The 55754-nt window shown below is 64.8% G+C and carries 58 protein-coding genes and 1 tRNA gene (2 of these 59 cut by a window edge); 42 read left to right on the top strand and 17 right to left on the bottom strand.

The features are described from left to right. The 3 genes in view from gmd to XM53_RS07960 are tightly spaced (each overlapping or abutting the next) and all read left to right on the top strand, a layout consistent with a single transcriptional unit that may run on beyond the window. Nucleotides 1–75, top strand: partial view of a GDP-mannose 4,6-dehydratase gene (gmd, locus tag XM53_RS07970; RefSeq protein WP_057792059.1) — the 3' portion only. The gene continues 984 nt to the left of window position 1, outside the view; 75 of the gene's 1059 nt are visible here — the last part of the coding sequence; its start codon lies off the left edge, out of view; it ends in the stop codon at nt 73–75. Further along, entirely contained in the window at nt 72–1004 is a 933-nt protein-coding gene (locus tag XM53_RS07965) for a GDP-L-fucose synthase family protein (protein ID WP_057792057.1), read from the top strand. The genes gmd and XM53_RS07965 overlap by 4 nt, the downstream gene beginning before the upstream one ends. Further along, nucleotides 1001–2191: a DegT/DnrJ/EryC1/StrS family aminotransferase gene (locus XM53_RS07960; RefSeq protein WP_057792055.1), complete on the top strand. Its 1191-nt coding sequence runs from the start codon at nt 1001–1003 to the stop codon at nt 2189–2191. Before XM53_RS07965 ends, XM53_RS07960 begins: the two co-directional genes overlap by 4 nt. Before the next feature lie 57 nt (nt 2192–2248). On the opposite strand, the gene XM53_RS07955 is transcribed toward XM53_RS07960, so the two are convergent. Genes XM53_RS07955 through XM53_RS22415 form a run of 3 tightly spaced genes read right to left on the bottom strand, consistent with a single transcriptional unit; the run spans nt 2249 to nt 4776 of the window. After that, nucleotides 2249–3208 (bottom strand): KpsF/GutQ family sugar-phosphate isomerase, encoded by a 960-nt coding sequence (locus tag XM53_RS07955; protein WP_057792054.1) that lies wholly within the window; start codon nt 3206–3208, stop codon nt 2249–2251. Nucleotides 3209–3259: 51 nt separating this feature from the next. Then, the gene (gene trhO, locus XM53_RS07950; protein ID WP_057792052.1) at nt 3260–4180 is read right to left on the bottom strand and encodes an oxygen-dependent tRNA uridine(34) hydroxylase TrhO; all 921 of its coding nucleotides are present in this window, start codon (nt 4178–4180) and stop codon (nt 3260–3262) included. 47 nt (nt 4181–4227) lie between these two features. Then, the gene (locus tag XM53_RS22415) at nt 4228–4776 is read right to left on the bottom strand and encodes an NADPH-dependent FMN reductase (protein WP_160321375.1); all 549 of its coding nucleotides are present in this window, start codon (nt 4774–4776) and stop codon (nt 4228–4230) included. Between the two features lie 160 nt (nt 4777–4936). On the opposite strand from XM53_RS22415, the gene pncA reads away from it, so the two are divergent. The 4 genes from pncA to XM53_RS07925 all read left to right on the top strand — a co-directional run bounded on the left by pncA (nt 4937) and on the right by XM53_RS07925 (nt 8183). Further along, on the top strand, nt 4937–5533 hold the full coding sequence (gene pncA, locus XM53_RS07940) for a bifunctional nicotinamidase/pyrazinamidase (protein ID WP_057792048.1): 597 nt from the start codon (nt 4937–4939) through the stop codon (nt 5531–5533). Then, the gene (locus XM53_RS07935; protein WP_057792408.1) at nt 5526–6116 is read left to right on the top strand and encodes a uracil-DNA glycosylase family protein; all 591 of its coding nucleotides are present in this window, start codon (nt 5526–5528) and stop codon (nt 6114–6116) included. Before pncA ends, XM53_RS07935 begins: the two co-directional genes overlap by 8 nt. Continuing rightward, a complete protein-coding gene (locus XM53_RS07930; protein WP_057792046.1) occupies nt 6109–6885 on the top strand; it encodes an SseB family protein in 777 nt (258 codons plus the stop codon). The genes XM53_RS07935 and XM53_RS07930 overlap by 8 nt, the downstream gene beginning before the upstream one ends. Before the next feature lie 68 nt (nt 6886–6953). After that, nucleotides 6954–8183 (top strand): aromatic ring-hydroxylating oxygenase subunit alpha, encoded by a 1230-nt coding sequence (locus tag XM53_RS07925; protein WP_082630849.1) that lies wholly within the window; start codon nt 6954–6956, stop codon nt 8181–8183. On the opposite strand, the gene XM53_RS07920 is transcribed toward XM53_RS07925, so the two are convergent. The 7 genes from XM53_RS07920 to XM53_RS07890 all read right to left on the bottom strand — a co-directional run bounded on the left by XM53_RS07920 (nt 8177) and on the right by XM53_RS07890 (nt 15157). After that, on the bottom strand, nt 8177–9112 hold the full coding sequence (locus XM53_RS07920; protein ID WP_057792044.1) for a 2-hydroxyacid dehydrogenase: 936 nt from the start codon (nt 9110–9112) through the stop codon (nt 8177–8179). The two genes, XM53_RS07925 and XM53_RS07920, sit on opposite strands and share 7 nt — an antisense overlap. A 5-nt stretch (nt 9113–9117) precedes the next feature. Next, the gene (gene rodA / locus XM53_RS07915; RefSeq protein WP_057792043.1) at nt 9118–10257 is read right to left on the bottom strand and encodes a rod shape-determining protein RodA; all 1140 of its coding nucleotides are present in this window, start codon (nt 10255–10257) and stop codon (nt 9118–9120) included. A 10-nt stretch (nt 10258–10267) separates the two neighbouring features. Further along, nucleotides 10268–12211, bottom strand: coding sequence for a penicillin-binding protein 2 (gene mrdA, locus XM53_RS07910; RefSeq protein ID WP_057792042.1), 1944 nt, complete (start codon nt 12209–12211; stop codon nt 10268–10270). After that, complete coding sequence (locus XM53_RS07905) at nt 12208–12747, bottom strand: hypothetical protein (RefSeq protein ID WP_057792039.1); 540 nt, start codon at nt 12745–12747, stop codon at nt 12208–12210. The genes mrdA and XM53_RS07905 overlap by 4 nt, the downstream gene beginning before the upstream one ends. Further along, nucleotides 12740–13681, bottom strand: a complete 942-nt coding sequence (gene mreC / locus XM53_RS07900; protein WP_057792037.1) for a rod shape-determining protein MreC — start codon at nt 13679–13681, stop codon at nt 12740–12742. The genes XM53_RS07905 and mreC overlap by 8 nt, the downstream gene beginning before the upstream one ends. An 85-nt stretch (nt 13682–13766) precedes the next feature. After that, entirely contained in the window at nt 13767–14813 is a 1047-nt protein-coding gene (locus XM53_RS07895) for a rod shape-determining protein (protein WP_057792035.1), read from the bottom strand. A gap of 269 nt (nt 14814–15082) precedes the next feature. After that, nucleotides 15083–15157 (bottom strand) — tRNA-Thr (locus tag XM53_RS07890). Nucleotides 15158–15246: 89 nt separating this feature from the next. Here XM53_RS07890 and XM53_RS23555 point away from each other — a divergent pair. The 9 genes from XM53_RS23555 to XM53_RS07850 all read left to right on the top strand — a co-directional run bounded on the left by XM53_RS23555 (nt 15247) and on the right by XM53_RS07850 (nt 21409). Beyond that, nucleotides 15247–15417 carry a hypothetical protein gene (locus XM53_RS23555; RefSeq protein ID WP_201455399.1) on the top strand — a complete coding sequence of 57 codons (171 nt, stop codon included), beginning with the start codon at nt 15247–15249 and terminating at the stop codon, nt 15415–15417. 5 nt (nt 15418–15422) lie between these two features. Then, on the top strand, nt 15423–16691 hold the full coding sequence (murA, locus tag XM53_RS07885; protein ID WP_057792033.1) for a UDP-N-acetylglucosamine 1-carboxyvinyltransferase: 1269 nt from the start codon (nt 15423–15425) through the stop codon (nt 16689–16691). Then, nucleotides 16688–17164, top strand: a complete 477-nt coding sequence (locus XM53_RS07880; protein ID WP_057792031.1) for a DUF2948 family protein — start codon at nt 16688–16690, stop codon at nt 17162–17164. Before murA ends, XM53_RS07880 begins: the two co-directional genes overlap by 4 nt. A gap of 31 nt (nt 17165–17195) precedes the next feature. Continuing rightward, a complete protein-coding gene (locus XM53_RS07875) occupies nt 17196–17963 on the top strand; it encodes a hypothetical protein (protein ID WP_057792029.1) in 768 nt (255 codons plus the stop codon). Between the two features lie 72 nt (nt 17964–18035). Then, nucleotides 18036–19340 (top strand): histidinol dehydrogenase, encoded by a 1305-nt coding sequence (gene hisD, locus XM53_RS07870; RefSeq protein ID WP_057792027.1) that lies wholly within the window; start codon nt 18036–18038, stop codon nt 19338–19340. Between the two features lie 137 nt (nt 19341–19477). Next, a complete protein-coding gene (locus XM53_RS07865; protein ID WP_057792025.1) occupies nt 19478–19957 on the top strand; it encodes a UPF0262 family protein in 480 nt (159 codons plus the stop codon). A gap of 5 nt (nt 19958–19962) precedes the next feature. After that, nucleotides 19963–20424 carry an arsenate-mycothiol transferase ArsC gene (locus tag XM53_RS07860; protein ID WP_057792023.1) on the top strand — a complete coding sequence of 154 codons (462 nt, stop codon included), beginning with the start codon at nt 19963–19965 and terminating at the stop codon, nt 20422–20424. Continuing rightward, nucleotides 20421–20822, top strand: a complete 402-nt coding sequence (locus XM53_RS07855; protein WP_057792021.1) for a ketosteroid isomerase-related protein — start codon at nt 20421–20423, stop codon at nt 20820–20822. Before XM53_RS07860 ends, XM53_RS07855 begins: the two co-directional genes overlap by 4 nt. Continuing rightward, entirely contained in the window at nt 20822–21409 is a 588-nt protein-coding gene (locus tag XM53_RS07850; protein WP_201455398.1) for a GNAT family N-acetyltransferase, read from the top strand. Before XM53_RS07855 ends, XM53_RS07850 begins: the two co-directional genes overlap by 1 nt. 100 nt (nt 21410–21509) lie before the next feature. On the opposite strand, the gene XM53_RS07845 is transcribed toward XM53_RS07850, so the two are convergent. After that, entirely contained in the window at nt 21510–22292 is a 783-nt protein-coding gene (locus XM53_RS07845; protein ID WP_057792017.1) for a maleate cis-trans isomerase family protein, read from the bottom strand. Between the two features lie 462 nt (nt 22293–22754). Between XM53_RS07845 and XM53_RS07840 the strand changes: the two genes are divergently transcribed. The 15 genes from XM53_RS07840 to XM53_RS07770 all read left to right on the top strand — a co-directional run bounded on the left by XM53_RS07840 (nt 22755) and on the right by XM53_RS07770 (nt 37584). Continuing rightward, on the top strand, nt 22755–23681 hold the full coding sequence (locus XM53_RS07840; RefSeq protein WP_057792015.1) for a lipid A-modifier LpxR family protein: 927 nt from the start codon (nt 22755–22757) through the stop codon (nt 23679–23681). 98 nt (nt 23682–23779) lie between these two features. Continuing rightward, nucleotides 23780–24844, top strand: a complete 1065-nt coding sequence (locus XM53_RS07835; protein WP_057792014.1) for a Hint domain-containing protein — start codon at nt 23780–23782, stop codon at nt 24842–24844. Nucleotides 24845–25024: 180 nt separating this feature from the next. Next, nucleotides 25025–27901, top strand: coding sequence for a monovalent cation/H+ antiporter subunit A (locus XM53_RS07830; protein ID WP_057792012.1), 2877 nt, complete (start codon nt 25025–25027; stop codon nt 27899–27901). Then, nucleotides 27901–28263 (top strand): Na+/H+ antiporter subunit C, encoded by a 363-nt coding sequence (locus XM53_RS07825; RefSeq protein ID WP_057792010.1) that lies wholly within the window; start codon nt 27901–27903, stop codon nt 28261–28263. Before XM53_RS07830 ends, XM53_RS07825 begins: the two co-directional genes overlap by 1 nt. After that, on the top strand, nt 28260–29879 hold the full coding sequence (locus XM53_RS07820) for a monovalent cation/H+ antiporter subunit D (RefSeq protein ID WP_057792008.1): 1620 nt from the start codon (nt 28260–28262) through the stop codon (nt 29877–29879). The genes XM53_RS07825 and XM53_RS07820 overlap by 4 nt, the downstream gene beginning before the upstream one ends. Nucleotide 29880: 1 nt before the next feature. Then, entirely contained in the window at nt 29881–30381 is a 501-nt protein-coding gene (locus XM53_RS07815) for a Na+/H+ antiporter subunit E (protein WP_057792006.1), read from the top strand. Next, a complete protein-coding gene (locus XM53_RS07810) occupies nt 30378–30665 on the top strand; it encodes a K+/H+ antiporter subunit F (RefSeq protein ID WP_057792004.1) in 288 nt (95 codons plus the stop codon). The genes XM53_RS07815 and XM53_RS07810 overlap by 4 nt, the downstream gene beginning before the upstream one ends. Further along, nucleotides 30662–31060, top strand: coding sequence for a monovalent cation/H(+) antiporter subunit G (gene mnhG / locus XM53_RS07805; protein WP_057792003.1), 399 nt, complete (start codon nt 30662–30664; stop codon nt 31058–31060). Before XM53_RS07810 ends, mnhG begins: the two co-directional genes overlap by 4 nt. 377 nt (nt 31061–31437) lie before the next feature. After that, nucleotides 31438–31779 (top strand): ArsR/SmtB family transcription factor, encoded by a 342-nt coding sequence (locus XM53_RS07800; protein ID WP_057792001.1) that lies wholly within the window; start codon nt 31438–31440, stop codon nt 31777–31779. Next, nucleotides 31776–32243 (top strand): SRPBCC family protein, encoded by a 468-nt coding sequence (locus tag XM53_RS07795; protein WP_057791999.1) that lies wholly within the window; start codon nt 31776–31778, stop codon nt 32241–32243. The genes XM53_RS07800 and XM53_RS07795 overlap by 4 nt, the downstream gene beginning before the upstream one ends. Before the next feature lie 213 nt (nt 32244–32456). Next, entirely contained in the window at nt 32457–33077 is a 621-nt protein-coding gene (rpsD, locus tag XM53_RS07790) for a 30S ribosomal protein S4 (protein ID WP_057791996.1), read from the top strand. Nucleotides 33078–33172: 95 nt separating this feature from the next. Continuing rightward, nucleotides 33173–34594: a homospermidine synthase gene (locus XM53_RS07785; protein WP_057791994.1), complete on the top strand. Its 1422-nt coding sequence runs from the start codon at nt 33173–33175 to the stop codon at nt 34592–34594. A 379-nt stretch (nt 34595–34973) separates the two neighbouring features. After that, nucleotides 34974–36059 (top strand): histidinol-phosphate transaminase, encoded by a 1086-nt coding sequence (gene hisC, locus XM53_RS07780; protein ID WP_057791992.1) that lies wholly within the window; start codon nt 34974–34976, stop codon nt 36057–36059. Beyond that, nucleotides 36056–36973: a prephenate/arogenate dehydrogenase family protein gene (locus XM53_RS07775; protein ID WP_057791990.1), complete on the top strand. Its 918-nt coding sequence runs from the start codon at nt 36056–36058 to the stop codon at nt 36971–36973. Before hisC ends, XM53_RS07775 begins: the two co-directional genes overlap by 4 nt. 5 nt (nt 36974–36978) lie before the next feature. Continuing rightward, nucleotides 36979–37584: an extensin-like domain-containing protein gene (locus XM53_RS07770; protein WP_057791988.1), complete on the top strand. Its 606-nt coding sequence runs from the start codon at nt 36979–36981 to the stop codon at nt 37582–37584. Between the two features lie 79 nt (nt 37585–37663). On the opposite strand, the gene XM53_RS07765 is transcribed toward XM53_RS07770, so the two are convergent. Continuing rightward, entirely contained in the window at nt 37664–38668 is a 1005-nt protein-coding gene (locus XM53_RS07765; protein ID WP_236544438.1) for a DUF2125 domain-containing protein, read from the bottom strand. An 83-nt stretch (nt 38669–38751) separates the two neighbouring features. Here XM53_RS07765 and XM53_RS07760 point away from each other — a divergent pair, with 83 nt between their 5' ends. From XM53_RS07760 to XM53_RS07750, 3 genes are all read left to right on the top strand, one after another. Beyond that, nucleotides 38752–39282, top strand: coding sequence for a gamma-glutamylcyclotransferase (locus tag XM53_RS07760; protein WP_057791986.1), 531 nt, complete (start codon nt 38752–38754; stop codon nt 39280–39282). A gap of 104 nt (nt 39283–39386) precedes the next feature. After that, nucleotides 39387–40610, top strand: a complete 1224-nt coding sequence (locus tag XM53_RS07755; RefSeq protein WP_057791984.1) for a hypothetical protein — start codon at nt 39387–39389, stop codon at nt 40608–40610. Between the two features lie 3 nt (nt 40611–40613). Beyond that, complete coding sequence (locus XM53_RS07750; protein WP_057791982.1) at nt 40614–42728, top strand: peptidoglycan -binding protein; 2115 nt, start codon at nt 40614–40616, stop codon at nt 42726–42728. A 20-nt stretch (nt 42729–42748) separates the two neighbouring features. Here the strand turns inward: XM53_RS07750 and XM53_RS07745 are convergent, their stop codons facing one another. The 3 genes from XM53_RS07745 to gloB all read right to left on the bottom strand — a co-directional run bounded on the left by XM53_RS07745 (nt 42749) and on the right by gloB (nt 47113). Further along, complete coding sequence (locus tag XM53_RS07745; protein WP_236544437.1) at nt 42749–43732, bottom strand: M23 family metallopeptidase; 984 nt, start codon at nt 43730–43732, stop codon at nt 42749–42751. A gap of 92 nt (nt 43733–43824) precedes the next feature. After that, nucleotides 43825–46158, bottom strand: coding sequence for an ATP-dependent Clp protease ATP-binding subunit ClpA (gene clpA / locus XM53_RS07740; RefSeq protein ID WP_057791980.1), 2334 nt, complete (start codon nt 46156–46158; stop codon nt 43825–43827). Nucleotides 46159–46345: 187 nt separating this feature from the next. Further along, the gene (gene gloB / locus XM53_RS07735; protein ID WP_057791979.1) at nt 46346–47113 is read right to left on the bottom strand and encodes a hydroxyacylglutathione hydrolase; all 768 of its coding nucleotides are present in this window, start codon (nt 47111–47113) and stop codon (nt 46346–46348) included. A gap of 64 nt (nt 47114–47177) precedes the next feature. On the opposite strand from gloB, the gene XM53_RS07730 reads away from it, so the two are divergent. After that, a complete protein-coding gene (locus XM53_RS07730) occupies nt 47178–47930 on the top strand; it encodes a class I SAM-dependent methyltransferase (RefSeq protein WP_057791977.1) in 753 nt (250 codons plus the stop codon). Here XM53_RS07730 and XM53_RS07725 read toward each other — a convergent pair. After that, on the bottom strand, nt 47927–48286 hold the full coding sequence (locus tag XM53_RS07725; protein WP_057791976.1) for a VanZ family protein: 360 nt from the start codon (nt 48284–48286) through the stop codon (nt 47927–47929). The genes XM53_RS07730 and XM53_RS07725 overlap by 4 nt on opposite strands. Before the next feature lie 401 nt (nt 48287–48687). Here XM53_RS07725 and XM53_RS07720 point away from each other — a divergent pair, with 401 nt between their 5' ends. The 6 genes from XM53_RS07720 to XM53_RS07695 all read left to right on the top strand — a co-directional run bounded on the left by XM53_RS07720 (nt 48688) and on the right by XM53_RS07695 (nt 54131). Continuing rightward, on the top strand, nt 48688–49254 hold the full coding sequence (locus XM53_RS07720) for a F0F1 ATP synthase subunit delta (RefSeq protein ID WP_082630819.1): 567 nt from the start codon (nt 48688–48690) through the stop codon (nt 49252–49254). Continuing rightward, nucleotides 49255–50793, top strand: a complete 1539-nt coding sequence (atpA, locus tag XM53_RS07715; protein ID WP_057791974.1) for a F0F1 ATP synthase subunit alpha — start codon at nt 49255–49257, stop codon at nt 50791–50793. A 15-nt stretch (nt 50794–50808) separates the two neighbouring features. Continuing rightward, nucleotides 50809–51693, top strand: a complete 885-nt coding sequence (locus XM53_RS07710) for a F0F1 ATP synthase subunit gamma (protein WP_057791973.1) — start codon at nt 50809–50811, stop codon at nt 51691–51693. 20 nt (nt 51694–51713) lie between these two features. Next, nucleotides 51714–53138, top strand: a complete 1425-nt coding sequence (gene atpD / locus XM53_RS07705) for a F0F1 ATP synthase subunit beta (RefSeq protein ID WP_057791972.1) — start codon at nt 51714–51716, stop codon at nt 53136–53138. A 75-nt stretch (nt 53139–53213) separates the two neighbouring features. Next, nucleotides 53214–53657 (top strand): F0F1 ATP synthase subunit epsilon, encoded by a 444-nt coding sequence (locus XM53_RS07700; RefSeq protein WP_057791970.1) that lies wholly within the window; start codon nt 53214–53216, stop codon nt 53655–53657. Nucleotides 53658–53780: 123 nt separating this feature from the next. Then, a complete protein-coding gene (locus XM53_RS07695) occupies nt 53781–54131 on the top strand; it encodes an H-type lectin domain-containing protein (protein ID WP_057791967.1) in 351 nt (116 codons plus the stop codon). Nucleotides 54132–54276: 145 nt separating this feature from the next. On the opposite strand, the gene XM53_RS07690 is transcribed toward XM53_RS07695, so the two are convergent. Further along, complete coding sequence (locus XM53_RS07690; RefSeq protein ID WP_057791966.1) at nt 54277–55293, bottom strand: ribose-phosphate pyrophosphokinase; 1017 nt, start codon at nt 55291–55293, stop codon at nt 54277–54279. Nucleotides 55294–55467: 174 nt separating this feature from the next. On the opposite strand from XM53_RS07690, the gene XM53_RS07685 reads away from it, so the two are divergent. Next, a protein-coding gene (locus XM53_RS07685) for an alpha/beta fold hydrolase (protein WP_057791964.1) crosses the window boundary here: on the top strand, nt 55468–55754 show its 5' end (the start). It continues 520 nt past the right edge of the window; the window shows 287 of its 807 coding nt (coding positions 1–287); it begins with the start codon at nt 55468–55470; its stop codon lies beyond the right edge, outside the window.

Below are 55754 nucleotides of genomic sequence, written 5' to 3'. Positions count from 1 at the left end.
ACGCTGGTCGAGGAGATGGCGCTTTCGGACTTCGAGGAAGCGGCGGCACAAAAGCGGGCGCAGGAGCAGGGATGAAGGTACTGCTGACCGGCGGGCGCGGCATGGTGGGCCGCGCCATCCAGGACCATCCGGGCGCGGCGTTGCACCGAATTGTCGCGCCGACCAGTGCCGAGCTGGACCTGACGGACCGGGCAGCGGTGATGGCGTTCGTGGCCGAAACGGCGCCCGACATCATCATCCATGCGGCGGGCCGCGTTGGTGGAATTCAAGCCAACATAGCCAAACCGGCGGCGTTCCTGACCGAGAACATGGACATGGGCTTCAACATCGTCATGGCCGCCCGCGATGCCGGCGTGCCGCGTCTGCTGAACCTCGGGTCGAGCTGCATGTACCCGCATGACGCGCCCAACCCGCTGCACGAGGACAGCCTTGGCAAAGGCGAGCTGGAGCCGACCAACGAAGGCTACGGGCTGGCCAAGGTGGCGGTGGCGAGGCTCTGTGCATTTGTCAGCCGGGAACGCGAGGATCTGGCGTACAAGACCTTGATTCCGTGCAACTTGTACGGGCTGCACGACAAGTTCGACCCTCAGGTTTCTCACTTGGTACCGGCGATCATCCGCAAGGTGCACGAGGCGAAGGAAAGCAATGCCGAGACGGTGGAAATCTGGGGCGACGGAACCGCGCGGCGGGAGTTCATGTTTTCCGGGGACCTGGCCGATGGGGTCTGGGCCGCCGTCGAGCGGTTCGATGCGCTGCCAGACGACATGAATATCGGGTTGGGCTATGACTATTCGATCAACGAGTATTACGCCGGGGCCGCGCGCGTGATCGGATGGGAGGGTGCGTTCGTGCATGACCTGTCGCGCCCCACCGGCATGAAGCAGAAGCTGCTGGACGTCAGCACGCAGAAAGAATTCGGCTGGGAGGCCAAGACCTCGTTAGCCGACGGGATCGCGCAGACCTACGCGCATTTTCAGGACCTGTTGAAACGGGGGGCGGCATGAGCGAGGCCAAGGGCTTTCCGCTGGCGACGACCAGCTGGGACAAAAAAGAATACGCGGCCATCGACCGGGTGGTGAAATCCGGTATGTTCTCGATGGGGCCAGAGGTAAAGGCTTTCGAGGACCAGTTCGCGGCGGCGATGGGATCGGCCCATGCGGTGATGGTGAACTCGGGCTCGTCGGCGAACCTCTTGATGGTGGCGGCGCTGCGGTATCACTCGAAGATCGACCTGCCCGCGGGGGCGGAGGTGATCGTGCCGGCGGTGAGTTGGTCAACCACGTACTATCCGCTGCACCAGTACGGTCTGCGGCTCAAGTTCGTGGATATCGACGCCGACACGCTGAATTACGACCTTGAGGCACTTGAGGATGCCATCGGGCCCGAAACCAAGGCGATCATGGTGGTGAACCTGCTGGGCAACCCTAACGATTTCGACCGGATCGAGGCCATCGTGGGCGGGCGCGACATCGTGGTGATAGAGGACAATTGCGAAAGCCTGGGCGCCACGTTCCGGGGGCGTCAGGCGGGCACCTTCGGCATCGCGGGAAGCTATTCGTCCTTCTTTTCGCATCACATCGCCACGATGGAAGGCGGGCTTGTGGTGACGGATGATGAGGAGTTGTACCACATCATGTTGTCGGTGCGCAGCCACGGCTGGACCCGGCATTTGCCGAAATTCAACCATGTGACCGGCGAGAAGAGCGACGATCCGTTCGAGGAAAGTTTCAAGTTCGTGCTGCCGGGCTATAACCTGCGCCCGCTGGAGATGAGCGGGGCGATCGGGCAGGAGCAGATCGCGAAGCTGCCGATGATCGTGGAAGAACGGCGCAAGAATGCCGAGGCCTTCCGTGGCCTGATGCAGGGCTATCCGCAGATCCGCATTCAGCGGGAAATCGGCCAATCGAGCTGGTTCGGGTTCTCGATGGTGGTGAAACCCGATGCCGGGTTTTCACGCGCCGATCTGATCGCGTCGCTGGGCCGGCAGGGTGTCGAATGCCGGCCCATCGTGGCGGGGAATTTTGCCAAGAACGAGGTCGTGACCCGCCATATGGATCACGTGATCCACGGATCCTTGCGCAATGCCGACGAGATAGACACCAATGGGCTTTTCATCGGCAATCACCATTATCCGCTGTCCGATCAATGGGATCTTCTGCGCGCGGCGCTTGACGCCGTGACGCGGTCCTGAGGGCGTGCCAGATTATTCAGCGAATAATCTGGGCTAAGAAAATTCGTACGAATTTTCTCAGGCGACGCCGGCGCGCAGGGCATCGTGGATGTGGACAAGCCCGCGCAGGGCGCCGGTGTCATCCACCGCGAAGAGGGCGCTGATCTTGTTGTCGTTCATCACGCCCAAGGCCTCGGTCAAAAGGGCGTCGGGCGCGATGGTGCGTGGATTGCGGGTGGCGACTTCACCGGCCTTGCGCGACATCAGGCTGTCGAGGTTGCGGCGCAGGTCGCCATCCGTGATCACGCCGGTCAGCCGGCCAGCCTCGATCAGGGCGGCGACGCCGAAGCCCTTGGCGGTCATCTCGATCAGGGTTTCGGACATCGGCGTGTCCGGCGCGACCGTGGGCAGCGCCTCGCCGGTGTGCATCACCGCCGAGACTTTCAACAGCTGCGCGCCCAGCGTGCCGCCGGGATGGAAGGCGAGGAAATTCTCGCGCTCGAACCCGCGCAGTTTCATCATCGCGACGGCCAACGCGTCACCCATCGCCATGGTGCAGGTGGTCGAGGTCGTGGGGGCCATGCCGATGCCGCAGGCCTCGGGCGCGTCGGGCAGCGTGAGAACGTGATCGGCCTGACGTGCCAGCGCGCTGTCGGGTTTCTTGGTCAGCGCCACCAGCGGGATCGAGAAGCGCGCGCAATGGGCGATGATATCGGCCAGTTCGCGGGTCTCGCCTGAATTCGAGATCAGGATCACCGCGTCCTGCCGCGTGATCATGCCCAGATCGCCGTGGCTGGCCTCGCCCGGATGGACGTATTGCGCGGGCGTGCCGGTGGAGGCGAAAGTGGCGGCGATCTTGGCGGCCACGTGGCCGGATTTGCCCATGCCCGAGACGATGACCCGGCCCGGCACCTTAAGCAGGCGTTCGACCACCGCATTGAACGCCTCGGGCAACGTGTCGCGCATCAGGTCGAGCGCATCGCGTTCGATGGTCAGCACGTCACGCGCGATGTCGGTGGGGGTCGGAGTGTCCGTCATGGGGATCGCTTTACTAAGTTGCGGTGAGCCTGTCCGAGGGTGGCGGGCCGGTCAAGCCTCGTCCTCGTGGACGATCTTGATGTGGCGCGTGCCGCGGGCCTCGGCCAGGGCCATCTGTTTCTGGCGTTCGCGAAAACGGGTCTTGTCCGCCTCGGTGGTCTCATGCGCGCAAAGGTGGCACGCAACGCCCTGTTCGTATTCCGGCCGTTCGGTGTCTTTGGGCAGGATCGGACGGCGGCAGGCGTGGCAGAGCAGGTGCGGTCCTTCCTTGAGCCCGTGGCCGACCGAGACGCGGCCGTCGAAGACAAAGCATTCGCCACGCCATATGCTGTCTTCCGTTGCGACCTCTTCGAGATATTTCAATATGCCGCCCTTGAGGTGGTAGACGTCCTGGACGCCCTGGCCCAAGAGGTAGTTGGTGGATTTCTCGCAGCGGATGCCACCGGTGCAGAACATCGCGATGCGCTTGTTGTGGAACCGGTGCTTGTTCTGTTCCCACCATGCGGGGAAATCGCGAAAGCTGTCGGTCTTGGGGTCGATGGCTCCCTCGAACGTGCCGATGGCGACCTCGTAGTCATTGCGGGTGTCGATCACGGCTACGTCCGGCGATTGGATCAGGTCGTTCCAGTCGGCGGGATCGACATAGTGCCCCACCCGCGCCACCGGATCGACGTCGGGCTGGCCCATCGCGACGATCTCTTGCTTCAGGCGCACCTTCAGGCGACGGAAGGGTTGCGACGCGGCGGTGCTTTGCTTCCATTCCAAGTCGTCACAGCCCGACAAGGCGCGGATATGGACAATCACCGCGTCAATCCCGTCGCGGGGTCCGGCGATGGTGCCATTTATGCCCTCGTGCGCCAGCAACAGCGAGCCCGATATCTTATGCGCCTCGCACAATGCCAAGAGAGGACCCTGTATGGCAGCAGGGTCTTCGAACCGGGTGAAGTGATAGAGCGCGGCGATGGTGTACATGCGCCGCGATCTACGCGCTTCGGTGGAGTTCGGCAAGGCCCGCGGGGTCAGCCCTTGGCGGTCTCGGTCAGGCGCTTCAGCTGCTTGGTGATGAAGTCCCGCGTGTCGCTGTCGGTCAGCTTGCCGTCCTCGATCTTGCCGGCCGACCCGCCGATGGCGATCTCGAACCCGGGCTGCACGCTGGCATTGATGACCGACAGAACCTGACGCAGGTCGTAATGCGCGGTCAGGCCCGCCGTGGCCCCCGGCGACTGGGTGATGATCAGCGTGGGCTTGCCCGAGAAGGGCGCGTTCGGCTCTTTGGACATCCAGTCGATGGTGTTTTTCAGAACGCCCGAAGTGCCACGGTTGTATTCAGGCGACACCACGATGATGGCATCTGCCGCGGCCAGTTTCCCGGCCAGGTCGCGCACAGCTTGGGGGGACGTGTCGCCGTCCTTGATGTCCTCGTTGTACAGCGGAATGTCGTCGATGTCGTGCCGGGTGACGGTCACGCCCTCGGGCACAAGCTCTTGCAAAGTGTCGGCGACGGAGGTGCTGTGGCTGCCCTTGCGCAGCGAGCCGCTGATGGCGGCGAAATTCAATGTCTTGGTCATGGTCATGTCTCCTTTGACGTCAGACATAATCGGTTTGTGGATGAAGGAAACAGAAAGGTTTGCAGGCATTCTCTGCAATATCGCACAGAAATCAGGCTGGCGTTGACCATTGCGCATCGCTGCTTCAGGGTCCGGCCCGTATTCGCAACAGGAGAGACTCATGCCCAAGGCGCTGATCGTCATTGATGTGCAGAACGATTTCTGCCCCGGGGGGGCGCTGGCCGTTGAAGGCGGTGACAGGGTCGTGGCAGGGATCAACACGATGATGCGAGATGCGGGTGCCGTGATCCTGACGCAGGACTGGCATCCGGCGGGGCATTCCTCATTCGCCTCCAGCCACGAAGGAAAGGCGCCGTTCGAGGTGATCGACATGCCCTATGGCTCGCAGGTCCTGTGGCCGGACCATTGCGTTCAGGGGACACAAGGTGCCGATTTTCATCCCGACCTGGAAACCGATCGGGCCGACATGATAGTGCGCAAGGGGTACAATCCGGCGATCGACAGTTACTCCGCCTTCTACGAGAACGACCACGAAACGCCCACCGGTCTGCACGGATATCTGCGGTCGCGTGGCATGACCGAGTTGGTGATGGTCGGGTTGGCCACGGATTTCTGCGTGAGTTACTCGGCGGTGGATGCGGCGCGACTGGGCTATCCGGTGACGGTGCTGCGCGACCTGTGTCGCGGGATCGATCTGGACGGATCCCTTGAGATCGCGCTGAAGGACATGTCCGCGGCGGGTGTGGCGCTTGCCTGACAGGCTTGTCCGCGAGATCGAGGCCTGCCGCATCTGCGCCGAGCGGTTTGCCGCGACCGAGACGGCCCACGCCCCGCGCCCGGTGGTGTGGTTCCGGCCCGGGGCGCGCATCCTGATCGCAGGTCAAGCGCCGGGGATGCGGGTACACCAGTCGGGCAAGCCGTTCGACGACCCGTCGGGTGACCGGCTGCGCGACTGGCTGGGAATGACGGCGGAGGAATTCTATGACATGCGCCGGGTGGCGGTGATCCCGATGGCGTTCTGTTTTCCGGGATACGACGCCAAGGGGGCCGATCTGCCGCCGCCGAAAATCTGCGGGCAGACATGGCATGACAGGGTGATGGCCGCGCTGGGCGAAGTGCGGCTGCGGGTGATCGTGGGCGGCTATTCGCATCGCTACCACTTGGGCGCGAAGGGGCCGGTGACCGAAACCGTGCGCAACTGGCGCGACCATGCGCCGGGGGTTTTTCCCTTGCCGCACCCGTCGTGGCGCAATACCGGGTGGCTGAAGAAACACCCGTGGTTCGAGGCAGAGGTGCTGCCCGCGCTGCGGCACGAGGTGAGACGCGCATTGGATGACTGAGACGACACATCTTGACCGGGCCCATGCGGCGATGGAGGCGGGCGGCGAGGCCGAGCGCCTGCGCTATTACCAGACGCTGGCGGCGGCGGAACTGTTCCTGTTGCTGGAGGCGGAGGCCGAAGACGACGATGTGGTCCCGCAGGCCTTCGAGGTTGAGGGTCAGACCTTTGTGCTGGCCTTCGACACCGAAGAGCGGCTGGCGGGCTTTGCCGGAGCGGAGGCGCATTACGTGGCGCTGTCGGGCCGCGCGGTGGCCGAGATGCTGGCAGAGGCCGGGTTGGGGCTGGGGCTCAACCTGGAGGCCGGGCCGCAGGCGGCGCTGTTACCGAACGCGGCGATGGTCTGGCTGACCGAGACGCTGGCCGAGGGACCGCAGGAGGTGGAGGCGCAGCCCGAGTCCTTTCATCCGCCCAAGGGCCTGCCCGAAGATCTGGTGACGTCGCTGGACGCGCGGCTGGCGGCGGCGGGCGGAATGGCGGAGCTGGCCTATCTGGTGGGTGTGACCTATGACAGCGGCGCCAAGGGGCACCTGCTGGGCGTCGTGGATGCTGTGCCGGGTGCCGAGCCGGCCATCGCGCGGGCCGTGGCCGAGGTGCTGGCGCTGTCGGGGCTGGAGGCCGGGTTGCTGGATGTCGGGTTCTTCCGCGGATCCGACCCGGCGGCGGCCCGGATGGCACTGGTGGGCCTGCGGTTCGATCTGCCCAAGCCGGAAGAAACCGGCCCGTCCGCGCCCGGACTGGATCCGGCGAAGCCGCCCAAGCTGCGGTAGCGCGGCACTCGCCCGGATAAAACTCCTGTGCTACGCTCGGCCTGCGCGATGGCTCGGGAGTGGCGCTGATGGACGATCATCCGGTACTTGAGACGCGGTTCAACGGGCTGACGCGCGCGATGCCGTCATTGCCCGCTTCATGGTACCTGGACGCAGAGCATTTCGCGCGCGAGATGCGCGAAATCTGGGGAAAGACCTGGGTGTACCTGTGCCGGGCCGAAGAACTGGACGGGCCGCGCAGCTTTCGCCGCTTCGACGTGGCGGGACAGCCGATCCTGCTGTTGCGCGACGGAGACGGCGCTTTGCGCGGCTTCTTCAATACCTGTCGGCACCGTGGCTCTGTTTTGTGCCAAGAGCCTGAAGGCGTGCTCAAAAAGAACCTGATCACCTGCCCCTATCACCAGTGGGCCTATGACCTGTCGGGCCGGTTGCGGGCCACGGGGGCCATGCGCCCGGTTGATGGGTTCGACCGGGACGACTTTCCGCTGCTGCCAATCGCCGTGTCGGAATGGGGCGGCTTCGTCTTTGCCAATCTCGACGCCCAGGCCGAGCCGTTCGAGCGGTTGCACGGGGACGAGACGGCCTTTGTCGCGAACTGGCCGCTGGCCGAGATGCGCGTGGGGCACCGGTTTACCAAGGTGCTTGACTGCAACTGGAAGATCTTCTGGGAGAATTACAACGAGTGCCTGCACTGCCCCAACATCCACCCCGAACTGTGTGATCTGGTGCCGATCTATGGCCGGGCGATTATGGCGCGGCGGGACGACCCTGACTGGGAAGCCCATGCCGATGATATGGCCCCGCACCGGTCGGGGAGCCTGAAAAGCGGCGCCGATACGTGGTCGATGGACGGGGTGGCGCAGGGACGTCTGCCGGGGCTGACCGACGACGATGTCGACGCAGGACAAAGGTATGTCACGGTGATGCCATCGGTCTTCATTGCGCACCACGCGGATTACGTGCGCACGGTGCGCATCCGCCCGCTGGCCGCCGAGAGGATGGCGATAGAGGCCGAATGGCTGTTTCATCCAGACACGCTGGAGCAGCCGGGGTTCGACATGGCACGGATCACGGATTTCGGAACGCTGGTGATGGAGCAGGACGGAGCCGCCTGTGCCTTGAACCAGGCAGGGCTGCGCGCGCAGGGCTTCGAGCGGGGCGTTCTGATGCAGGAGGAATACGAGGTCTTTCTGTTCCAGGAATGGATCCGCCGGCAGTTGGGAGAACCGCCGTTGTCCGAAGGCAACGGCGCGAGCCGGGCCAGCCGCAGGCAGGCGCGGCCCGACGCGGCTCAGTAGCCCAGGTCGCGATCGACGAGGTGAAGGAGCGGCTCGCCGGCCTCGCCGCGACGGATGTTTTCGGCGATCACTTCCGCCGCCGTATCGGCGCGGGTGTCCGAGGCGATATGGGGCGTGACCGTGACCTTTGGGTGTGCCCAGTAGGGGTGATCCGCAGGCAGCGGCTCGGTGCGGAAAACGTCGAGCGTGGCATGGGCGATGTGCCCGTCGTCCAGCCGCGCCAGAAGCGCGTCGTCGTCGATGAGCGGGCCACGGCCGGGATTGATGATAAAGGCGCCGGCGGGCATCGTGTCCAGCGCGTCCGCGTCGATGAGGTTTTCGGTCTGCGGCGTGTAGGGGACCAGCAGCACAAGGATTTGTGCGGATGCAAGTGCGCGCCTCAGGCCGTCGTCGCCTGACAGGCAGGTGACGCCGGGCACGTCCTTTTGACTGCGTGACCAGCCGGTGACCGGAAAGCCCAGATGCGCCAGCGTCTCGGCACAGGCGCGGCCCAGCGCGCCGAGGCCGAGGATCGTGACTGGCCGGTCCTTGGCCAGAGGCGGCGCGCCTTTGCGCCAGACGCCGTCCTGTCCGAAAAGATGCGCGTCCATGCCAAGATGATACCGCAGGGTGTGACCCGTGACCCATTCCACCATGCCGCGTTCCAGCCCGTCATCGACCATGCGGGCCAGCGGCTGGGTCAGGGTTTCGTTGCCGGTGATCTGCTCGACCCCGGCCCAGAGGTTCAACACACCCTTGGTGCGGGTGTAGGGTGTGAAATCCTGCACGGGCGAGTTGGGCGCGTAGACGATATAGTCGACATCCTCGGGCGGGATGTCCATCGAGAGGGTGTAGTCGCCCAGGCCCGCCTTGTCGAAAGCGGCGCGCAGCGGCGTTTCGTATTCCGCCCAGCGTTCCGGGCGGGCGGCGAAGAGGATATTGAGCGGCATGGAACCTACCTGGGTCTGTGGATGTGGGCGCTTTGCACCAGGCCGAAGCCCAGCATCAGGATGAGCATGGCCGAGCCGCCGTAGCTGACCAGCGGCAACGGTACGCCGACGACGGGCGCAAGGCCCATGACCATCGACATGTTCACCGCGAAGAACAGGAAGAACGTGACCGCGACGCCAAGCGTCAGGAGCGACGAGAAGCGGTCGCGGTTCGCCAGCGCCGAGCTGACGCAGAAAACAACGATGAGCGCGTAAAGCACCAGCAGCGAGACGGCCCCGACAAAGCCGAACTCCTCGGCCAGGGTGGTGAAGATGAAGTCGGTGTGTTTCTCGGGCAGAAAGTTCAGCCGCGATTGCGTGCCCTGCATGAAGCCGCGCCCTGTCCAACCGCCGGAACCCAGCGCGATTTTGGACTGGGTGATGTGATAGCCCGCGCCCAAGGGATCGGAGGCCGGGTCCAGAAACGTGTCGATGCGGCGGTACTGGTAGTCGGCCAGCAATTGCCAATCGGTGCCACGGCTTTCGAAGACGGCCGTGATCAGCCCGCCGATGGCGGCGATGACCACCGCGAAATAGGCCCAGTGCACGCCTGCAAGGAACATGATCAGCCCGCCACCGGTGATCAGCAGGATCGAGGTGCCAAGGTCGGGCTGTCGCAGGACCAGCGCCACGGGAATGAGGATCAAGACCACGGGCAGCAGAACCCAAAGCGGCCGCGATGTCTTTTTCATCGGAAGCCAGTCGTAATAGGCCGCCAGGAACATGACCAGTGTGACCTTCATCAGCTCGGAGGGTTGAAGGCGCATGAAGCCAAGATCGATCCAGCGCTGCGCGCCCTTGCCCTCGACGCCGACCAGTTCGACCGCGACCAGCAAAAGGACGGACACCGTGTAGGCCAGCACCGACATGTTGCGCCAGAACCAGATCGGCACCATCGCCACGAAGAACATCACGGCGAACCCCAGCGCGTACCGTTTCGCCTGCGGTTCGGCCCATGGGTCGAACGTGCCGCCGGCCACCGAATAGAGCATCAGGATTCCGATGGCCGCGACGGCCGTCAGCAAGAGGGCCAGTGGCCAGTTGAGATAGAGCACCTTGCGCAGGCCCGAAGGCGTGTGCTTGACGGTATATTCAAGATAACTCATGCCGCGCGCCTTATGCCCGGTCGCTGTTATCATTGTCGCGGCGGTCGAGGCGCGAGCGCAGCTGTTCCTGCTGCGTCTTGATGCGGTCGCGGTCCTTGGATGGATATGCGTCTAGCGGGGGGTCCTCGCCATAGAGCGCTTGCAGCGTGATGTCGCGGGCAATGGGTGCCGCCGCGGTGGAACCGCCGCCGCCATGTTCGACAATCACCGCGACGGCGACCTTGGGCGCCTCAAACGGCGCGAAGTTGACATAGAGCGCGTGGTCGCGGCGTTCCCAGGGCAGATCCTCGTTACGGAAAACGCCGCGGGCGCGTTCGGCGGCGGTGATGTTGCGCACTTGGCTGGTGCCGGTCTTGCCGGCCATGCGGAACGCGTCTTCGATGATGCGGCTGCCATAGGCTGTGCCGCGCCGGTTGTTGGACACGGCATACATCGCGCTGCGGATCTCGCGCAGGATATTCTCGTTCAGACCGAGGGACTCAGTGGGCTTGGGCGGCTCCTCGACCCCGTCGACCGAGCGCACCAGACGCGGCGACACCGAGCGGCCGGTGGCCAGCCGCGCCGTCATGACCGCAAGTTGCAAGGGCGAGCTGAGCACGTAGCCTTGGCCGATGGCGGCGTTCGCGGTGTCGCCGATGCGCCAATCCTCGCCGCGCGACGTCGCCTTCCACAGCTTGTTCGGGATCAGGCCTTCGGCCACGGAGGTCATCGGCAGATCGTGTTCCACGCCCAACCCGAGTTTGCGCGCCATTTCGGCCATCTTGTCGATGCCCACGCGCAGGGCGAGGTCGTAGTAGTAGACGTCGCAGCTTTCGCGCAGCGAGCGGTGCAGGTCGACATTGCCGTGACCGGCGCGTTTCCAGCAGTGGAAGCGGCGGTTCGAGACCTTCAGGAAGCCGGGGCAATAGACGGTTTCGTTGGGATCGACCTGTCCGTCCTCGAGTGCCGCAAGCGCCGTGACCATCTTGAAGGTCGAGCCGGGAGGATAGACACCCTGTACTGTCTTGTTCGGAAGCGGGCGATACTTGTTGTCCAGAAGCGCGGAGTAATCCGCCTGGGAAATGCCGCGCACGAAAAGGTTGGGATCGTAGCCCGGTGTCGAAGCGCAGGCCAGAAGGTCGCCGGTTTCGCAATCCATCACCACCGCCGCCGCGCTTTCACCGTCCAGCCGGGCGGTCACATAGGATTGCAGCGCGTTGTCCAGCGTCAGCTGGATGTCCGCGCCAGCCTCGCCCTCGACCCGGTCCAGTTCGCGCATGACGCGGCCCGCGGCGTTGACCTCGACCCGCTTGGTGCCGGCCTTGCCGCGCAGCGTGTCTTCGCGCCGGCGTTCCAGCCCGATCTTGCCGATCTGGAAACGCGGGATCAGAAGCAGCGCGTCGGGCGCGTCGATACGTTCCAGGTCGCGGTCGCTGACGGGGCCGACATAGCCCACAACGTGCGAATAATCCGCGCCCATGGGATAGTGCCGCGACAGGCCCACCTCTGGCGTGACGCCGGGCAGGGCGGGGGCGTTGACGGCGACCCGGCTGATATCCTCCCAGCTGACGCGGTCGGCCACCGTCACCGGCGTATCACCGCGCAGCTTGGCCAGATCCTCGCGGGCCTTTTCCAGTTCCTCGGGGTTCAGCCGCACGAGCTTGGACAGGCGCGCGATCAGGTCTTCAAGGTCGCCGGCCTGTTCGCGGATGATGTTGATCCGGTAGGACGGGATGTTCTCGGCGATCACGCGCCCTTCGCGGTCGAAGATGCGGCCCCGGGCCGGCGGGATCAGGTGAATGTTGATGCGGTTCTCGTCCGCAAGCAGGCGGAACTGGTCGGCTTGATCGACCTGAAGGTAGCGCATCCGCAGACCCAACAGGCCGACGAACCCCGCCATGCCACCGCCCAGCACCAGACCGCGCCGGGTGATCCGGCGCTGGCTTTCGGTATTGTCGCGGGTGGGGCGCTTCATGTACGGCCTCCGAGTGCGTCGATGTCACCAGGGGCCAGTTTACGCACCCCCAACACAGATTGCGAGACCAGCACGACCAGAGGATAACACATCATCGTCATCAAAAGCTGGATGAAACTGAGGCCAAGTGGTGCTTGATCGACAATCAAAACGGCAAGGATGGTACGGTACGCCAGGGTTATGACCACCAGCGTCGTGGCGACAGAGACCCATTCCACGGCAAAGGTCAGGTCGCGCAGGCCGATGTGGCGCGCGCGCAGAGCCTCCGCCGCAACAAGCACCAGTGCCGCCCAGAGGCCGGGCGGACGATGGAACATCAGGTCGCCCAACAGCATCACGCCCGCCACCAGAAGGGGCGGCACGTATTCCGGGCGGCGCAGGATCCACGCAAAGGTCAGCGCGACGATCAGGTCCGGCCCGGCCCAGCCTTGGGGCAGGGTTTGCAGCGGCAGCAGGCTGAAGAACATCACGAACAGCGCGAGCCCGAGATAGAGCACGCGCATCGTCCACATCTGCAAGGCGGCATTGTCACCCATCGGTGGCCTCGCTGGTCTGCGCTTCGGCGGGCAGTTGCGGCTCGGGGTCGGGGTCGGCTCCCTGCACGACCGGGACGGAGGGCTGGATCAGGCTGCCGGGATCCAGCACGCGCTCGTGCCCGTAGTTGCGCAGCACGCGCAGGAATTCCAGCCGCTCGTAATCGGCGGCCAGCCGGACACGCATCCGCCCGCCCGGATCCTCGGCCATCTGCCCGACAAGCAGCCCCGCCGGAAAGACCTCGCCATCGCCCGAGGTCAGGACGCGGTCGCCCGGGCGTACCTTGTCGGCGTCTTCGATAAAGTCGATGGGCGGTGCGGCGGTATTGTCGCCGATCAGCAGGGCCTGCTGGCCCGACGGCTGGATCGTGACGGGGATGCGGCTGGAGGTGTCGGTCAGCAGGATCACCCGCGCGGTGTTGTCGCCCACGCCCGAAATGCGGCCCACCAGCCCCAGCCCGTCCATCGCCGCCCAGCCATCCACGATGCCGTCGCGGGCGCCCACGTTGATCAGTACCGATTGACGGAAGGGCGAGCCGCTGTCGGCCAGAACCACGCCGGTGACGAAGGTCAGGCGGGGGTCGAGCTGTACGTTATTGAGGTCGAGCAGGCGCGCGTTTTCCTGTTCCAGCTGAAGGGCGGCCTCTTTCCAGGCCTTCATCTGCTGCAATTCGCGGCGCAATTCCTGATTTTGCTGGTAAATCCGCTGGTAGCTTTGGAAATCACGCAGGATGTTGACCGTACCGGTCACCGGCGCCATCGCCCAGTCGAAGCTGGGGACGACACGGTCGATTACCTGCGCGCGAAAGCGTTCCACACGGGGGCTGTCAATGCGCCACAGAAGAAAAAGGCCAACAAGGCACAGCACCAAGAGCCCCAGAAGCAGACGCTTCAGGGGGGCGGTGTAGTCGCTGCTTTGTCCTCTTTCTCGGGCCAATGGCGTCCCCGGATTGCAAATGGCCTTGACGGTGTCCTACCACCACAGATACCACCGCGCGCCGCAACCTCAAAGGGCGGGCGCGTCAGCTGTCGTAGTCGATGGCGTGGCGCAGCTGTTTTTCGAATTCCAGCGCCTTCCCGGTGCCAAGCGCCACGCAGTTGAGGCTGTCATCGGCAATCGAGACGGCTAGGCCGGTCTGTTCGCGCAGGGCAAGGTCTAGATCGCCCAGCAGCGCGCCTCCGCCGGTCAGCATGACGCCACGGTCGACAATATCGGCGGCAAGGTCCGGCGGGGTGGCTTCCAGCGCGGTCATCACCGCCTCGCAGATCTGCTGAACGGGTTCGGCCAGCGCTTCGGCCACCTGGGCCTGGCTGATCTCGGTTTCCTTGGGTACGCCGTTCAGCAGGTCGCGGCCCCGGATCTGCATGGAAGAACCGCGCCCGTCATCGGGCATCCGCGCGGTGCCGATCGAGGTCTTGATGCGCTCGGCGGTAGACTCGCCCACAAGCAGGTTCTGCTGGCGGCGCAGGTAGTTGATGATTGCCTCGTCCATGCGGTCGCCCCCGACGCGGATCGAACGGGCATAGACGATGTCGCCAAGCGACAGCACCGCGACCTCGGTGGTGCCGCCGCCGATATCCACGACCATGTTGCCGGTGGGATCGGTGATCGGCATACCCGCGCCGATGGCCGCCGCGATGGGCTCGGCCACCAGGCCCGCGCGACGCGCGCCGGCGCTCAACACGGACTGACGGATGGCGCGTTTTTCCACCGGCGTGGCACCGTGGGGGACACAGACGATGATCTTGGGCTTGGAAAAGGTCGACCGCTTGTGCACTTTGCGGATGAAATGCTTGATCATCGCCTCGGCGGTGTCGAAATCGGCGATGACGCCTTCGCGCATCGGGCGAATGGCCTCGATTGATCCCGGCGTACGGCCCAGCATCAGCTTGGCATCCTCGCCCACGGCCAGCACCTTCTTGACACCGTCCTTGACGTGATAGGCCACCACGGACGGTTCCGACAGGATTACGCCCCGCCCCTTGACGTAGACCAGCGTGTTGGCCGTACCGAGGTCGATCGCCATGTCGGCGGTAAAGAGCCCGGGGATTTTGTCGAAGATGGACATGGGTGCCTGCGTCCTGTGGTTTGAATAGTCATTTGGCCCCCGACTCGACCGCCGGAAACCGTTCGCTCTTATAGAGTGAGCGATTGCCGGGTGAAAGGGTGGTTTCGGAACTGCTAAGCGTCAATTTGCCGGGGTGGTTCGCCACGTAAATGGCACGTGCAGATCGCGGATCTTTCAAAACCCGGGATTAACGGACAATGCGAGCGTTGTTGGGCGCGCTGTTCAGGTGCTGCACGAGGTGAGCCGGGGCAATCACCTTTCGGTGATCATGGTGCTGCTGGGGAGGATTGAACTCCCGACCTCACCCTTACCAAGGGTGCGCTCTACCACTGAGCTACAGCAGCGCCGGTTCGTGGCGGGGTGATTAGACCGTTCCGTGCATTCGTGCAAGCGTAATCTGGACGCTTTTTGGCGACTGCTGTAGACAGGCGGCATGAGCACGAACCCCCCGCCCAAATCAGGCGCCAAACCCCAGCAAAGCCGCGAGGATCGGCTGAAAGCGGCGTTGAAGGCGAACCTGGCCCGCCGCAAGGCCCAGGCACGCGGCAAGGCATCGGGACAGGAGGGGCAAGAGGCAGGCCAGGACAAGAACAAGGGCGGATAAGGCGCATGGACTCGATACTCGTGACGGGCAACGGCCCGCTTGACGGACAAATCCCGATTGCCGGGGCCAAGAACGCGTGCCTGACGCTGATGCCGGCCACGCTTCTGAGCGAGGAGCCCCTGACTCTGACCAACGCGCCGCGCCTGTCGGATATCAAGACGATGACCGCACTGCTGCAATCATTGGGCGCGGAGGTGACGACGCTTCAGGACGGACAGGTTCTGGCGATGTCGAGCCATGACCTCGACAGCCACGTGGCCGACTACGACATCGTGCGCAAGATGCGGGCCTCGATCCTTGTGCTGGGGCCGATGCTCGCGCGGGACGGCCACGCGGTGGTGTCGCTGCCCGGCGGGTGTGCCATCGGGGCGCGGCCGGTTGACCTGCACCTCAAGGCGCTTGAGGCGATGGGCGCAGAGCTGGAACTGAAGGAAGGGTATGTGCACGCAAAGGCCCCCGGTGGCCTGAAAGGCGGTGTGGTGGAGTTTCCTCTCGTGTCGGTCGGCGCCACCGAGAATGCGCTTATGGCCGCCACGCTGGCCAAGGGTACCACGGTTCTGAAGAATGCCGCGCGCGAGCCCGAGATCGTCGACCTGGCGCAATGCCTGCGCAAGATGGGCGCTCAGATCGAAGGCGAAGGAACGAGCGAGATCACCATCCAGGGGGTTGATCGCCTGCACGGCGCGACCCATCCGGTGGTGACTGACCGGATCGAGTTGGGCACGTTCATGCTGGCCCCGGCGATCTGCGGCGGCGAGGTGGAATGCCTTGGCGGTCGGATCGACCTGGTCGAGGCATTCTGCGAAAGGCTGGACGCCGCCGGCGTGTCCGTCGAAGAGACAGAGGCGGGTCTGAAGGTCGCGCGCAAGAATGGCCGTGTTCGCGCCGTCGACGTGGTGACCGAGCCGTTTCCGGGCTTTCCAACCGACTTGCAGGCGCAGATGATGGCGCTGATGTGCACCGCCGAGGGCACCAGTGTTCTGGAAGAAAAGATTTTCGAGAACAGGTTCATGCACGCGCCCGAACTGATGCGGATGGGCGCGAAGATCGACGTTCATGGCGGCACAGCCACCGTCACCGGCGTCGAGCGACTGAAAGGCGCGCCGGTCATGGCCACCGATCTGCGGGCCAGCGTCTCGCTGATCCTCGCGGGGCTGGCCGCCGAGGGCGAGACCCTGGTCAACCGTGTTTATCACTTGGACCGCGGCTATGAACGGGTCGAGGAAAAGCTGGGCAATGTCGGCGCACGGATAGAGCGGGTGCAGGGCGAATGACCGAAGACGCGCGTTTCGAGGACGGGCGCGAGGCGCCGCTGAACCTGGGGGCCTTCGATGCCGAGGATCTCGACGTGGTGTCGAGCCTGGTGCAGGACGCGGTCTTTACCTTGCAGGACATGGCCTGGCGCCCGGCCGAGCGTCGGCTGGCGCTGTTGATCAACCGGTTTCGCTGGGAAGACGGCGCGCGGGCGCGGCACGGGGCCGAGCGGGTACGGTCGCTTCTGGTGATCGACAACGTCGAGGGCGTGTCCAGCCAGGGGCTGGACCGCGACGACCGCGATGTGATCCTGTCGGTGCTTTCGGTCGGGTTCGAGCCCGACACCTCCGAGGATGTATCGGGCTATGTGACGCTGACGCTGGCCGGAGACGGGGCCTTGCGGGCACGGATCGAGGCGCTGGAAGTCACGCTGCGCGACGTCACGCGCCCCTATCGCGCACCGTCGGGCAAGGCGCCGGACCACGACACATGACCCGGCGAAAACGAAAACGGGACCGACTGGCATGAATGTTGCCCGCGTCGTCATGATCGCCGTTCCGCTTGGCATCGTACTCATCTACTTCGTCATGCAGTCGCTGACCGTCGGAGTGGCCGCACACCGCGATCTGGTGGAAGACGGCAAGCTAATGGAGGATATCCGCAAGCGGCAGTTGCCCGGTCTCTACGACGTGATCGAGACCGGCTTTCCGGACGAGTATGCCGAGCATGTCGACGAGATCGAGGAGATCGCGCTGGACACCGACGTGGCACGGCACGATCTTGGCCCGGAACTGATGGCAGAAAGCGATTCCTTCGTCGCCGCGCTGCGGGCTGAAAACGCCGAGCATGTGCGCAACGCGGGTCGGGATCCCCTGCTTGAAATTCAACGCGCGCAGCTTGTGCTTCTCAAGGGTTTGTCCGACGCGCCGGCGCTGTGCCTACACGTGGCCAAGGGCGGTCTGAGCGGGCTGAGCCGTGTCGAGCTGAGCCAGATCGAGCCAGATGTGCATGGCCGCTGGCTGACCGCGCAGTTCAAGGCAATGGCGGTGGGACGGGATGCGCCCGAAACGTTCGAGAAACCCTCGGAAAACGATTGGCGGATTTTCCTGCAAGGCTGGCGCGAAGCGGAGGGTGAGATGACCCCGGCGATGGAAGCCTATCTGTGGTCGAATGAAGAGGACCCCGGCCTTTATTGCGAGGGTGCGATCGGGTTCGCCCGGCGCCTGATCGCGGATACCACGCCGTCGGGCCTGCGCATCCTGGCCGATTACACGGCGAGCCTTGCGCGGTAGGGCCTTGGTGGCGAAGGGGGTTGAGGCGTGGCCGGTGCCGGTCTAAGTCAGCCCGGCAACAGGAGAATGCCCATGCCGGTGCGACTGACCACCAAGGACGACGATTTCGAGGCGCGGTTCACCGCGCTCTTGAGTGCTAAGCGCGAAGACAGCCCCGACGTGGACGAAACGGTCGCCGGCATCATCGCCGATGTGCGCGCGCGGGGCGATGCTGCGTTGATCGAGCTGACGGCGAAGTTCGACAGGATGGAGCTGACGCCGGACAGGCTGCGGTTCACGGCCAAAGAGGTGGCCGCGCTCGTCGCAGACGTGCCGCGCGATGAGATGGCGGCGCTGGAACTGGCCGCCGCGCGCATCCGGGCATATCACGAACGTCAGCTGCCCGAGGATGCGTCGTGGCAGGATGAGTGCGGCGCGACTCTGGGCTGGCGCTGGTCGGCGGTCAGCGCGGCGGGGCTTTACGTGCCGGGCGGGCTGGCCTCTTACCCGTCTTCGGTTCTGATGAACGCGATCCCCGCCAAGGTGGCGGGCGTGGCGCGGCTGGCCATCGTGGTGCCGACGCCGGACGGTGTGGCCAATCCTGCGGTTCTGGCCGCGGCACAGATCGCCGGGGTGGACGAGATCTATCGCGTCGGCGGGGCGCAGGCGATTGCGGCGCTGGCCTATGGTACCGAAACCATCGCGTCGGTCGACAAGATCACCGGGCCGGGCAACGCCTATGTTGCGGCGGCCAAGCGGCGGGTGTTCGGCCGGGTCGGCATCGACATGATCGCAGGGCCGTCGGAGATCCTGGTGATCGCGGATCGCGACAACGAGCCGGACTGGATCGCGTTGGACATGCTGAGCCAGGCGGAACACGACGAAAGCGCGCAAGCTTTGCTGATCACCGACGATCCGGCGTTCGCCGACGCGGTCGAGGCGGCGATAGAGGCGCGGCTTGAAACGCTGGAACGGCGGGCCATCGCCGGGGCAAGCTGGCGCGACTTTGGCGCGGTGATCGTGGTCGAGGATATGGACGAGGCCGCCAGTCTGGCGGACCGGATCGCGCCCGAGCACCTTGAACTGTGCGTGGCCGACGCGGAAAGTCTGGCAGAAAAGATCACCCATGCGGGGGCGATATTTCTTGGCGCGTGGACGCCCGAGGCCATAGGCGACTATGTGGGCGGGCCCAATCACGTGCTGCCCACGGCGCGGTCGGCGCGGTTTTCCAGCGGCCTTAACGTTTTGGATTTCATGAAGAAAACCACGATGGCGCGGATGACGCCCGGAGCGTTGAAGGCGATCGGATCGGCGGCGGAAACGCTGGCGCAGTCCGAAAGCCTCGAGGCGCATGGGCTGAGCGTGCGGGCGCGATTGGACAAGTTGAACGACGCCTAGGCAGACGTGGTCTGCGCGCCTTGCAGGCCGCCGCGCGGGTCACAGCGTCGCAAAATCGCCATGACAGGACGTTCGGCTGCATTGCCCGTTCATGCTTGGTGGGGTAGGCAGGTTCGAGACTGCCGAAGAGAAGACCCATGAGCCGTATCTGTCATATCGAGTTGGATGATGCCAACTTGCCCCCGCCCACGCCGGAAATCGAGCAGGAGCGGAAAGTGGCGATGTTCGACCTGATCGAGGAGAACTCGTTCAGCCTGCCCATTCGCGACGACCGGGTCGCGCCGGACGGGCCGTACCGCGTCGGGCTGTCGATCCGCGAAAAGCGCCTGGTGTTCGACATCCGCACCGAGGATGACGCGCCGGCGGCGGAATTTCACCTTTCGTTGTCGCCGTTTAGACAAGTGGTCAAGGATTACTGGGCAATCTGCGAGAGCTATTTCGACGCGGTCAAGAACATGCCGCCCAGCCAGATAGAGACGATCGACATGGCCCGCCGGGGCATCCACAACGAGGGTGCCCGGGTGCTGGAAGAGCGGCTGGAAGGCAAGGCGAAGATCGACAACGATACCGCGCGGCGCCTGTTCACGCTGATTTGCGTGCTGCATTTCGGGAGCTGACGCGGATGGTCGCGGAACTTCCCCAGTCCGTTCTGTTTTGCTGCGACCACAATGCCGTCCGGTCCCCGATGGCCGAAGGGATCATGAAAAAGTTCTATGGCACAGACACTTACGTCCAGTCGGCGGGTGTAAAGGGGGACATGGACATCGACGGATTTTCGATTGCCGTCTGCGACGAGATGGGCGTGGAACTGGCCCGACACCGCACGCGCAGTTTCGACGAGATGGAGCAATGGGGGGACGACCTGTCGTCGTTCGACCTGGTGGTCGCGCTCAGCCCGGCGAGCCAGCGCAAAGCCCTTGATCTGACACGGGTTTTTCATCTCGACGTCGTCTATTGGCCGATCATGGACCCAACGGGTCTGGGCGAGACACGGGAGGCGAAGCTGAACGCCTATCGCCAGACCCGCGATCAGATCGTGGAACATCTGAAGACACGGTGGGGAAACCCCAGGGATTTGAAATGACTGCAAAAAATGTGATCAAAGCTTATTTCAAGGCGTTCAATGACGGCGATGTGGACGGGATGCTGGAGTGCCTGGCCGAGGACGTGGCGCACCATGTCAACGAAGGGCAGGTGCGGACCGGCAAAGCGGCCTTTGCGGCGTTCTGCGAGCATATGAACAGATGTTACAAGGAACACCTTGATAACATGGTGATTTTCGAGGCCGAAGGCGGCACGCGGGGGGCGGCGGAGTTCGTGGTGAACGGCACGTATCTGGCGACCGACGAAGGGCTGCCGGAGGCCAACGGGCAAACCTACAAGTTACCCGCCGGGTCGTTTTTCTCTTTGGAAAACAACAAGATCACACGGGTCGTGACCTATTACAACCTTGCGGACTGGGTCAGGCAGGTCAGCGCCTGATGCGGGTGGAGCGGCTGACGGGCCGGGAACTGGTCGATGCGCTGGAGGATGTCGCGCAGTTGCGGATCACGGTTTTCCGTGATTTTCCATACCTTTACGATGGCGACGTGGCCTATGAGCGGGAGTACCTAGAGCCCTATCGGCAGAGTGAGGATGCGATCCTGGTGGCGGCCTTTGATGGAGACCGGCTAGTGGGCGCCTCGACGGGGGCGCCGATGGAGGATCATGCCGAGGATTTCGGGGCGGCATTTTCTGGGCAACATATTGATTTGAAAGATATCTTTTATTGCGCCGAGAGCGTGCTGCTGCCGGAGTACCGGGGTCGCGGGCTGGGCCACGCGTTTTTTGACGCGCGGGAGGCGCACGCGCGGGCGCTGGGGCGTCGGTATGTTGCGTTTTGCGGTGTGGTGCGGCCCGAGGATCATCCTTTGAGACCAGAGACTTACCGGCCCCTGGACGGGTTCTGGCGCAAGCGGGGATATACCCCTGTCGAGGGCGCTGTCGCCACGTTTCGCTGGAAGGATATCGACAAGGCGGACGAGACCGATCATCCGCTGCAATTCTGGATGCGGCGACTCGAAGGTTAACACCGGGCCGAGGCTGAAAACCACGTCGGTATTGCGTCGGTATTCGGGTGGTCAGGCGTCGGTGCCGTCGCCCGGCCCCCGAAATGAATGCACCGTGCGCTCAGTGGTCCCGCAGAAGCCGCCCGAGGCCGGGCAGGCGGTCGTCGATGCCGGCAAGGCGCAGGACGTCCCAGAGCATCGCCTGGTTCGAGCAGATCACCGGCTTGCCCAGGTGCCGTTCCAGCCGGTCGACCACCTCGATGCTGCGCAGCGCGCCGCAGCTGAGAAGGACGGCGTCGGCATCGGGGCGGTCGATGGCACAGGCGAAATCGAAGATGTAGTCGGGCGCGACGCGGATCATCTCGGTGTCGTAATTGAGGTTCATGCCGTGGGTGGCGAGCACCTCGGTGCCCGTGCCGGCGAGGAAGCGGGCGACGGTGTCGTTGAGTTCGGGGATGTAGGGGCTGCCCAGCACGATACGACTCAGCCCCATGACCGCGAGCGCCTTGCGGACGGCACCGGCGAGGGAGGTCGGTTTTGCGCCGGGCGCGCCCTTGGCCAGTTCGGCGCAGGTTTCCGCCTCGCCCACGGCCACGGTGCCGGAGGTGCAGGCGAACGAGATCACGTCGAGCCCGTCATCGGGCAGGATGCGGGCGGCGGCGGTGGCCAGCGTGTCGCGCACCTGCGCAAGGCTGTCGGTGGAGATTTCGCGCGGCATCGAGGCGCGGGCGAAGAAGCCGCCGACGCCCGCGGGCAGGTGGCGGAGCATCTCGTGCTCGATGGTCTGTTCGTTGGGGATGAGGACGAAGCCGATGCGGGCGCGGTGATGGACGCCGGCGTCGAAGCGCGGCGCGGAGAGGATCGCGCCGCGGGCGGCGTCGGAGAGAGAGGCGGCTTGGGTCATGCGTGGGGCCCTTTGCGGAGGCAAGGAAGTCGTGTGACTTCATAGCGTAGCCGAAACCTTTGCAATTGTCCGCTTCGAGTCCTTTGAGAAATCGGTGTCGAGCCCTCAGCCGGTTAACAGCCGCGAAGCGGCCCGGCCATCGTCAGCCCCTCCCTTGGGCTGGCGATTTGGCAAGGCTGGGTACAACGATCATTCTGGGGATGTATTTGGCAGGCATTAAGTGCTTCAGAACTGCCATCGGATCGCCATCCCAGGGGCTGACGATAGCCTCTGTCGTGCATGGCAGAAAAGTCCCGCTCTGCAGTCTTTCGCCATGTCGCCGTTCACGGTAGGCGCGTGTTATCCGCCGCAATGTTGCGCGAAGCCCACGGTGGGGAAATTCGGGACATGAACGATAGCCCCGCGCGCCGGTTTCGGTATACCCCTTCAGGGCCGGGGGGCGACGGGAACGGGACGATAGACATGACGCGGCTCCTTGCAGCGTTTTTCACCGCTTTGACGATGCTGGCGACCGGCCAGGCCGCCGACGCCCAGGGGCGCGAGCGCATCGGCTATGGCTGGCTGGCGACCAACGACATTTTCGGCGACCTGCATGATCGCTGGCAGACCGGATCGGTCTCGACCAGCCGGATCTGGGGGCGGGGCTGGACCGGACGCTTGCCGCAAGGATTCGGCGAGGTGCTGGAACTGCGCTTTAACGGGCGGATCGTGTCGCCGCAGAACCTGAGCCGGCCCGCGCTGGGCGACCGGCCCTTCGGCGGCGCGCTGTCGCTTGGGCTGCACACGCATTTCGCGCGCGGGGCGATGGATTATGCAGTGGGCGTGGACGTGGTGGTGACCGGGCCGCAGACCGGCCTGGACGATTTCCAGAGGTTCCTGCACGACTATCTGGGCGGACGGGATATTTCTGGCCAGGTGCGCCGCAACCAGGTGAGCAACGACGTGAACCCCGAACTGGTGATGGAGGCCGGGCGGGATTTCGCGCTGGGCGGCAACGCGACGATCCGGCCCTTTGTCGAAGGGCGCTGGGGGTTCGAGACGCTGGCGCGGGTGGGCTTTGACCTGACGATTGGCCAGCGCGGGCGTGACGGCCTGCTGGTGCGCGACCCGGTGACGGGGCAACGATACGTGGCCGTGCAGGGCAATGAGGCGCCCGGGGCGAGCTTTGTCTTCGGGGCCGACGTGGCCTATGTGGACAGCAGCGAGTTGTTGAACCGGGACCGGGGTATCCAACTGACCGATGCGCGGACACGGGTGCGCACGGGCGTGAACTGGCAGGGCAAGCGGGGCGGCACGATCTTTTACGGGCTGACCTGGCTGGACAAGGAATTCGAGGCGCAAAAGGAAGGTCAGCTTGTGGGATCGGTGCGACTGCGCCTTAATTTCTGATCGTAACCCCTTGAAAACGCTTCCCAGAGTGATTCGCGCCTGCTAGGCTGCCACCACAAAAAGTTAAAAAAAGACTAAAAAAGGCAGGCATACAGGCAATGGGAACGACCTTTCGGGGCGCGTTCGTCATCTCCTGGTCGCAGACGGAAGTGGACGGTTTGGAGGCCGCTCCTGTCCAGTCTCTGAGCGTGGGGGCCGCATGGTCCTGGCGCGGGGATCTGGTGCGGGTGGACGGGCCCAATGAAGTACTGCGCCTGGAGCGGACCGAACGGGACGCCATGAGCCGCAAATGCGCGGCAAAACTGGTGCGGCGGCTGGTGACGGCGGCACGCACGGGGACAACGAAGCTGGACGAGGTGGAGGTGCATGAGCCGTTGATGGACAGCGGTTTCGTGGTCACCAACGGGGTCAAGAGTTACACCATCACCGTAATCGAGGTGGGGCATGGGGCGCCGCCTCTGCTGATGTTCCTTGACGAGATCCCGCCCAGGAACACCGAGATGTGGATCGTGCACCAGTCGTTGGGCGCGCATCGCAGCCAGACGACCGACGTGGAAAGCGGCGGGGTGATCTGTTTCACCCCCGGCACGCGGATCGAGACGCCGGACGGGCCGCGGCTGGTCGAGGAGCTGCGCGAGGGCGATTACGTGCAGACCAAGGACAACGGCGCGGAAGAGATCCAGTGGATCGGCAGCCGGCGGATGACGGGCGCGCGGCTCTTTGCGATGCCGCATCTGCGCCCGATCCGCATTCGCACCGGCGCGCTGGGCGTCGAGCGTCCGGACGAGGAGCTGCTGGTCAGCCCCGAGCACCGGATGCTGGTGGAGGGCGAGATCGCGCAGGCGCTTTACAACACGCCCGAAGTGCTGGTGTCGGCCAAGGACCTTGTGAACGGGCGCAACATCGCCATCGACCTGGCCGTGCGGGAGGTGACCTATGTGCACCTGCTGTTGCCGCGCCACCAGGTGTTGTGGGCCAACGGGGTGGAGACCGAGAGCTTTCATCCGGCCTCCGCGTCGCTTCAGGCGCTGGACGCGGAGGATCGCAAGCGGTTGCTGGAGTACAATCCGACGTTGGAATTCGAGCCGCAGACCTATGGCGGGTTCGCGCGGCGCAACCTGAGCGCGTCGGAGGCGGCGATCCTGATGCACGAGGCGGCCTGAGCCGCCCGGACAGATTGTCACGGTGCCGCCCAAAGGGCCGCGCCGTGACACATGCATTTGATTTTATGGCGCGATAACGCAGGATTATAACCGACAATTTCGGTCGTTTTCCCTTGCGCTTTCGTCGCTGGAATGCAGTTTAGGTCGGAATTTACGAAACTGTTACGCCAAGGAGTTCGCGTGTCCCTCTTCTTTATCGTAGCACTTCCGTTTTTCGGTGCCCTTCTGCCGGGCTTGATGAATTCGGCGGGGCGGTCGTCCTGTGCCGGGGTCACGTTCACGGTGTCGCTGGCGGCGTTCATCGGGCTTTTGACCAATCTTCCGACGGTTCTGGCCGGGGGCACGGTGATGGCGCAGATCGACTGGATGCCGGCGCTGGGGCTGAACTTCACGCTGATGCTGGACGGGCTGGGATTCTTCTTTGCCTTCCTGATCCTGGGCATCGGGATGCTGATCATCGCCTATGGGCGGCAATACCTGAGCCGCGAAGACCATATGGGCGAGTTTTTCACCTATCTGCTGCTGTTCCAGGGCGCGATGGTGGGGATCGTTCTGAGCGATAACATATTGCTTTTGCTGGTCTTCTGGGAACTGACTTCGCTATCGTCCTTCCTGCTGATCGGGTATTGGAAGCATTTGCCCGAAGGCCGGCAGGGCGCGCGGATGGCGCTGGCGGTGACCGGCATGGGTGGCCTTGCGATGATCGGGGGGATGCTGATCCTGGGGCAGATCGTGGGCAGCTACGACCTGAGCGTGATCCTGCAGAACCGCGAGATGATCCAGGCCGATCCGATGTATGTGCCGGCGCTGATCCTGATCCTGCTGGGGTGTTTCACGAAGTCGGCGCAGTTCCCGTTCCATTTCTGGTTGCCGCACGCGATGGCGGCCCCCACGCCGGTCAGCGCCTACCTGCACTCGGCCACGATGGTGAAGGCGGGGATCTTCCTGATGGCGCGGATGTGGCCGGTGTTGTCGGGCACGCCGGAATGGTTCGTGATCGTCACGACCGCGGGTCTGATCACGATGGTTCTGGGCGCGGTCATTGCGCTCTTCAAGCATGACCTGAAGGCGCTATTGGCGTTCTCGACGGTCAGCCACCTGGGACTGATCACGATGCTCTTGGGGACGGGGACGGCGTTTGGCGCGATGGCGGCGGTGTTTCACATCCTGAACCACGCGACGTTCAAGGCGGCGCTCTTCATGTCCGCAGGGATCATAGACCACGAGGCGCATACGCGGGACATTCGCCGCCTTGGCGGGTTGCGCAAGCTGATGCCGGTGACGTTTGTCATCGCCACGCTCGCCGCATTGTCGATGGCGGGGATTCCGTTCCTGAACGGGTTCCTATCTAAGGAGATGATGCTGGAGGAGGCCAACCACACGGTGCTGTTCGATACGTGGTGGTTCGTGCCGGCGCTGGCGGTGATCGGCTCGCTTTTCTCGGCGGCCTACTGCTTTCGCTTCATCTCGCACACCTTCCTTGGGCCGGTGCGCGACGACTATCCGGCCAAGCCGCATGATCCGCCGGCGGGCATGTGGCTGCCGCCCGCGATCCTGGTCGTTCTGGTGGTGGTGATCGGCTGCGCGCCGTTCCTGGTGCAGGATTTCGTGTTCCTGGTCGCCAAGGCGGTGATCGGCGGGGTCGAGCCGCTGGAGGTGAAATACATCAAGATCTGGCACGGGCTGGTGCCGGCGCTTTACATGTCGATTGCCGCCGTGGTGGGCGGGCTGATCGTGTTGTTGCTGTTCAAGCCGCTGCTGAAACTGTGGGATGCGGCGCCGCGCCCCGAGGCCAAGGTGATTTTCGAGTGGATCGTCGAGACGGCGGCGGCGGGGGCGCGGGCGCTGATCCATCCGATCCACAACGGATCGTTCACGCGCTATGCCGCCGTGGGGTCGGCGGCGATCATCGTGGCGGGGTACTATGCCTGGGTGACGGGCACGGTCGATGAGGCCACGCGGGAGATGCAGGCGCCGAGTGCCGTGACCATCGCCGGGTGGCTGATGCTGGTGGCGGCAACGGGGGCGCTGGTTCTGTTGCATCGCAACCGCTTCTTCTCGCTGATCCTGATCGGGATCGTGGGGTTGATGGTGTCGGTCGGCTTCATCTTCTTCAGCGCGCCGGACCTGGCGATGACGCAGTTCACCGTCGAGGTGGTGACGATCATCCTGCTGCTGCTGGCGCTGAATTTCCTGCCCAAGACGACGCCGGTGGAAAGCAGCCTGTTGCGCCGGGTGCGCGATGCGGGCGTGGGCGTTGTCGGCGGCCTGGCGACCTTTGCGCTGTCCTATCACTATCTTCTGCGCGATGCGGTGGCGACGCCGATTTCCGAGTATCACCTGGCCAATTCCTACAAAGGGGGCGGCGGCACCAACGTGGTGAACGTGATCCTTGTGGATTTCCGGGGCTTTGACACCTATGGTGAGATCATCGTGCTGGGGATCGCGGCGCTCTTGATCTATGCGCTGACCGAGACGCTGCTGAACAGCAAGGTGCGGGCGCGGCTGCTGAACCGCACGCCGGACCAGCCGCGCGCGGGCGACATGCATCCGATGATGATGGTGGTGCTGACGCGGGTGATCATGCCGGTGGTTCTGATGGTCGGCTTCTACATCTTCCTGCGCGGCCACAACGAGCCGGGCGGCGGGTTCATCGCCGGTCTGGTCGTGTCGATCGGCGTGGTGATGCAGTACATGGCCAGCGGTTTCGCCTGGACCTCGCAGCGACTGCGTTACCCCTATCACGGGGTGATCGGCGCGGGCGTCCTGATTGCCGGGCTGACCGGCATCGGATCATGGTTTGTGGGCAAGCCGTTCCTGACCTCGGATTTCACCTATGTCCGCATTCCGCCGTTCGAGAAGTTCGAGCTGGCGACGGCGGCGCTGTTCGATCTGGGCGTGTTCCTGGCGGTCGTGGGCGCGGTGATGCTGTCGCTGGAGAGCTTCTCGCGGCTGGCGCGGCGGGCGCATACGCCGGATACCGAGCATCCGATGGATATCGACCCGTCACGGGATGATCCGCCGAAAACGGTGGGCGCAAGCGGGGGGCCTGTCTGATGGAGTTTCTTGTTGCATCGGCCATCGGCGTCATGACGGCGGGCGGGTTGTACCTCGTCCTGCGGCTGCGGACCTTCCCGGTGATCCTGGGGATTTCGTTGCTGACCTATGCGGTGAACGTGTTCCTGTTCGCGTCGGGGCGGCTGACCGTGGGGGCGCCGCCGGTTCTGGTCGACGGGGTGGAAACGTATACCGACCCGCTGCCGCAGGCGCTGGTGCTGACGGCCATCGTGATCTCGTTCGGGATGACGGCGGTGGTGGTGATGATCGCGCTGGGGTCGTTCCTGGGTGCGGATGACGACCACGTGGACGACCAGCCGGAAGAAGACGAAGACGACGCGCAGGCGGAGGGCCAGCAATGACCCATTGGATTATCGCGCCCGTCGTGCTGCCGGCGCTGCTGGCGCCGTTCATCGTGCTGGCCGCGCGGTTTCATTTCGGGATTCAGCGGGCATTTTCCGTTGCCGGTGTCGTGGCGCTGATCGCCATCTCAGTGAGCCTGGCGTGGAGCGTGTCGGACGGGGACGTGATCCTCTACCAGTTGAGCGACTGGGCCGCGCCCTTTGGCATCGTGCTGGTGGGTGACAGGCTGTCGACGCTGATGGTGCTGCTGACATCCGTGCTGGCGCTCTTTGTGCTGCTATACGCCATCGGGTCGAGATGGGACGAGCGGGGGTGGCATTTCCACGCGCTGTTCCAGTTCCAGCTGATGGGGATCATGGGCGCGTTCCTGACGGGCGACCTTTTCAACCTGTTCGTGTTCTTCGAGGTTCTGCTGATTGCCTCCTATGGCCTGATGATCCATGCGGGCGGCAACGCGCGGCTGCGGGCAGGGGTGCAGTATGTGCTCTACAACCTCATCGGCTCGACGCTGTTTCTGTTCGCGCTGGGCTCGATCTATGCCGAGGCGGGGACGCTGAACATGGCGGACCTGGCCGCGCGGGTGACGCAGATCGGCGCGGAGGAGACGGTGGGCATCCGGGTGGCGGCGGTGCTGCTGCTGCTGGTATTTGCCATCAAGGCGGCGCTGGTGCCGCTGCATTTCTGGCTGCCGTCAAGCTATGCCGAGGCGCCGGCGCCGGTGGCGGCGCTCTTTGCGATCATGACGAAGGTGGGAGCCTATGCCATCATCCGGGTCTACACGATGATCTTTCCGCCCGATCTGGAGGCGACGGCGGGGCTGCATGTGGTTTGGCTGATGCCGGCGGCGTTGGTGTCATTGGCCATCGGGATGATCGGGGTCTTGGCGGCGAAGAAGCTGGACCGGCTGGTGGCCTTCTCGATCATCGGGTCGATGGGCATGGTGATGGTGGCGATTGCGCTTTTCACCGAGGCCGGGATCGCGGCGGCGCTCTATTACATCGTGCATTCGACGCTGGCGGGGGCCATCCTGTTCCTGATCACCGATCTGGCGCGGGCGGGGCGCGCGAACCTGAGCCTGACGGCGCAGCCGCCGGTGTCGGGTGCTGCGCTGACGGCGGGGATGTTCTTCGTCGGCGCGATTGCCATGGCGGGCCTGCCGCCGCTGTCGGGCTTCCTGGGCAAGCTGTTGGTGCTGGATGCCGCCTATGACAGTGCGCAGATGCCGTGGATCTGGGCGGTGGTGCTGGTGTCCAGCCTGATCAGCGTCGTGGGCTTTGCCCGGGCGGGCAGCAATGTGTTCTGGAAGGCGCGCAGCATCGCGCGGCCCGACGGGGCGCCGGTGGTGGCGGCACCGTCGGCGCTGAGCTATACCGCCGTGGGCGGGCTGATCGCGCTGTTGATCGCGCATACGGTGTTCGCCGGGCAGGTGCATGGGTACACGCGGGCCATCTCGGCGCAGCTGTTCGCGCCCGAGACCTATATGTCGACGGTGCTGGAGACGCCGGGCAAGCTGGGCCGGCCCGAGGACAAGGCCAAGGGCGGGTATGGCGATGACACGGCCGAGGGCGAGAGCGGCGATGGCTATGGCGAAGAGCAAGACGGCGGGGAGCACTGACATGACACGCGCGTTCTACTGGCTGTTTCCGCATCCGTTCCTGACCCTGCTGCTGACGCTGGTCTGGGTGCTGTTGCAGAACGGGTTTTCTGCGGGGATGGCGGTGTTCGGGCTGATCCTGGGGATCATCATCCCGTGGATGACCTCGGTGTGGTGGCCGGACACGCCCAAGGGCTTCAACCTGTTCCGGATGTTCACCTATGGCCTGATCGTGATCTATGACATCATCATCGCCAATATCCAGGTGGCGTGGATCGTGCTGACCGTGCCCAATTCCAAGCTGAAACCGGCGTGGATCGTGGTGCCGCTGGACCTGGTGAAGCCCGAGGCGATCACCATCCTGGCGGGGACGATCACGCTGACGCCCGGCACAGTGTCGTCGGATTTGTCGGACGAGGGGCACAGCCTGTTGGTTCATGTACTGCACACCGACGACCCGGACGCGGTGCGCGACGAGATCAAGACCCGCTACGAGGCCCGGCTGGAGGAGATTTTCGCATGAGCAACCCTGCCGAGATCATGGAACTGGCCATTGTCATTTCCTTTGTCGTGCTGGCGCTGGGGCAGATCCTGTCGATGGTGCGGCTGGTGATGGGGCCGACCCCGGGCGACCGGATCCTGGCGCTGGACACGATGGTGATCAATGCGCTGGGGCTGGTGGTGATGGTGGGCATCTACCAGGGCGTGCAGGTCTATTTCGAGGTCACGCTGCTGATCGCGATGCTGGGCTTCGTGTCCACCGTGGCGCTGGCGCGGTTCATCTTGAGGGGGGACATCATCGAATGAGCTGGGTGGAGATCGGAAATCTTGCCGTCGCGTTCTGCCTGCTGGTGGGATCGGGATTCGTGCTGGTCGGTGTCTTCGGCCTGTTGAAGTTCAACGACCCGATGACGCGCCTGCACGCGCCCACCAAGGTGGGTACGCTGGGGATCGGGATGTTCCTGCTGGCGTCGATGATCCATTCGTTCCTGATTGGCGACACGTCCTATCACGAGCCGCTGATCATGGCGTTTCTGTTCGTCACCGCACCCATCTCGGCGCATTTCATCGCCAAGGTGAATATCCACAAGCGGGCCTGCGAGACCCCGCCCAGCCCGCCGCGCGACGACACGTGGTCGACGCTGACGGACCCGGACCTGGAGAAAGAGGCCGAGGCAGACGCGGCGAAGGCGCAGGAGTAGGGCGCGGCCTGCGAGGTGGGCGACGCGTGGGTTTTCACCCACCCTACGAAAGCGGCGGGAGGTCCCGGATCGGGTCCGGGACGGGGGGTTTTCAAGCGCGCACGTGCGGAGCCGAGGCCGCAGGCCGCCGCGCGATCGCCAGACCGCCCCCCGGGCTGGCGATTGGGTGAGGTTAGTGCCTCGATGCAGTGTTTGGCGGATTTGGTTGGCATAAAGTACTCCGAAGTCCCGTTGGGTCGCCATCCCGCGGTCTGGCGATCGCGCTTCTTTGAATCAGACGCGTGGGTTTTCACCCACCCTACGTGAATTTTGGCTGAAAGTTAGCTTTTTGGCTTAGTGTTATTGACGCGGTCTTGGTGGCTGCATTACTTAGGAATATGGCTAAGTATGAGTCGAAACTGGATCTTTGCTTTTCCGCGCTGGGCGATCCGACGCGGCGGGTGATCCTGCAGCGGCTGGCCCGCGGCCCGGCGAGTGTCAGCGAACTGGCCGCGTCGCATGACATGGCGCTGCCGTCGTTCATGAGCCACCTGAAAAAGCTGGAGGAGGCCGGGCTGGTCACCTCGGACAAGCAGGGCCGGACACGAACGTTTGCCCTTGCCCCGGACGCGTTCGCCCCGGTCGACGACTGGCTGAGCGAACAGCGGCGGATCTGGGAGGGCCGGCTGGACCAACTCGACGAATACGTCGCAACCCTGATGAAGGACCGGAAGACATGAACCTGAATCCCGAGACCGACCTGAGCTTTACCCGCACCCTGAACGCGCCGCGTGCGCTGATCTGGGAGTGCTGGACCACGCCGGAGCATATCAAGCATTTCTTCGTGCCCAAGCCGTACAGCATCGAGAGCTGCGAGATCGACCTGCGGGTCGGCGGGCGGTTCAACACGGTGATGAACGTGGACGGCCAGCTGATGGACAACAAGGGCGTCTACCTTGAGGTGGTCGAGATGAGCCGCCTGGTCTTTACCGACACCTATACCGAGGGCTGGGCGCCGGTGCCGGACCCGTTCATGACGGCGATCCTGGACCTGGAGGATGACGGGGCGGGGGGCACGATCTATACCGCGACGGCGCGGCATCGGTCGCCTGAGGCGAAGAAGACCCACGAGGATATGGGGTTCTTCGATGGCTGGGGCACGGTGGCGACGCAGTTGGAAGAGTATGCGCAGAGCCTGAAGTAGGGGGCGAGGGCGCGTGGGTTTTCACCCACCCTACGATGGCGCAGTGGCGAAACTTGCAGATTGGGCGAAGCGACGTGTTGACTCTGTCTCGCACCCTTATATAAGCGCGGCTTCATTGGTGTTGGTGGCCCTCGCAAGGGGATGCCTGTCGCCGTGGCAAAATCCACGGAGAGGACAACGCCCTTCGAAACCTGAAACGAAGGAGATCAGTCGATGACGAAAAGAACGGCTGCCAAATACAAGATCGACCGCCGGATGGGCGAAAACATCTGGGGGCGTCCGAAATCCCCGGTCAACCGCCGCGAATACGGCCCCGGCCAGCACGGCCAGCGCCGCAAGGCGAAGATTTCCGACTTTGGCCTGCAGCTGCGCGCCAAGCAGAAGCTGAAGGGCTATTACGGCGACCTGACCGAAAAGCAATTCCGCCGCATCTTCCGCGAGGCCGAGCGTCTGAAAGGCGACACCGGCGAGCTGTTGATCGGCCTGCTGGAGCGCCGTCTGGACGCGGTTGTCTACCGTGCCAAGTTCGTGCCGACCATCTTTGCCGCGCGTCAGTTCGTGAACCACCGTCACGTGCGCGTGAACGGCAAGCTGGTGAACATCCCCTCCTACCGTGTTAAAGAGGGCGACGTGATCGAGGTTCGTGACCGCTCGAAGCAGATGGCCGCCATCCTGGAAGCCACGCAACTGCCCGAGCGCGACGTGCCGGACTATATCGACGTGGACAATTCCAAGCTGACCGCGACCTTCGTGCGGACGCCGTCCTTGGGTGACGTGCCGTACCCGGTGATGATGGAACCGAACCTGGTCATCGAATTCTACGCGCAGAACTAAGCCTCTTAGGTCTGCAGCACCTGATCCGGAAGGCCGCGCCGCTGGGCGCGGCCTTTTGCATTTGTAAGCATTTGTAAGTGGAGGAGACGCAAGGCATGGCACAGGATTATCCCAAATACGGGCGCATCGACGGGACCATCGTGATGATCGGCTTCGGGTCGATCGCCAAGGGGACCTGGCCGCTGATCGAGCGGCATTTCGATTATGACGCCGACAAATTCGTGGTGATCGAGCCGAACGCGGCCAATCACGATGCCTTGCGCGAGTTGGGGCTGCGGTTCGTGCCGGAGGCGGTGACGGCGGAGAATTACCGCGACCTGCTGGGCGGGCTGATCGAGCCGGGCAAGGGGTTCGTGGTGAACCTGAGCGTCGATACGTCATCGCTCGACCTGATGAAGTTCTGCCGCGAGCAGGGCGTGCTGTATATCGACACGGTGGTGGAGCCGTGGGCGGGGTACTATTTCGACACTCAGGACAACGCGGCGCGGACGAACTATGCGCTGCGGCAGGCGGTGCGGGACGAGAAGGCGGCCAATCCGGGCGGGACCACGGCGGTCAGCTGTTGCGGGGCGAACCCAGGGATGGTCAGCTGGTTCGTCAAGGAAGCGTTGCTGACGCTGGCCCGCGACACCGGCAAGGACGCGGAGGCGCCCAAGGACCGGGACGGCTGGGCCAGGCTGATGCAGGGGCTGGGCGTGAAGGGCGTGCATATCGCCGAGCGCGACACCCAGGCGCGGGCGTTGCCGCGTCCACGGGGGCATTTCGTCAACACCTGGTCGGTCGAGGGGTTCATCGCCGAAGGGTTCCAGCCGGCCGAGCTGGGCTGGGGCACGCATGAGACGTGGTTCCCCGAGAACGGGCACAGCCATGAGACGGGCTGTCGTGCGGGGATCTGGCTGGAACGGCCGGGGGCGATCACCCGCGTGCATACGTGGTGCCCGACGCCGGGGCCGCAATTCGGCTTCCTGGTGACCCATAACGAGGCGATCTCGATTTCCGATTTCTACACGGTGGGCGCGCCGGAGGACCCTGAGTTCCGGCCCACCTGCCATTATGCCTATCACCCCTGCGACGACGCGGTGCTGTCCCTGCACGAGATGTTCGGGGCAGGCCGGCAGCAGACCACGCATGAAATTCTGGACGTGGACGAGATCGTGACCGGCATCGACGAGCTGGGCGTGCTGCTTTACGGGCATGAAAAGAACGCGATGTGGTATGGCTCGCGCCTGTCGAACGAGGAAACCAAGGCGCTGGCGCCGTACCAGAACGCCACTGGCCTTCAGGTGACGAGCGCGGTTCTGGCGGGCATGGTCTGGGCGCTGGAGAACCCCGAGGCGGGCATCGTGGAGACCGACGAGATGGACCACGCCCGGTGCCTTGAGGTGCAGCGGCCGTATCTGGGCCCTGTGGAGGCGCATTACACCGACTGGACGCCCCTGCAGGACCGGTGGGAGCATTTCCCCGAGGATATCGACGAGAGCGATCCGTGGCTTTTCCGGAACGTGCTGGCGTCGTGAGGGGATGCCGGAGAGGCGTGACAGGTGTCGAGCCGCGCGATCGACGGGCCGCGGTGCGTCGATCCGAGGTTTGAGGGGGTGTGTTTTATCTCTGGGTTCCCGAAAGACTTTGGCGCGGTGCGCTGACGTTGACGTATCGACGTGCCGTGGGTGCGGCCCGGCGATGGCGCGGCGGCCTGCGGCCTTGATTCCGCGCTGGTAAAAAGAACGCTGGTGTTTCGCTGCACACGGCGTGGTCTAAGCGCCGCATCTTGTGCGATTTGACCTCGGTGGGGCTGGTCAGGGCGCGCGGGTCTCGGTAATGCGGAACATGACCACCTGTTCGGGGCCGCTGCGGCCACGGGCGGTGTGCCGCTGCCCCCGTGAGGAATGACATCACATGACCAAGATCACCCCCCAGCCCGGAATACTGGACATCGCCCCCTATGTGGGCGGGTCAAGCCATGTGGAGGGGGTAAGCAACGTGGTAAAGCTGAGCTCGAACGAGAACCCGTTCGGGCCGAGCGAGGCGGCGAAGGACGCGTTTCGCAAGGCGGCGTTCGACCTGCACCGCTATCCCAGCACCGACCACGCCAGCCTGCGCGGTGCCATTGCCGAGATGCACGGGCTGGACGCGGACCGCATCGTCTGTGGTGTGGGCAGTGACGAGATCCTGTCGCTGCTGTGCCAGTGCTATGCCGGGCCGGGCGACGAGGTGATTCACACCGAGCACGGGTTCGCCATCTACAAGATCGCGGCGCTGGCCAACGGGGCGACCCCGGTCGAGGTGCCCGAGCGTGAGCGGGTGACGGACGTGGACGCCATTCTGGCCGCCTGTACCGACCGCACCCGGCTGGTGTTCATCGCCAACCCCAACAACCCCACCGGCACCATGGTGGGCGACGGCGAGATCGCGCGGCTGGCCGAGCGCCTGCCCGATCATGTGCTGTTGGTGCTGGACGGGGCCTATGCCGAGTATGTCGAGGGGTTTGACGGCGGTGCGGGGCTGGTCGATGCGCGCGAGAACGTGGTGATGACGCGCACCTTTTCCAAGATTTACGGACTGGGCGGGCTGCGTGTGGGCTGGGGGTACGGTCCGGCGCATGTGGTGGATGTGCTGAACCGGGTGCGCGGGCCCTTCAACCTGAGCCAGGCGGCGCTGGTCACGTCCGAGGCCGCCGTGCGCGACCAGGCCTGGGTCGACAAGTGCCGGGCGGACAATGCGCGGATGCGGGCCTGGCTGGCCGAGGCGCTGGCGGGGCATGGCGTGCCGTCGGACACGTCGCTGGCCAATTTCATCCTGGCGCGGTTCGCCGACAAGGACCAGGCCGAGGCCTGTGACGAATACCTGAAATCCGAGGGGCTGATCGTGCGCAGGGTGGCGGGGTACAACCTGCCCAACTGCCTGCGGATCACGGTGGGGGACGAATCCAGCTGCCGCCGGGTGGCGCACGCGGTGGGCCAGTTCATGGGAGACGCGGAATGAGCGTGATCTATGACCGGGTGGCGCTGATCGGGCTGGGGCTGATTGCCTCGTCGATGTTCTGGGCGATGAAGCGCGCCGGGCTGGCGGGCGAGGTCACGGGGTTTGCACGGTCCGAGGAGACCCGCGACGTGGCGCGCGAGATCGGGCTGTGTGACAGGGTGTGCGACAGCGCGGCGGAGGCCGTGGAGGGCGCGGACCTGGTGGTGCTGTGCGTGCCGGTGGGCGCGATGGGTGCGGTGGCCGAAGAGATCGCGCCGGCCTTGAAGCCGGGCGCCACGGTCAGCGATGTCGGCTCGGTCAAGAAAGCGGTGATCGAGGCGGTCGGCCCACATTTGCCGCAAGGCGTGCATTTCGTACCCGCCCACCCGATGGCCGGGACCGAGCATTCCGGTCCGCGCTCGGGCTTTGCCGAGCTTTTCGAGAACAAGTACACCCTGATCGTTCCGGTGGAGGGCAGCGACCGCGCGGCGGTCGACCGGCTGGAGGCGCTGTGGCAGGCGATGGGCGCCAAGACGGACGAGATGGATGCAGACCACCACGACCTTGTTTGTGCCGTGACCAGCCACACGCCGCATCTGATTGCCTACACCATGGTGGGCGTGGCCGACGACCTGCGCCGGGTGACCGACAGCGAGGTCATCAAGTATTCCGCCGCCGGGTTCCGCGATTTTACCCGGATCGCGGCCAGCGACCCCACGATGTGGCGCGACGTTTTTCTGACGAACAAGGACGCGACGCTGGAAGTGCTGGGGCGCTTCACCGAGGAGCTTTTCGCGTTGCAACGCGCGATCCGCACCGGGGACGGCGACCTGCTGCACGATTATTTCACGCGGACGCGCAGCATTCGGCGTGGTATCATCGAGGCCGGGCAAGATACGGATGCGCCGGATTTCGGGCGCGTGAAAAAAGGGTGAGCAGGATGCGTCTGGCGTGGATTTTTCCAGTCTTTCTGGCGAGTTGTTCGTTTGGCGGTGGCGACAGGGATGACCCCGAACTGGTCACGCGGGGGGCTGTCTGTGGCGATCCGTCGATCCAGGGCGTGGTGGTCGGAGACGTGCCGGGCAACGGCGCCTGCGGGATCGCCGACGCGGTCGAGGTGGATGCGGTCGGCGGGGTTCTGCTGAGCCAGCCCGCGACGATGAACTGCCGCACGGCGCGGACGCTGAACGCCTGGGTGCAGAACGACATGAAGCCCATCGTCGGGGACACGGGCGGCGGTGTCAGAAGCCTGAAGGTCGCCGCGCATTACGTGTGCCGGACGCGCAATCACAAGCGCGGCGCGCGGCTGTCGGAGCATTCCAAGGGCAACGCGATCGACATCTCGGCGTTCCTGTTGCGGGACGGCACGGATATCTCGGTGCTGAACGACTGGGGCACGGGCAAGCGCGGCAAGATCCTGCGGCAGTTGCACGGGTCGGCCTGCGGGCCGTTCGGCACGGTTCTGGGGCCGGGATCGGACGGGTACCACCGCGATCACTTCCATTTCGATACGGCGGAGCACCGCAACGGGTCGTACTGCCGGTAGGGCGGGGCAAATCTTTTCGAGGAAAAGATTTGGCAAAAGATTTCGAAATCTTTTTCCTCCGGCGTGTTTCCCGGAAACGCTAGCGGAGGCGTAGCACCGGGGCCGGGCCGAGAGGCACCGGGCCCAGGAACACGCGGCCGTCGCGCAGGCCCAGCGGAACGTCGAGAGTCTTGGGGTTGCCGGCCATCTGCGACACCAGCGCGAGGCCATCCTCGAGCGTGCCGGCGAAGGCCTGTGGCAGCGCGCCGCTGTCGGTGGCCAGGCGCAGGATGTCGCGCCAGTTGCGGGCCTTGACGGTGATCTCGCCGGTGGGGATGCCGGCGGCGTCGACCGTCACCTCGCCCGCCGCCTGCAGTTCCAACCGGCCCCAGCGGGCCTCGGCCAGTTTGAGGTCGATGCGGTTGGGCTGGGGGCGGGCGTCCTCGATCGCAGAAAGGTCCCAGGGTTTGTCGAAGTCCACGGTCATGTCGAGCGACAGCGCCTCGAGCGAGTCGGGCAGGGTGTCGCCGGGATCGACCTTGACCCGCCAGTCGAGCGCGGGGGAAAAGCCGTCGGCGGTGAGGCCGAAGCGGTAGCTGCTGTCGGACGCGGTCGTGCGCTCGGCGGCAAGCGTCAGGCTGTCGGCGGTGGTCGGCTGGACGGTGGTGTCGGGCTGCACCGCGAGGTCCTCGGCCGTCAGGGTCAGCCGTTCGAGCGGCAGGCCCGGCGCGGGGCGGGTGACGAGGCTGGCGCGCATGTCGGTGCTGGTCACGTCGTACTTGGCCTGGGGCGTCGCGATCAACTGATGATCGGGCCAGACGGCGATGATGTGGTTGGGCTTGTAGCTGAGCGCGAAGACCTGGAAGAACGGGGCCTCCCACGCCAGGCCGGTGTCGGGGTCGGCGAGGGTGACATCGGTGAACGTGCTGTCGAAGCGGTTGGGAAAGCCGCGGGTTGTGAGATCGGAATACTCGGCCACCCAGCCATCGGCGCGTCGGCCCTCGAACCAGGCCTCGAACGCCTTGGTGGCACCGGTGGAGCCCACGGCCCAGTAGACGGACCATGCCAGGGCCGCCACCACGATCAGGATCAACATGCCGCGCATCTGCCTATCAGCCTTCTTCCGAGCCCTTGCCGTGAGGTATCTAAAGTGATTAGGGGGCAGGGGAAAGCGCAAGGAGCGGAAAAATGACGATGTGGGTCTTCGGCTATGGGTCGCTGGTGTGGAACCCCGGGTTCACGCCGGTGCAGCGGGTGCTGGCGGCCTTGCCGGGCTATCACCGCAGTTTCTGTATGCGCTCGATCCACCATCGCGGGACCGAGGAGAACCCGGGCCTTGTGCTGGCGCTGGACGAAAGCCCGGATGCACTGTGCCGGGGTGTTGCCTTGGCGGTGCACGAGGACGAAGAGGACAAGGTTCTGGCCTATCTGCGCGAGCGGGAATTGGTGTCGGCGGCGTACCTGGAAAAGGAGCTGGACATCATGCTGCGCGACGGGCGGCAGGTGCGGGCGCTGACCTATGTGATCGACGCCGATCACGTGCAGTATTGCGGCGGACTGGACCTGGAGGAACAGGCCCGGATCATCGCCCGCGCCCATGGCGGGCGGGGGCCGAACCACGAGTATCTCTTCCAGACCGTCGCGCACCTGGAAGAGCTGGGCATCCACGACCCCGAGCTTGACTGGCTGGTGCGGCGAGTGAAGGGGATCGGGGTTTGAGCTGACCCGCGGGCGAAGGTGCCGGAAACGCTTTAAAACCTTGGCTTCACAGTGGTTAACGCGTAGGGTGTCGCCAAACAATAACCGCGCCGGGAGCCGTCCAGATGGACCAGCCGGACCGTGAGGTCGAGCCCAACTTTTCACACCCCGTAAGGCAGATCACGCTGATGCTGATCGTCCTGGCCCTGACGGGGCTTGGCGCGTTCTTCGCATTGCCGCGGGTGTTGCCGGTGTTCCAGGCCAACCCGTATCTGAACGGGTTCATCCTGTTCGTATTCGTCATCGGCGTGGTGGCCTGTTTCTGGCAGATGTACCAGCTGATCGGCTCGGTGCGCTGGATCGAGGGGTTTGTCCACGAGCGCGAAACCCCGCAGGATATCAAGGCGCCGCTGCTGCTGGCCCCGCTGGCGACCCTGCTGAAGCAGCGCGGCAAGCGGATGAAGATCGCGTCGGGCTCGGCGCGGTCGATCCTCGACTCGGTGGCGCAGCGGATCGACGAGGCGCGGGAAATCACGCGCTATATCACCAGCATGTTGATTTTCCTCGGGCTTCTGGGGACGTTCTATGGCCTGGCCACGACGGTGCCGGCGGTGGTGGACACGATCCGCAGCCTGGCACCGCAGGACGGCGAGGAAGGCGTGGACGTGTTCAACCGGCTGATGACCGGGCTGGAATCGCAGTTGGGCGGCATGGGCGTGGCCTTTGCCAGTTCGCTGCTGGGTCTGGCCGGGTCGTTGGTCGTGGGGCTGCTGGAGCTGTTCGCGGGGCACGGGCAGAACCGGTTCTACCGCGAGCTGGAAGAGTGGATGTCGACGATCACGCGCGTCGGTCTGGCCTCGGGCGATGGCGAGGGTGGCGGCGAGGCGGGCGTGATGGCGAGCGTTGTCGATCACATGGGCGAGCAGATGGAGAGCCTGCAGCTGATGCTGACGCAATCCGATGTCAGCCGCGCGATGGTGGACGAAAAGCTGGGCCTTCTGGCGGACTCGATGGAAAAGCTGACCGAAAGGCTGACCGATACGGCGCCTTTGCACGATGCGCTGACGCGGGTGGCGGACGGGCAGGAAGAGCTGATCCGGCAGATGGCCAGCCACGAGGGTGAAAGCGGCGGGATCGACGCCGAAAGCCGGATGCGGCTGCGGTCGATCGACGTGCAGATGCTGCGCATTCTTGAGGAAATCAGCGCCGGGCGGCAGGAAAGCATGAGCGAGCTGCGCACGGACCTGAACGCGCTGTCGCGGGCCATCGGGCAGCTGGCGTCGAGCCATGGCAGACCCGAGGCGGCACCAAGGGCGCTGCGGCGCACCGAACGGGAGCAGGGAGGCTAGGCCATGGCCCTGTCACGGCGCACTGGCGCACGGTTCCAAGCCTCGATCTGGCCGGGATTCGTGGATGCGATGACGGGGCTTTTGTTGGTCCTGATGTTCGTGCTGACCATCTTCATGGTGGTGCAATTCGTGCTGCGCGAGACGATCAGCGGACAGGAAAGCCGGCTGGACGAGCTGTCGAACGAGGTCGCGGCGCTGAGCCGGGCGCTGGGGCTGGAACAGGACCGCAACGCCACGCTGACCGAGCGGGTGGGTGCGCTGACCGCGACGCTGGGCGACGCGCGCCAGCGGCAGGAGCAGCAGGCGGCGCTGATCGCGGCACAGGAATCGCAGATTGCCGAGGCTGAGGCGCGGATCGCCAGTTTCGAGGAACAGGTGGCGGGGCTGCTGGCGCAGCGCGACGAGAACCTTGGCACGATTGCCGATCTGGAAGGTCAGCGCGAGGAGTTGCTGAGTGAGCAGGAGCAGTTGCAACTGGCACTGGCGGGGCTGCGCGACGAGATCGATGCGCAGGAAGAGGCCGCGCGGCTGGCCGCGGCGCAGGCCGATGCGCTGGAGGCGATGATCGCGGAATTGCGCAGCGCGGCCGAGGAGGACGACGCGGCGCAGGCGGAGCTGACCGCGCAGGTCGAGGATTTGCAGGCGCAATTGTCCGACGAGGAGAAGGCGCGGCTGGCCGAGGCGGCGGCGGCGGAGGCCTTGCGCGACCGGTTGGAGAACGCCGATGCCGAGCTGACGGCGATGACGCTGGCGCTGGAGGAACAACGGCGCAAAGCGGAGGAAACGCTGGCCATGCTGGCCGCGGCCGAGGACGCGCAGGAGGATCTGGACGTGCGGCTGGCCGCGGCGCTGATGGCGCAGCAGGAGGCCGAGGCGGCGCTGGCGGAGGCCGAAAGCGGGCGCGAGTTGCGCCGCTCGGAGTTGACGGCACTGGAGGCGGAGCTGGCGCAGGCGTTGGCCGACGTGGACTCCGAGACGGTGCGGGCAGAGGAGTTGCAGCTTCGGCTGAGCGAGACCGAGGCGGAACTGGCCGCGTTGCGCGAGGACAGCGGCGAGGCGGCGCAGACGGCGGCGAGCCTGGAAGAGCGGCTGGCCGAGGCACTGGCGGCCAAGACCGCTGCGGAGAACGAGGCGGTGGAGAATGCCGACCTGATCGCGGATTTGCAGCGCCAGGTGACTGCGCTGGAGGCGGATGTGGCGGCGCGGGAGAAACGCATAGCATCGCTGATCGCGGCCAACGAAGCGGCCAATGCCGAGGCGCTGTCGGCCGAGGATGTGCGCGCGCAGCTGGCCGCGGCGCTGGCGGCGAAGCTGGCTGCCGAGGAAGAGGCCGAGGCGCGGCTGACGGAATCCGAGCAGCGGGCGGCGATGCTGGGGCAGGTGCAGGCGGAGCTGGACCGGCAGCGTTCGCTGGCCGATGAGGCGCAGGAGGAAGAGGCGCTGTTGAACCAGCAGGTGCGGGCGCTGCGCGATCAGCTGGGGCAGTTGCAGGCGCTGCTGGACGATGCCAAGGCGCGCGAGGCGGCGGCGGATGTGCAGCTGCAATCGCTGGGCAACGAGTTGAACACCGCGCTGGCGCGGGTGGCGGCCGAAGAGCGGCGGCGGCGCGAGCTGGAGGAAGCCGAGCGCAAGCGGCTGGAGGCGGAACGCGCGGACCTTGAGAAATTCCGGTCGGAATTCTTTGGCCGGTTGCGGCAGTTGCTGGAAGAGCAGGAAGGCGTGCGGATCGTGGGCGACCGGTTCGTGTTTTCGTCCGAGGTGCTGTTCGCGCAGGGCGAGGCGCAGCTGTCGGACGCGGGCGAGGGCGAATTGGCCAAGGTGGCCGACATCCTGCGCACGGTGGCCGAGAATATCCCCGAGGATATCGACTGGGTGATCCAGGTGGACGGGCATACCGACGACGTGCCGGTGCGGCCCGGCGCGCAGTTCGAGGACAACTGGGATCTCAGCCAGGCGCGGGCGTTGTCGGTGGTGCGGTATCTGGTGAATTTCCTGGGCCTGCCGCCCGAACGGCTGTCGGCCAACGGGTTCGGGCAGTACCAGCCGATCAACCCCGCCGACACGCCCGAGGCGCGGGCGCAGAACCGGCGGATCGAGCTGAAGCTGACGGAGAAATAGGCGCGGCGATACCAGCGGCGCTACTCGGCCAGCACGATGATGTCGGCGTGGCGGTTGGCCAGCACCTGGCCCGCGCGTTCCAGGGTCACGTAGCCGCGATAGGCACCGGGGGGCCAGCCGCCCTCGGGGGCGCGGCGGCCATAGGCGCGGAAGAGCTGGGCCTGCGGGGCGTCGAGTGTCTCGGTATGATAGAAGATCTCGCCTTCGGGACCCGAGGCAGTGACGCGCATGGTGTCGCCGGGCTGGGCATAAAAGACGTGGCCGTAGATCACCAGCGGCGTATCGGGCGTGGTCTCGGTGACGCGGGCGTCGCCGGATTTGACCGCGTCGAAATCGGGCACGGCGGTCGAGAAGCCGGCGGTGAAGAGGCCCGCGCGGTCATAGGGCAGGGCGGTGGCCCAGAGGCCCGGACCGGTGGCGGTGCCGCAGACGCCCGGTTCGGCGTCGGGCAGGAACGGGTCGATAATGTCGCCGTCCTTGAGGACCGACAGGTGGATATGGGGCGCGTTGGTCAGGCCGCTGAGGCCGACCTGGCCCAGGGGCGTGCCGCTGTCGACCTGCTGTCCCTCGGTGACGGCGATGGAGCCGTTTTTCATGTGGCAATAGAGCGTTTGCCAGCCGCTGCCGTGGTCGATGCGCACGGCGTTGCCGCATTCGCGGCCCGCGATGGCGTCGCGGGTGTCTTCGGTGACGGGGGTGTCGGGCATCCCGTCGCGCAGGGCGGCGACGCGGCCCGGGGCGGCGGCAAGGACGTTGACGCCTGTCTCCATCGCCTCGAACGACAGGAGGTGAATGTCGGTGCCGCGGTGGTCGTCGCGGCTTTTTAAACTGCACATGTAATCGTGCTGACCGGGACCGGGATCGAGATCGACGTAATCCTCAATATAGCAGGTCTGACCCAGGGCGCAGTCGATGGGCAGCGCGAGGGTCGGCGATTCGGCCAGCGCGGGGGTGGCCAGCGTGAAGAGGGCGGCGGCGAGGGCGGATCTGGGCAAGGTCGGCAACGGGGCACCTCGGAAGACGGGGGTGGACGTGAAAACGGGCGGCCTGGTGGGTGCCGCCCGTTTCAATTCTTATCGCAAAGCTTTCGCGCGCGTCACTCTGCCGTGAGCAGCGGCGGCTTTTTGCCCGAGAGACGCGGATGTTCCGGGCCTTCGATGCGCAGGTCGATCTGGCCGTCCTTGACCCCGACCTTGACCACACCGCCCTTGGCAAGCTTGCCGAAGAGAAGTTCCTCGGCCAGCGGCTTCTTGATGTGTTCCTGGATCACGCGGCCCAGGGGACGCGCGCCCATCTTGTCGTCGTAGCCCTTGTCGGCCAGCCATTCGGCGGCGGGCTTGGTCAATTCGATGGTCACGTTGCGGTCCATCAGCTGCGCCTCGAGTTGCAGCACGAACTTTTCGACCACTTGCAGGATGACCTCTTTCGGCAGCGGGCCGAAGGAGATGACCGCGTCCAGACGGTTGCGGAATTCCGGCGTGAACGTGCGTTCGATCGCGGCGGTATCCTCGCCCTCACGGCGGTCGCGGCCGAAGCCGATGGCGGCCTTGGCAAGCTCGGTGGCGCCCGCGTTAGAGGTCATGATCAGGACCACGTTGCGGAAGTTCACCGTGCGGCCGTTGTGATCGGTCAGGTTGCCGTGGTCCATTACCTGCAGGAGGATGTTGAACACGTCCGGGTGCGCCTTTTCGATCTCGTCGAGCAGCAGGACGCAATGCGGGTGCTGATCGACGCCGTCGGTCAGAAGGCCGCCCTGGTCGAAGCCGACATAGCCCGGAGGCGCGCCGATCAGGCGGGAGACCGCGTGTTTCTCCATGTACTCGGACATGTCGAAGCGGAGCAGTTCCACGCCCAGCGTGTCGGCCAGCTGTTTGGCGACCTCGGTCTTGCCCACGCCGGTGGGACCGGCGAAGAGGTAGTTGCCGATGGGCTTTTCAGGCTCGCGCAGGCCTGCGCGGGCCAGCTTGATCGCCGCCGACAGCGCCTCGATCGCGGTGTCCTGGCCGAAGACGACGCGCTTGAGCGAGCCTTCGAGATCCTTGAGCACCTCGGCATCGTCCTTGGATACGTTTTTCGGAGGAATGCGGGCGATCTTGGCCACGACATTCTCGATCTCTTTCGGACCGATGGACTTGCGCCGCTTGGAGGCAGCCACCAGATGCTGCGCCGCGCCGGCCTCGTCGATCACGTCGATGGCCTTGTCGGGCAGCTTGCGGTCGTTGATATAGCGCGCCGAAAGGTCCACCGCGGACTTGATGGCCTCGGCGGTGTATTTGACGCTGTGATGCTCCTCGAAATAGGGCTTGAGGCCCTTAAGGATCTTGATCGCGTCATCGACGGTGGGTTCGACCACGTCGATTTTCTGGAACCGGCGGGACAGGGCGCGGTCCTTCTCGAAATGCTGGCGGAACTCCTTGAAGGTCGTGGAGCCCATGCAGCGCAGCTTGCCGCCCTGAAGCGCGGGCTTCAGCAGGTTGGAGGCATCCATCGCGCCGCCCGAGGTTGCGCCGGCGCCGATGACGGTGTGAATCTCGTCGATGAAAAGCACCGCGTCGGGATGTTCCTCAAGCTCGGTCACGACGGCCTTGAGCCGCTCCTCGAAATCGCCGCGATAGCGGGTGCCGGCCAGAAGCGCGCCCATGTCGAGCGAGAAGATGGTGGTTTTCGACAGAACCTTGGGGGTCTGCCCGCCTACGATCTTGTGCGCGAGGCCTTCGGCGATGGCGGTCTTGCCGACGCCGGGATCGCCCACCAGGAGCGGGTTGTTCTTGCGCCGGCGGCAGAGCACCTGGATGCAGCGCTCGACCTCGCTGTCGCGGCCGATCAGGGGGTCCACGTCGCCCTGGCGGGATTTCTCGTTGAGGTCGACGCAATACTTGGCCAGCGCGGATTCGCCGTTTTCGACCTGTTCGCCCTCGGAAGAGGATTTGGGCGCCTCGGTCTCTTCCTCGCCCACGCCCTGCACGGGCCGGGATTCGCCATAGGCGGGGTCCTTGGCGACGCCGTGCGCGATGAAGTTGACCGCGTCATAGCGGGTCATGTCCTGTTCCTGCAGGAAGTAGGCGGCGTTCGACTCGCGCTCGGCAAAGATGGCGACGAGGACGTTTGCGCCTGTCACCTCGGTGCGGCCAGACGACTGCACGTGGATGGCGGCACGCTGGATCACGCGCTGGAAGGCGGCGGTCGGAACCGCCTCGGAGCCTTCGATGTCGGTGACGAGGTTGGACAGGTCATCGTCGATGAATTCGACCAGCGTGGTGCGCAGGTCCTCGGTGTCGACGCTGCACGCCTTCATCACGCGGGCCGCGTCGGGTTCGTCGATCAGGGCCAGCAGGAGGTGTTCCAGCGTGGCGAATTCGTGTTGACGCGCATTGGCCAGGGCCAGTGCAGCGTGGATTGCCTGTTCAAGGGTGTTCGAGAATGACGGCACGGTGTGCTCCCTCTGCTTGGGCTAGGGCCGGTCCCGCGACCTTCGCCTTATATGATTAAAGTTTGGTCGATACAGGCCAGCCTTCAAGGACTTTTTTTCCAAACCCGTTCACTTTTCCCTTTCCGATCTTACAAAAGCTGCTTTTGCAGGCCGTCCCGTGACAATTTGGCCGCCCCGGCGGGCGTGCCTAAAAGTTATCCTTTCGGGTGCGGATCTCGGCGAACACGTCGGCGGCGTCTGCGCCCGTCATGCCCAGATGCGCCTGTACGGCGGGATCGGTGGCACGCAGGAAGGGGTTGGTGGCCAGTTCTTCGGACAGGGTGGAGGGAACGGTCGGTTTCCCTTGATCGCGGGCGGCTTCGACCGCCTTGACCCTTGATATAAGCGCCGGGTTGTCCGGATCAATAGTGACCGCGAAACGCCCGTTGGCGGCGGTGTATTCATGGCCCGAGCAGATGGTGGTGTCGGGCGGCAAGGCGGCCAGCTTCGACAGGCTGTCCCACATCTGAGGCATGGTGCCCTCGAAGACACGGCCACAGCCCAGGGCCATCAGGCTGTCGGCGGTGAAGGCGACCTTGCTGCCCGGGAAGTGAAAGGCGATATGGCCGACGGTGTGGCCCGAGACGTCCATCACGGTGCCTGTGTCCGAGCCGATGGTGACGGTGTCGCCGTCATTCAGTGCAATATCGAGTTTTGGCAGGCGCGAGGCGTCGGCGGCGTGGCCGACGACCTGTGCCTTGTGCTGCGCCAGAAGTTCGTCGAGGCCCTGCACATGGTCGGCGTGGTGGTGGGTGATCAGGATATGCGTGGCTTTCCAGCCCTTGTCGGCGAGGGCGGCAAGGATCGGCGCGGCCTCGGGGACGTCCACCACGGCGGTGTCGCCGGTTTCAGAGTCGTGCGCGAGAAAGGCGTAGTTGTCCGAAAGGCACGGGACGGTTTCGATCTGCAATGTCATTGGTCCATCCTTGAATTCGTGGTTATGTTTGCCCCGAGAGTGACGGATCGGGGCGCGGGCTGCAATGCATCTGGATGTGCAGGACCTGAGGAATTTCTATTACCGCAACCCGCTGGGGCGTGCGGTGCAGAACGCCGTGGGCGCCGAGATCCGGGCGCTGTGGCCCGAGGCGAAGGGGCAGACGGTGGCCGGTTACGGCTTTGCCGTGCCGTTCCTGCGGCCCTACCTGAAGGACAGCCGGCGGGTGATCGCGCTGATGCCGGCGCCGCAGGGGGTGATTCACTGGCCCGCCGACAAGCCCAATATCAGCGTTCTGTGCGAGGAAACCCTGTGGCCGCTGGAAACGGGGCGGGTCGACAAGCTGATGCTGGTGCATGGGTTGGAGACCTGCGAGCGGCCCGGCGAGCTGTTGGAGGAATGCTGGCGGGTGCTGGGGCCGGGGGGATCGGCGCTGTTCGTGGTGCCGAACCGGGCGGGCTTGTGGTCGCGCAGCGACCGGACGCCGTTCGGGTACGGTCGGCCCTATAGCCAGAGCCAGCTGGAGGCGCAGCTGAAGACCCGGAACTTCCTGCCCGAGCGGCATGTGACGGCACTCTACCAGCCGCCGTCGCACCGCAAGTTCTGGCGCAAGACGGCGGGCATGTGGGAGAACATGGGCGGCAAGCTGTCGGTGGTGCTGAAGGGGGGCGTGCTGATCGTGCAGGCCACCAAGCGGGTTCATGCGCCCACCGATCGCGGCTCGGCCGTTCGGGACACGGTGCGCAGCCCGTTGGGCGTGCTGCGGCCCAAGCCGAGCGCGCAGGCCAAGCCGGTCTAGCGGCGGCGCAGGACTGCGCCCATCAGCCATCCCGCGAATAGCCCCGCCCCGACGCCGAGCGCATCGGCCAGAAGATCCAGCCATTCGGCGCCGCGGCCGAAGGCGGGCTGGATGATCTCGATCGCCGCGCCGAAGGCGATGCAGGCCGGCGCAAGCGCCAAAGCGCGGCGCGGGTCGGCCACGGCCATGGGCAGGATCAGGGCGGCGAAGGCGAGAAAGTGAAGGACCTTGTCGCGCAGTGTGAACGGCGGGGGCGGCGCGTCGGACGGCCAGAGCGTGGTGATAAGGATGCCGAGCGCCAGCGCGAGGGTCAGGGCGCGGGCGATACGGACGAGGGGAAAGGCGGGGCGTGTCATTGCGGGCTCCTTACGGGCCGCCGGGACGGCGTGCAATCGGCGGGTGACGCGACCGGCGGAAACCGCCGGGAGGGTGATAGCGGTAACGCGGTTGGTGCGTTCCGGGGTCCAGTCTGCCGAAGATTTCCGCAGGCCGTTCACGAAGGAATCGCAAAAAAGCGACGAAAAGTTACGATTTTTGTCGCAATAAAATTGCGCATTCGGTCGCAGGCTGCATAAGCCTTTGAAAAACAATAGTATCCATCAGTATACAAGTCCTTTCTGCTAGCTTGCGAGGTTCGGATCGGTCTGCTAAACCGCCCTCGAAATCAGGTGTCTCGCGAGTTTCACCGTCACTAACCACCCCGGAAAGACGGCCTTTGCGCCGTCTTTTGTCGAGCCGGGGTCAAACTATCGGAAGGGTGGACGTGTCCGAACCAGCTTCGATCTCCTCCGGCATCGCAGACCGCTATGCCACTGCCATTTTCGAGCTTTCCAAAGACGCCAACTCGCTGGACAAGCTTGAAACGAACCTTGCCGATCTTTCCGCCGCCCTCGATGACAGTGCCGATCTGCGTGACCTGATCAGCAGCCCGGTCGTCAGCCGCGAGGATCAGGAGCGCGCCATCACGGCCGTGGCGGACAAGATGGGACTTGTGCCCGAACTGAAGAACGGCCTTGCGCTGATGGCGCAGAAGCGCCGCCTGTTCGCGCTGCCGCAGCTGGTGCGTTTGCTGAACGAGCGCATCGCCGATCATAAGGGCGAAGTGACCGCCGACGTGACCAGCGCCGTCAAGCTGACCGACGCGCAGTCGAAAAAGCTGGCCGAGACGCTGAAGAGCACCGTCGGCAAGGACGTCAAGATCAATGCGACCGTCGATGAAAGCCTCATTGGCGGTCTTGTCGTAAAGGTGGGCTCGAAGATGATCGACACGTCGATCCGCTCGCGCCTCAATTCCCTACAGAATGCAATGAAAGAGGTCGGATAAATGGGTATCCAAGCTGCAGAGATTTCTGCGATCCTTAAGGACCAGATCAAGAATTTCGGCCAGGAGGCCGAGGTTGCCGAGGTGGGTCGCGTGCTGTCAGTCGGTGACGGGATTGCCCGTGTGCACGGCCTCGACAACGTCCAGGCCGGTGAGCTGGTGGAATTCCCCGGCAACATCATGGGCATGGCGCTGAACCTGGAAACCGACAACGTCGGCGTGGTGATCTTCGGCTCGGACCGGGACATCAAGGAAGGCGACACCGTCAAGCGCACCAAGTCGATCGTGGACGTGCCGATCGGGGACGAGCTGCTGGGCCGGGTCGTGGACGGCCTTGGCAACCCGCTGGACGGCAAGGGCCCGATCAAGGCGTCGACGCGCGGTGTCGCGGACGTCAAGGCGCCGGGCATCATCCCGCGTAAATCGGTGCACGAGCCGATGGCCACGGGCCTGAAATCGGTCGACGCCATGATCCCGATCGGTCGCGGCCAGCGCGAGCTGATCATCGGCGACCGCCAGACCGGCAAGACCGCCGTGGCGCTGGACACGATGCTGAACCAGAAGTCCTATAACGACGCCGCGGGCGACGACGAGTACAAGAAACTGTACTGCGTTTACGTGGCCGTGGGCCAAAAGCGCTCGACCGTGGCGCAGCTGGTGAAGAAGCTGGAAGAGGCCGGTGCGATGGACTACTCCATCGTGGTGGCCGCCACCGCATCGGACCCCGCGCCGATGCAGTTCCTGGCACCCTATTCGGCGACCGCCATGGCCGAGCATTTCCGCGACAACGGCCGTCACGCGCTGATCGTCTACGATGACCTGTCCAAACAGGCCGTGGCCTATCGCCAGATGTCGCTGCTGCTGCGCCGCCCGCCGGGCCGCGAAGCCTATCCGGGTGACGTTTTCTACCTCCACTCCCGCCTGCTGGAGCGGTCTGCCAAGCTGAACGAGGACAATGGCTCGGGCTCGCTGACGGCGCTGCCGATCATCGAAACCCAAGGCGGCGACGTGTCGGCGTTTATTCCGACCAACGTGATCTCGATCACCGACGGCCAGATCTTTTTGGAAACCGAGCTGTTCTACCAGGGCATCCGCCCCGCCGTGAACACCGGCCTGTCGGTCAGCCGCGTGGGCTCGTCCGCCCAGACCAACGCGATGAAGTCGGTTGCCGGCCCGGTGAAGCTGAGCCTTGCGCAGTACCGCGAAATGGCGGCTTTTGCCCAGTTCGGGTCGGACCTCGACGCCGCGACCCAGCGCCTGCTGAGCCGTGGTGAGCGCCTGACCGAGCTGATGAAGCAGCCGCAATATTCGCCGCTGACCAATGCCGAGATCGTCTGCATCATCTATGCGGGCACCAATGGGTACCTCGACAAGATCAAGGTCGATCAGGTGGGCCGCTTCGAGGATGGTCTGCTGAACCACATGCGCACCAAGCGCAAGGACGTTCTGGACTGGATCACCAACGAGGATCCAAAGATCAAGGGCGACGCCGAAGACAAGCTCAAGTCGGCCATCGAAGAGTTCGCAGCCGACTTCGGATAAGGGGGTGACGAGGCAATGCCGAGTCTGAAGGACCTAAAAAACAGGATCGAGTCGGTCAAATCGACCCGCAAGATCACCAAGGCCATGCAGATGGTGGCCGCCGCGAAGCTGCGGCGGGCCCAGGACGCGGCCGAAATGGCCCGCCCCTATGCCGAGCGGTTCAACGCGGTGATGTCCAAGCTGGCCGCCGCCGCGGGCGACGCCGAGAACGCGCCGCCGCTGTTGCGCGGGACGGGCAAGGACGACGTGCATCTGCTGGTGGTGATGACCGCCGAGCGGGGCCTGTGCGGTGGCTTCAACGCCAACATCGCCAAGCTGGCGCGGAGCGAGATCAACAAGCTGCAATCCAACGGCAAGACCGTGAAGGTCATCACCGTGGGCAAGAAGGGCCGCGACGCGCTGAAGCGTGATTTTGCGGACCTCTTCATCGACCATGTCGATCTGTCCGAGGTGAAGAATGTCGGCTACGCCGATGCGCAGAACGTGGCGCAGAACGTGCTGGACCGCTTTGACGCGGGCGAATTCGACGTCGCCAAGATCTTTTTCTCGGAGTTCGAGAACGTGGTCAGCCAGAAGCCGACCATGCAGCAGGTGATCCCCTTCGAGATCGACGAAGAGGCCGCTGCAGAGAGTGACGAGGCCGGTACGATCTACGACTACGAGCCGGACGAGGACGCGATCCTGCGCGATCTGCTGCCCCGTGGCGTGGCGACGGCGATCTTCAGTGGTCTGCTGGAGAACGGCGCCAGCGAACAGGGCGCACGGATGTCGGCCATGGACAACGCCACGCGCAACGCGGGCGAGATGATCGAGGACCTGACCATCGAGTACAACCGCTCGCGTCAGGCCGTGATCACCAACGAGCTGATTGAAATTATTTCGGGCGCCGAGGCGCTTTAAGAACAACCGGAGAGACGACAATGGCCAAAGCAAAAGGCAAAATCACGCAGGTGATCGGCGCCGTGGTGGACGTGCAGTTCACCGACCACCTGCCGGAAATCCTGAACGCCCTGGAAACCGACAACAACGGCAAGCGCCTGGTTCTGGAAGTGGCCCAGCACTTGGGTGAAAGCACCGTGCGGACCATCGCCATGGACTCGACCGAGGGTCTGGTGCGCGGCCAGGAGGTGACCGACACCGACGGCCCGATCAGCGTGCCGGTGGGCGACGCCACCCTGGGCCGCATCCTGAACGTCATCGGCGAGCCGGTGGACGAGGGCGCGCCGATCAAGGCCAAGGAAACCCGCTCGATCCACCAGCCCGCGCCCGAGTTCGAGGCGCAGTCGACCGAGTCGGAAATCCTGGTGACCGGCATCAAGGTCGTCGACCTGCTGGCGCCTTACGCCAAGGGCGGCAAGATCGGCCTGTTCGGCGGCGCCGGCGTGGGCAAGACGGTTCTGATCATGGAACTGATCAACAACATCGCCAAGGTGCACTCGGGCTACTCGGTCTTCGCCGGTGTCGGCGAGCGGACCCGTGAAGGCAACGACCTTTACCACGAGATGATCGAGTCGAACGTGATCGACCCCGAGAACCTGGAGAATTCCCAGGTGGCGCTGGTCTACGGCCAGATGAACGAACCGCCGGGCGCGCGTGCCCGTGTGGCGCTGACCGGCCTGACGCTGGCGGAACAGTTCCGCGATGCGTCCGGGACCGACGTTCTGTTCTTCGTGGACAACATCTTCCGCTTCACGCAGGCGGGCTCCGAGGTGTCGGCTCTGCTCGGCCGGATCCCCTCGGCCGTGGGGTACCAGCCGACGCTGGCCACCGACATGGGCGCAATGCAGGAGCGCATCACCTCGACCAAGGCCGGTTCGATCACCTCGATCCAGGCCGTGTACGTGCCCGCGGACGACCTGACCGACCCCGCACCGGCCACGACATTCGCCCACCTCGACGCCACGACGGTTTTGTCGCGCGCCATCTCGGAGCTGGGCATCTACCCGGCGGTGGACCCGCTCGACTCGAACTCGCGCCTGATGGACCCGCAGATCGTGGGTGAAGAGCATTACAAGGTCGCGCGTGACGTGCAGGGGATCCTGCAACGCTACAAGTCGCTGCAGGACATCATCGCGATCCTCGGGATGGACGAACTGTCGGAAGAGGACAAGCTGACCGTGGCCCGCGCCCGGAAAATCCAGCGGTTCCTGTCGCAGCCCTTCGACGTGGCCAAGGTGTTCACCGGCTCGGACGGCATCCAGGTGCCGCTGGAAGACACGATCGCGTCCTTCAAGGCAGTCGTGGCCGGCGAGTACGACCACCTGCCGGAAGGTGCGTTCTACATGGTGGGCGGCATCGACGATGTGAAAGCCAAGGCCGAGAAGATGGCCGCGGACGCCGCATAAGCGTGGGTTTTCACCCACCCTACGGGATGACCCGAAGGGTGGGCGAGGCTGCTCGCGACAGAAACGGAGGCCAATATGGCTGATACAGTGCAATTCGACCTGGTGAGCCCCGAGCGCCTGCTGGCGTCGGTCGAGGCGACCGAAGTGCAGATCCCGGGCACCGACGGCGACATGACGGCGATGGCCGACCACACGCCGCTGATCACGACGTTGCGGCCCGGCGTGGTGCGCGTCTCCGGTCCGGAGGGCGACAAGGAATATGTCGTCACCGGCGGCTTTGCCGAGATCAACGCCGATTCCATCTCTGTCCTGGCCGAGCGCGCGCTGTCGCGCGAGGACATGACGCAGGACGAGTTCCAGAAGATGGTCGACGAGGCCACCGACCGGCTGGCCAAGGCGCAGGAGACCTTCGTCAACGAGCCCGGCCCAGTGGACGACGCGGCCAAACTGCTGGCCGACATGGTGGCGATGGGTGACCAGATCGGCCTGTCCACCCCGTCCAAGGTGCCGGCCCCCTAGGCGCCGCCCGGCAGCGGAGTTTTGCGGAAAGGGCCCACAAATGTCGGGCCCTTTTCCTTTTTGTTTCTCAATTTCGCCGAAAAGCGATAGTAGGACCAATGGTGTGGCGGCGCGTGGCGGTAGATGAAGTATCTTGTCAATCAGACCATCGGGATCGAGCAGGGCGATGACGTCCTGTTTTCGGATTACGAGGATGGCGGCGAGATGTGGACCGGCACCGGCGCCCGCGAACGCCGCCGCAAGGTGAAATTCGGGACGGCATTCAAGGAGCCGCCGTCGGTGCATGTCAGCCTGTCGATGTGGGACATGGACAGCGCGACGAACGCCCGCGCCGATGTCACTGCGGAAAACGTGCTGCCGACAGGGTTCGAGGTGGTGTTCCGCACATGGGGCGACACCCGCGTGGCCCGTGCCCGCATCCGCTGGATGGCCATCGGCGCCGTCCCGCACGAGGACGACTGGCAGCTTTACTGAAGCGTTTCGCGCCTCCGGCGGGGATATTTTTCGCCAGAGGAAGACGTGTTGAAATGCCTTTTCCTCTGGCCCCAAATATCCCGGGGTTTGGGGCTGGCCCCAATCAAACAAAAAAGCGTGGCGCAGCCACTCATTTTGAGTGCAGTCAGGTGCCGAACTGACCTTCGTAGATCGGCTCGAGCGTCGGGGTCTCGAAAAGCGACGACACGGACGTGCCGTTCCAGATGTTCAGGATCGCCTGGGCAAAGACCGGCGCGGTGGGGATGATGCGGATGTTGGGCGTGTTCTTGACCGCCTCGGTGGGCTGGATCGTGTCGGTGATGACCATGGATTTCAGCACCGAGCCCGTGATCCGTTCGACCGCCGGGCCGGACATGACGCCGTGGGTGGTGTAGGCGTGCACCTCGCGCGCGCCGTTGTCCATCAGGTGCTGGGCCGCCTTGCACATGGTGCCGGCGGTATCGCACATGTCGTCGACGATCACGCAGATCTTGTCGGTGACTTCGCCGATCACGGTCATTTCGGCCACTTCGCCCGCTTTCTCGCGTCGCTTGTCGACGATGCTGAGGGGGGCGTTGATCCGCTTGGCGAGTTCCCGGGCGCGGGCCACGCCGCCCACGTCGGGCGAGACGATCATGACGTCGTCGAGATGGTCGCGGAACTGGGTCATCACGTCGAGCGCGAAGACCGGCGAGGCATAGAGGTTGTCGACGGGAATGTCGAAAAAGCCTTGGATCTGGGCGGCGTGCAGGTCCATGGTCAGAACCCGTTCGATGCCCGCCTCGACGATCATGTTGGCCACAAGCTTGGCCGAAATGGGCGTGCGGGCCTTGGTGCGGCGGTCCTGCCGAGCGTAGCCGAAATAGGGGATCACGGCGGTGATGCGCTTGGCCGAGGAGCGGCGCAGCGCGTCGGCCATGATCAGCAGTTCCATCAGGTTGTCGTTGGCCGGGTTCGAGGTCGGCTGGATGATGAACATGTCCTCGCCGCGGACATTCTCGAACACCTCGACGAAGATCTCGCCGTCGTTGAAGCGTTCGACGCGGGCGTCCACGAGCCCGACATTGACGCCGCGATGCATGGACATGCGGCGCGCGACGGCCTTGGCGAGCGGCATGTTGGCATTGCCGGATATAAGCTTCGGCTCGTGTGTGACTGACATGTGAAGGGTCCCCGGGTGGTCGATCTTGACAGATTCGTGACGTTGACACCGATTAGCATGGGTGGCACGTCTGGCAAAGACATGCATTGGGCGAGGGTGCCGAATGCCGTGAAAGGCCCGACAAATGAGACGCACCCTGCCGCATTTCCCCGCAGATGCCACCCGCGAGGCGCGATGCCTGAGGCGTTGAAAGCCGGGTTTCCGACCTATTGGACGACGTTCGGGCAAGGGCCGCAGCCGGCGCTGGCCATTCATTGCTCGCTGGCGCATTCGGGCAGTTGGGGGGCGTTGGCGCGGCATCTGTCGGGGGCGCTGACGCTGACGGCGTTCGACATGCCGGGGCACGGGCGCAGCGGCGCTTGGGACGAGCGTGGCGAGATCCAGGAAGTGACGGCGGAGATCGCCACCGATCTGCTGGACGGCCCGGCGCATGTGATCGGACATTCCTTCGGTGCGACGGT

The sequence above is a fragment of the Roseovarius atlanticus genome (genome assembly GCF_001441615.1).
Taxonomy (GTDB): Bacteria; Pseudomonadota; Alphaproteobacteria; order Rhodobacterales; family Rhodobacteraceae; genus Roseovarius; species Roseovarius atlanticus.
The sequence above is the reverse complement of the archived record's forward strand: the minus strand, read 5'-3'. Positions and strand labels throughout refer to the sequence as shown.

Excerpts from the sequence above, each read along its gene's own strand:
- XM53_RS07860 (WP_057792023.1), top strand. The coding sequence starts at position 19,963 with ATGGTCGCGGAACTTCCCCAGTCCGTTCTGTTTTGCTGCGACCACAAT.
- XM53_RS07925 (WP_082630849.1), top strand. The coding sequence starts at position 6,954 with ATGGACGATCATCCGGTACTTGAGACGCGGTTCAACGGGCTGACGCGC.
- XM53_RS07695 (WP_057791967.1), top strand. The coding sequence starts at position 53,781 with ATGAAGTATCTTGTCAATCAGACCATCGGGATCGAGCAGGGCGATGAC.
- XM53_RS07880 (WP_057792031.1), top strand. The coding sequence starts at position 16,688 with ATGACCGAAGACGCGCGTTTCGAGGACGGGCGCGAGGCGCCGCTGAAC.
- XM53_RS07755 (WP_057791984.1), top strand. The coding sequence starts at position 39,387 with ATGGACCAGCCGGACCGTGAGGTCGAGCCCAACTTTTCACACCCCGTA.
- XM53_RS07920 (WP_057792044.1), bottom strand. The coding sequence starts at position 9,112 with ATGCCGCTCAATATCCTCTTCGCCGCCCGCCCGGAACGCTGGGCGGAA.
- XM53_RS07815 (WP_057792006.1), top strand. The coding sequence starts at position 29,881 with ATGACACGCGCGTTCTACTGGCTGTTTCCGCATCCGTTCCTGACCCTG.
- XM53_RS07785 (WP_057791994.1), top strand. The coding sequence starts at position 33,173 with ATGGCACAGGATTATCCCAAATACGGGCGCATCGACGGGACCATCGTG.
- XM53_RS07895 (WP_057792035.1), bottom strand. The coding sequence starts at position 14,813 with ATGTCCATCTTCGACAAAATCCCCGGGCTCTTTACCGCCGACATGGCG.
- rodA (WP_057792043.1), bottom strand. The coding sequence starts at position 10,257 with ATGAGTTATCTTGAATATACCGTCAAGCACACGCCTTCGGGCCTGCGC.
- trhO (WP_057792052.1), bottom strand. The coding sequence starts at position 4,180 with ATGTACACCATCGCCGCGCTCTATCACTTCACCCGGTTCGAAGACCCT.
- XM53_RS07775 (WP_057791990.1), top strand. The coding sequence starts at position 36,056 with ATGAGCGTGATCTATGACCGGGTGGCGCTGATCGGGCTGGGGCTGATT.
- XM53_RS07710 (WP_057791973.1), top strand. The coding sequence starts at position 50,809 with ATGCCGAGTCTGAAGGACCTAAAAAACAGGATCGAGTCGGTCAAATCG.
- gloB (WP_057791979.1), bottom strand. The coding sequence starts at position 47,113 with ATGACATTGCAGATCGAAACCGTCCCGTGCCTTTCGGACAACTACGCC.
- XM53_RS07905 (WP_057792039.1), bottom strand. The coding sequence starts at position 12,747 with ATGGGTGACAATGCCGCCTTGCAGATGTGGACGATGCGCGTGCTCTAT.
- XM53_RS07840 (WP_057792015.1), top strand. The coding sequence starts at position 22,755 with ATGACGCGGCTCCTTGCAGCGTTTTTCACCGCTTTGACGATGCTGGCG.
- hisC (WP_057791992.1), top strand. The coding sequence starts at position 34,974 with ATGACCAAGATCACCCCCCAGCCCGGAATACTGGACATCGCCCCCTAT.
- XM53_RS07730 (WP_057791977.1), top strand. The coding sequence starts at position 47,178 with ATGCATCTGGATGTGCAGGACCTGAGGAATTTCTATTACCGCAACCCG.
- XM53_RS07825 (WP_057792010.1), top strand. The coding sequence starts at position 27,901 with ATGGAGTTTCTTGTTGCATCGGCCATCGGCGTCATGACGGCGGGCGGG.
- XM53_RS07875 (WP_057792029.1), top strand. The coding sequence starts at position 17,196 with ATGAATGTTGCCCGCGTCGTCATGATCGCCGTTCCGCTTGGCATCGTA.
- XM53_RS07795 (WP_057791999.1), top strand. The coding sequence starts at position 31,776 with ATGAACCTGAATCCCGAGACCGACCTGAGCTTTACCCGCACCCTGAAC.
- XM53_RS07760 (WP_057791986.1), top strand. The coding sequence starts at position 38,752 with ATGACGATGTGGGTCTTCGGCTATGGGTCGCTGGTGTGGAACCCCGGG.
- atpD (WP_057791972.1), top strand. The coding sequence starts at position 51,714 with ATGGCCAAAGCAAAAGGCAAAATCACGCAGGTGATCGGCGCCGTGGTG.
- mrdA (WP_057792042.1), bottom strand. The coding sequence starts at position 12,211 with ATGAAGCGCCCCACCCGCGACAATACCGAAAGCCAGCGCCGGATCACC.
- XM53_RS07800 (WP_057792001.1), top strand. The coding sequence starts at position 31,438 with ATGGCTAAGTATGAGTCGAAACTGGATCTTTGCTTTTCCGCGCTGGGC.
- XM53_RS22415 (WP_160321375.1), bottom strand. The coding sequence starts at position 4,776 with ATGACCAAGACATTGAATTTCGCCGCCATCAGCGGCTCGCTGCGCAAG.
- mnhG (WP_057792003.1), top strand. The coding sequence starts at position 30,662 with ATGAGCTGGGTGGAGATCGGAAATCTTGCCGTCGCGTTCTGCCTGCTG.
- XM53_RS07965 (WP_057792057.1), top strand. The coding sequence starts at position 72 with ATGAAGGTACTGCTGACCGGCGGGCGCGGCATGGTGGGCCGCGCCATC.
- XM53_RS07960 (WP_057792055.1), top strand. The coding sequence starts at position 1,001 with ATGAGCGAGGCCAAGGGCTTTCCGCTGGCGACGACCAGCTGGGACAAA.
- XM53_RS07835 (WP_057792014.1), top strand. The coding sequence starts at position 23,780 with ATGGGAACGACCTTTCGGGGCGCGTTCGTCATCTCCTGGTCGCAGACG.
- rpsD (WP_057791996.1), top strand. The coding sequence starts at position 32,457 with ATGACGAAAAGAACGGCTGCCAAATACAAGATCGACCGCCGGATGGGC.
- XM53_RS07690 (WP_057791966.1), bottom strand. The coding sequence starts at position 55,293 with ATGTCAGTCACACACGAGCCGAAGCTTATATCCGGCAATGCCAACATG.
- XM53_RS07725 (WP_057791976.1), bottom strand. The coding sequence starts at position 48,286 with ATGACACGCCCCGCCTTTCCCCTCGTCCGTATCGCCCGCGCCCTGACC.
- murA (WP_057792033.1), top strand. The coding sequence starts at position 15,423 with ATGGACTCGATACTCGTGACGGGCAACGGCCCGCTTGACGGACAAATC.
- XM53_RS07810 (WP_057792004.1), top strand. The coding sequence starts at position 30,378 with ATGAGCAACCCTGCCGAGATCATGGAACTGGCCATTGTCATTTCCTTT.
- XM53_RS07855 (WP_057792021.1), top strand. The coding sequence starts at position 20,421 with ATGACTGCAAAAAATGTGATCAAAGCTTATTTCAAGGCGTTCAATGAC.
- XM53_RS07955 (WP_057792054.1), bottom strand. The coding sequence starts at position 3,208 with ATGACGGACACTCCGACCCCCACCGACATCGCGCGTGACGTGCTGACC.
- atpA (WP_057791974.1), top strand. The coding sequence starts at position 49,255 with ATGGGTATCCAAGCTGCAGAGATTTCTGCGATCCTTAAGGACCAGATC.
- XM53_RS07765 (WP_236544438.1), bottom strand. The coding sequence starts at position 38,668 with ATGCGCGGCATGTTGATCCTGATCGTGGTGGCGGCCCTGGCATGGTCC.
- pncA (WP_057792048.1), top strand. The coding sequence starts at position 4,937 with ATGCCCAAGGCGCTGATCGTCATTGATGTGCAGAACGATTTCTGCCCC.
- XM53_RS07930 (WP_057792046.1), top strand. The coding sequence starts at position 6,109 with ATGACTGAGACGACACATCTTGACCGGGCCCATGCGGCGATGGAGGCG.
- XM53_RS07865 (WP_057792025.1), top strand. The coding sequence starts at position 19,478 with ATGAGCCGTATCTGTCATATCGAGTTGGATGATGCCAACTTGCCCCCG.
- hisD (WP_057792027.1), top strand. The coding sequence starts at position 18,036 with ATGCCGGTGCGACTGACCACCAAGGACGACGATTTCGAGGCGCGGTTC.
- XM53_RS07845 (WP_057792017.1), bottom strand. The coding sequence starts at position 22,292 with ATGACCCAAGCCGCCTCTCTCTCCGACGCCGCCCGCGGCGCGATCCTC.
- XM53_RS07850 (WP_201455398.1), top strand. The coding sequence starts at position 20,822 with ATGCGGGTGGAGCGGCTGACGGGCCGGGAACTGGTCGATGCGCTGGAG.
- XM53_RS07700 (WP_057791970.1), top strand. The coding sequence starts at position 53,214 with ATGGCTGATACAGTGCAATTCGACCTGGTGAGCCCCGAGCGCCTGCTG.
- XM53_RS07750 (WP_057791982.1), top strand. The coding sequence starts at position 40,614 with ATGGCCCTGTCACGGCGCACTGGCGCACGGTTCCAAGCCTCGATCTGG.
- XM53_RS07770 (WP_057791988.1), top strand. The coding sequence starts at position 36,979 with ATGCGTCTGGCGTGGATTTTTCCAGTCTTTCTGGCGAGTTGTTCGTTT.
- XM53_RS23555 (WP_201455399.1), top strand. The coding sequence starts at position 15,247 with ATGAGCACGAACCCCCCGCCCAAATCAGGCGCCAAACCCCAGCAAAGC.
- XM53_RS07820 (WP_057792008.1), top strand. The coding sequence starts at position 28,260 with ATGACCCATTGGATTATCGCGCCCGTCGTGCTGCCGGCGCTGCTGGCG.